At 61.7% G+C, this 57,671-nt stretch carries 47 protein-coding genes (2 of these 47 cut by a window edge); 28 read left to right on the forward strand and 19 right to left on the reverse strand.

The annotated features are described in order from the left end of the window. The 3 genes in view from fepD to fepC are tightly spaced (each overlapping or abutting the next) and all read left to right on the forward strand, a layout consistent with a single transcriptional unit that may run on beyond the window. On the forward strand, positions 1-336 hold the 3' end of the coding sequence (gene fepD / locus KB892_RS18620; protein WP_004151662.1) for a Fe(3+)-siderophore ABC transporter permease. Its footprint begins 672 nt before the window's first position; only the last 336 of its 1,008 coding nucleotides appear in the window; its start codon lies beyond the left edge, outside the window; its stop codon occupies positions 334-336. Further along, positions 333-1,325 (forward strand): iron-enterobactin ABC transporter permease, encoded by a 993-nt coding sequence (gene fepG / locus KB892_RS18625; protein WP_004147521.1) that lies wholly within the window; start codon positions 333-335, stop codon positions 1,323-1,325. Before fepD ends, fepG begins: the two co-directional genes overlap by 4 nt. Beyond that, on the forward strand, positions 1,322-2,116 hold the full coding sequence (fepC, locus tag KB892_RS18630; RefSeq protein WP_002893737.1) for an iron-enterobactin ABC transporter ATP-binding protein: 795 nt from the start codon (positions 1,322-1,324) through the stop codon (positions 2,114-2,116). Before fepG ends, fepC begins: the two co-directional genes overlap by 4 nt. A gap of 64 nt (positions 2,117-2,180) precedes the next feature. Here the strand turns inward: fepC and entF are convergent, their stop codons facing one another. Genes entF through fes form a run of 3 tightly spaced genes read right to left on the reverse strand, consistent with a single transcriptional unit; the run spans position 2,181 to position 7,512 of the window. Beyond that, positions 2,181-6,062 (reverse strand): enterobactin non-ribosomal peptide synthetase EntF, encoded by a 3,882-nt coding sequence (gene entF / locus KB892_RS18635; RefSeq protein WP_004151663.1) that lies wholly within the window; start codon positions 6,060-6,062, stop codon positions 2,181-2,183. A 10-nt stretch (positions 6,063-6,072) separates the two neighbouring features. After that, positions 6,073-6,276, reverse strand: a complete 204-nt coding sequence (locus KB892_RS18640) for an MbtH family protein (RefSeq protein ID WP_004151664.1) — start codon at positions 6,274-6,276, stop codon at positions 6,073-6,075. 27 nt (positions 6,277-6,303) lie between these two features. Further along, positions 6,304-7,512: an enterochelin esterase gene (fes, locus tag KB892_RS18645; protein ID WP_004198313.1), complete on the reverse strand. Its 1,209-nt coding sequence runs from the start codon at positions 7,510-7,512 to the stop codon at positions 6,304-6,306. 259 nt (positions 7,513-7,771) lie between these two features. On the opposite strand from fes, the gene fepA reads away from it, so the two are divergent. Both fepA and entD read left to right on the forward strand, forming a co-directional pair. After that, positions 7,772-10,000 carry a siderophore enterobactin receptor FepA gene (gene fepA, locus KB892_RS18650; RefSeq protein ID WP_002893650.1) on the forward strand — a complete coding sequence of 743 codons (2,229 nt, stop codon included), beginning with the start codon at positions 7,772-7,774 and terminating at the stop codon, positions 9,998-10,000. 66 nt (positions 10,001-10,066) lie between these two features. Then, the gene (entD, locus tag KB892_RS18655) at positions 10,067-10,690 is read left to right on the forward strand and encodes an enterobactin synthase subunit EntD (protein ID WP_004151666.1); all 624 of its coding nucleotides are present in this window, start codon (positions 10,067-10,069) and stop codon (positions 10,688-10,690) included. Positions 10,691-10,741: 51 nt separating this feature from the next. Here the strand turns inward: entD and KB892_RS18660 are convergent, their stop codons facing one another. Next, positions 10,742-11,677, reverse strand: coding sequence for a transketolase family protein (locus tag KB892_RS18660; protein ID WP_002893604.1), 936 nt, complete (start codon positions 11,675-11,677; stop codon positions 10,742-10,744). Continuing rightward, complete coding sequence (locus KB892_RS18665; RefSeq protein WP_002893603.1) at positions 11,670-12,500, reverse strand: transketolase; 831 nt, start codon at positions 12,498-12,500, stop codon at positions 11,670-11,672. Before KB892_RS18665 ends, KB892_RS18660 begins: the two co-directional genes overlap by 8 nt. A gap of 374 nt (positions 12,501-12,874) precedes the next feature. On the opposite strand from KB892_RS18665, the gene KB892_RS18670 reads away from it, so the two are divergent. The 8 genes from KB892_RS18670 (at position 12,875) to KB892_RS18705 (ending at position 21,928) form a co-directional block, all read left to right on the forward strand. Beyond that, positions 12,875-13,825, forward strand: coding sequence for a sugar-binding transcriptional regulator (locus KB892_RS18670; RefSeq protein WP_002893602.1), 951 nt, complete (start codon positions 12,875-12,877; stop codon positions 13,823-13,825). Positions 13,826-14,173: 348 nt separating this feature from the next. Continuing rightward, positions 14,174-15,694 carry an FGGY family carbohydrate kinase gene (locus tag KB892_RS18675; RefSeq protein ID WP_002893599.1) on the forward strand — a complete coding sequence of 507 codons (1,521 nt, stop codon included), beginning with the start codon at positions 14,174-14,176 and terminating at the stop codon, positions 15,692-15,694. Positions 15,695-15,853: 159 nt separating this feature from the next. After that, a complete protein-coding gene (locus KB892_RS18680) occupies positions 15,854-16,789 on the forward strand; it encodes a D-ribose ABC transporter substrate-binding protein (protein WP_002893597.1) in 936 nt (311 codons plus the stop codon). Between the two features lie 43 nt (positions 16,790-16,832). After that, complete coding sequence (locus tag KB892_RS18685; protein WP_002893596.1) at positions 16,833-17,453, forward strand: DUF2291 family protein; 621 nt, start codon at positions 16,833-16,835, stop codon at positions 17,451-17,453. 1 nt (position 17,454) lies between these two features. Beyond that, complete coding sequence (locus KB892_RS18690) at positions 17,455-18,999, forward strand: sugar ABC transporter ATP-binding protein (protein ID WP_002893593.1); 1,545 nt, start codon at positions 17,455-17,457, stop codon at positions 18,997-18,999. Positions 19,000-19,016: 17 nt separating this feature from the next. Continuing rightward, the gene (locus tag KB892_RS18695; protein WP_002893591.1) at positions 19,017-20,084 is read left to right on the forward strand and encodes an ABC transporter permease; all 1,068 of its coding nucleotides are present in this window, start codon (positions 19,017-19,019) and stop codon (positions 20,082-20,084) included. 60 nt (positions 20,085-20,144) lie between these two features. Next, positions 20,145-20,942, forward strand: a complete 798-nt coding sequence (locus KB892_RS18700; protein ID WP_002893589.1) for an SDR family oxidoreductase — start codon at positions 20,145-20,147, stop codon at positions 20,940-20,942. 200 nt (positions 20,943-21,142) lie between these two features. Next, positions 21,143-21,928, forward strand: coding sequence for an SDR family oxidoreductase (locus KB892_RS18705; protein ID WP_004151668.1), 786 nt, complete (start codon positions 21,143-21,145; stop codon positions 21,926-21,928). A 52-nt stretch (positions 21,929-21,980) separates the two neighbouring features. Here the strand turns inward: KB892_RS18705 and KB892_RS18710 are convergent, their stop codons facing one another. Beyond that, positions 21,981-22,586 (reverse strand): glutathione S-transferase, encoded by a 606-nt coding sequence (locus tag KB892_RS18710; protein ID WP_004151669.1) that lies wholly within the window; start codon positions 22,584-22,586, stop codon positions 21,981-21,983. Between the two features lie 253 nt (positions 22,587-22,839). Between KB892_RS18710 and KB892_RS18715 the strand changes: the two genes are divergently transcribed. Further along, positions 22,840-23,733, forward strand: a complete 894-nt coding sequence (locus KB892_RS18715; protein WP_004151670.1) for a LysR substrate-binding domain-containing protein — start codon at positions 22,840-22,842, stop codon at positions 23,731-23,733. On the opposite strand, the gene KB892_RS18720 is transcribed toward KB892_RS18715, so the two are convergent. Next, positions 23,730-24,986 (reverse strand): mechanosensitive ion channel family protein, encoded by a 1,257-nt coding sequence (locus KB892_RS18720; protein WP_002893489.1) that lies wholly within the window; start codon positions 24,984-24,986, stop codon positions 23,730-23,732. The two genes, KB892_RS18715 and KB892_RS18720, sit on opposite strands and share 4 nt — an antisense overlap. A gap of 224 nt (positions 24,987-25,210) precedes the next feature. Here KB892_RS18720 and ivy point away from each other — a divergent pair, with 224 nt between their 5' ends. Next, a complete protein-coding gene (gene ivy, locus KB892_RS18725; protein ID WP_002893486.1) occupies positions 25,211-25,657 on the forward strand; it encodes an Ivy family C-type lysozyme inhibitor in 447 nt (148 codons plus the stop codon). Positions 25,658-25,702: 45 nt separating this feature from the next. Here the strand turns inward: ivy and betT are convergent, their stop codons facing one another. Further along, on the reverse strand, positions 25,703-27,736 hold the full coding sequence (betT, locus tag KB892_RS18730) for a choline BCCT transporter BetT (protein ID WP_004142478.1): 2,034 nt from the start codon (positions 27,734-27,736) through the stop codon (positions 25,703-25,705). A gap of 128 nt (positions 27,737-27,864) precedes the next feature. On the opposite strand from betT, the gene betI reads away from it, so the two are divergent. Genes betI through betA form a run of 3 tightly spaced genes read left to right on the forward strand, consistent with a single transcriptional unit; the run spans position 27,865 to position 31,616 of the window. After that, positions 27,865-28,452, forward strand: a complete 588-nt coding sequence (betI, locus tag KB892_RS18735; RefSeq protein ID WP_004151671.1) for a transcriptional regulator BetI — start codon at positions 27,865-27,867, stop codon at positions 28,450-28,452. A gap of 13 nt (positions 28,453-28,465) precedes the next feature. Then, a complete protein-coding gene (gene betB / locus KB892_RS18740; RefSeq protein WP_002893471.1) occupies positions 28,466-29,938 on the forward strand; it encodes a betaine-aldehyde dehydrogenase in 1,473 nt (490 codons plus the stop codon). A 13-nt stretch (positions 29,939-29,951) separates the two neighbouring features. After that, positions 29,952-31,616 (forward strand): choline dehydrogenase, encoded by a 1,665-nt coding sequence (gene betA / locus KB892_RS18745; RefSeq protein ID WP_004142489.1) that lies wholly within the window; start codon positions 29,952-29,954, stop codon positions 31,614-31,616. 120 nt (positions 31,617-31,736) lie between these two features. Here betA and KB892_RS18750 read toward each other — a convergent pair whose 3' ends face one another. Next, complete coding sequence (locus KB892_RS18750) at positions 31,737-32,432, reverse strand: GNAT family N-acetyltransferase (protein WP_002893466.1); 696 nt, start codon at positions 32,430-32,432, stop codon at positions 31,737-31,739. A 205-nt stretch (positions 32,433-32,637) separates the two neighbouring features. On the opposite strand from KB892_RS18750, the gene KB892_RS18755 reads away from it, so the two are divergent. The 5 genes from KB892_RS18755 (at position 32,638) to KB892_RS18775 (ending at position 37,701) form a co-directional block, all read left to right on the forward strand. Further along, entirely contained in the window at positions 32,638-34,206 is a 1,569-nt protein-coding gene (locus KB892_RS18755) for an ABC transporter substrate-binding protein (protein ID WP_002893463.1), read from the forward strand. A gap of 119 nt (positions 34,207-34,325) precedes the next feature. Next, positions 34,326-35,348, forward strand: a complete 1,023-nt coding sequence (locus tag KB892_RS18760) for an ABC transporter permease (RefSeq protein ID WP_002893462.1) — start codon at positions 34,326-34,328, stop codon at positions 35,346-35,348. Then, positions 35,348-36,181 carry an ABC transporter permease gene (locus KB892_RS18765; RefSeq protein ID WP_004151672.1) on the forward strand — a complete coding sequence of 278 codons (834 nt, stop codon included), beginning with the start codon at positions 35,348-35,350 and terminating at the stop codon, positions 36,179-36,181. The genes KB892_RS18760 and KB892_RS18765 overlap by 1 nt, the downstream gene beginning before the upstream one ends. After that, positions 36,174-37,010 carry an ABC transporter ATP-binding protein gene (locus KB892_RS18770; protein ID WP_004151673.1) on the forward strand — a complete coding sequence of 279 codons (837 nt, stop codon included), beginning with the start codon at positions 36,174-36,176 and terminating at the stop codon, positions 37,008-37,010. The genes KB892_RS18765 and KB892_RS18770 overlap by 8 nt, the downstream gene beginning before the upstream one ends. Continuing rightward, a complete protein-coding gene (locus KB892_RS18775; RefSeq protein WP_004151674.1) occupies positions 36,997-37,701 on the forward strand; it encodes an ABC transporter ATP-binding protein in 705 nt (234 codons plus the stop codon). The genes KB892_RS18770 and KB892_RS18775 overlap by 14 nt, the downstream gene beginning before the upstream one ends. A gap of 734 nt (positions 37,702-38,435) precedes the next feature. Here the strand turns inward: KB892_RS18775 and KB892_RS18780 are convergent. After that, the gene (locus tag KB892_RS18780; RefSeq protein ID WP_004151675.1) at positions 38,436-39,773 is read right to left on the reverse strand and encodes an aspartate aminotransferase family protein; all 1,338 of its coding nucleotides are present in this window, start codon (positions 39,771-39,773) and stop codon (positions 38,436-38,438) included. Positions 39,774-39,953: 180 nt separating this feature from the next. Between KB892_RS18780 and KB892_RS18785 the strand changes: the two genes are divergently transcribed. Beyond that, a complete protein-coding gene (locus tag KB892_RS18785) occupies positions 39,954-40,718 on the forward strand; it encodes an SDR family NAD(P)-dependent oxidoreductase (protein WP_002893192.1) in 765 nt (254 codons plus the stop codon). 53 nt (positions 40,719-40,771) lie between these two features. Here the strand turns inward: KB892_RS18785 and KB892_RS18790 are convergent, their stop codons facing one another. The 4 genes from KB892_RS18790 to KB892_RS18805 are packed head-to-tail and all read right to left on the reverse strand — an operon-like array spanning position 40,772 to position 43,746. Next, the gene (locus tag KB892_RS18790; protein WP_004151676.1) at positions 40,772-41,533 is read right to left on the reverse strand and encodes an amino acid ABC transporter ATP-binding protein; all 762 of its coding nucleotides are present in this window, start codon (positions 41,531-41,533) and stop codon (positions 40,772-40,774) included. After that, positions 41,526-42,191, reverse strand: a complete 666-nt coding sequence (locus KB892_RS18795; protein ID WP_002893189.1) for an amino acid ABC transporter permease — start codon at positions 42,189-42,191, stop codon at positions 41,526-41,528. The genes KB892_RS18790 and KB892_RS18795 overlap by 8 nt, the downstream gene beginning before the upstream one ends. 14 nt (positions 42,192-42,205) lie before the next feature. Further along, positions 42,206-42,847 carry an amino acid ABC transporter permease gene (locus tag KB892_RS18800; protein WP_002893187.1) on the reverse strand — a complete coding sequence of 214 codons (642 nt, stop codon included), beginning with the start codon at positions 42,845-42,847 and terminating at the stop codon, positions 42,206-42,208. A 47-nt stretch (positions 42,848-42,894) separates the two neighbouring features. Next, positions 42,895-43,746 (reverse strand): transporter substrate-binding domain-containing protein, encoded by an 852-nt coding sequence (locus KB892_RS18805; protein ID WP_002893184.1) that lies wholly within the window; start codon positions 43,744-43,746, stop codon positions 42,895-42,897. 241 nt (positions 43,747-43,987) lie between these two features. Here KB892_RS18805 and KB892_RS18810 point away from each other — a divergent pair, with 241 nt between their 5' ends. Beyond that, complete coding sequence (locus KB892_RS18810; RefSeq protein ID WP_002893182.1) at positions 43,988-45,451, forward strand: MocR-like pyridoxine biosynthesis transcription factor PdxR; 1,464 nt, start codon at positions 43,988-43,990, stop codon at positions 45,449-45,451. On the opposite strand, the gene KB892_RS18815 is transcribed toward KB892_RS18810, so the two are convergent. Next, a complete protein-coding gene (locus KB892_RS18815) occupies positions 45,448-46,782 on the reverse strand; it encodes an aminotransferase-like domain-containing protein (RefSeq protein WP_004151677.1) in 1,335 nt (444 codons plus the stop codon). The two genes, KB892_RS18810 and KB892_RS18815, sit on opposite strands and share 4 nt — an antisense overlap. A 124-nt stretch (positions 46,783-46,906) precedes the next feature. On the opposite strand from KB892_RS18815, the gene KB892_RS18820 reads away from it, so the two are divergent. From KB892_RS18820 to KB892_RS18830, 3 genes are all read left to right on the forward strand, one after another. After that, positions 46,907-47,815 (forward strand): DMT family transporter, encoded by a 909-nt coding sequence (locus KB892_RS18820; RefSeq protein ID WP_002893130.1) that lies wholly within the window; start codon positions 46,907-46,909, stop codon positions 47,813-47,815. 121 nt (positions 47,816-47,936) lie between these two features. Next, the gene (locus tag KB892_RS18825; protein WP_002893127.1) at positions 47,937-49,052 is read left to right on the forward strand and encodes a YbdK family carboxylate-amine ligase; all 1,116 of its coding nucleotides are present in this window, start codon (positions 47,937-47,939) and stop codon (positions 49,050-49,052) included. A 47-nt stretch (positions 49,053-49,099) separates the two neighbouring features. Further along, positions 49,100-49,819: a phosphodiester glycosidase family protein gene (locus KB892_RS18830; protein ID WP_004151678.1), complete on the forward strand. Its 720-nt coding sequence runs from the start codon at positions 49,100-49,102 to the stop codon at positions 49,817-49,819. A gap of 138 nt (positions 49,820-49,957) precedes the next feature. On the opposite strand, the gene KB892_RS18835 is transcribed toward KB892_RS18830, so the two are convergent. The 4 genes from KB892_RS18835 to KB892_RS18850 all read right to left on the reverse strand — a co-directional run. Beyond that, positions 49,958-51,321 (reverse strand): IS3-like element ISKpn1 family transposase gene (locus KB892_RS18835; RefSeq protein WP_085955125.1). Its coding sequence is split into 2 segments (ribosomal slippage): positions 49,958-50,853 and positions 50,853-51,321, totalling 1,365 coding nucleotides; the frame shifts between segments, so codons are not numbered across the junction. 295 nt (positions 51,322-51,616) lie between these two features. Beyond that, complete coding sequence (locus KB892_RS18840) at positions 51,617-54,709, reverse strand: efflux RND transporter permease subunit (RefSeq protein WP_004151828.1); 3,093 nt, start codon at positions 54,707-54,709, stop codon at positions 51,617-51,619. 13 nt (positions 54,710-54,722) lie between these two features. Further along, a complete protein-coding gene (locus KB892_RS18845) occupies positions 54,723-55,802 on the reverse strand; it encodes an efflux RND transporter periplasmic adaptor subunit (protein WP_004151827.1) in 1,080 nt (359 codons plus the stop codon). 52 nt (positions 55,803-55,854) lie between these two features. After that, positions 55,855-57,671, reverse strand: partial view of a cation-transporting P-type ATPase gene (locus KB892_RS18850; RefSeq protein ID WP_004152949.1) — the 3' portion only. The gene runs 907 nt beyond the window's last position; the window shows 1,817 of its 2,724 coding nt (coding positions 908-2,724); its start codon lies off the right edge, out of view — the gene reads right to left on this strand; its stop codon occupies positions 55,855-55,857.

The raw sequence follows: 57,671 nt of genomic DNA on the forward strand, positions 1-57,671 counted from the left end.
GATACCGCCACCGCCCTCGGCAGCCGCGTCGCCCGCACCCAGCTGATCGGCCTGATCGTCATCACCGTCCTGTGCGGCAGCGCCACCGCCGTCGTCGGCCCCATCGCCTTTATCGGCCTGATGATGCCGCATATGGCGCGCTGGCTGGTGGGGGCCGATCATCGCTGGTCGCTGCCGGTCACCCTGCTCGCCACCCCGGCCCTGCTGCTGTTTGCCGACGTGATTGGCCGCCTGCTGGTGCCCGGCGAACTGCGGGTATCGGTGGTGTGCGCCTTTCTCGGCGCGCCGGTGCTGATCTGGCTGGTGCGCCGCCAGCCGCGGGGAGGTGGCCTGTGATTGCCCCGTCCCGCCGCCTGATAGCCAGCTGTCTGCTGCTAATGGCCGCCAGCCTGCTGATTTCCCTGCTCGGGCTGGCGCAAGGCCCGGTGCCCCTGACGATTGACCAGGTGTTCTCGGCGCTGTTCGGCGATGCGCCGCGCAACGTCGCGATGGTGGTGAACGAATGGCGGCTGCCGCGGGTGTTAATGGCGCTGCTCATCGGCGCCGCGCTCGGCGTCAGCGGCGCCATTTTCCAGTCGCTGACCCGTAACCCGCTCGGCAGCCCGGACGTGATGGGCTTTAACACCGGCGCCTGGAGCGGCGTGCTGGTGGCAATGGTCCTCTTCGGCCAGAACCTGACGGCGATCGCCCTGGCGGCGATGGCCGGCGGGGTGCTGACCTCGCTGGTGGTCTGGCTGCTGGCCTGGCGCAACGGGATCGAAACCTTCCGCCTGATCATTATCGGCATCGGCGTGCGCGCCATGCTGGTGGCATTCAACACCTGGCTGCTGCTGCGCGCCTCGCTGGAGACCGCCCTTTCTGCGGGCCTGTGGAACGCCGGATCGCTTAACGGCCTGACCTGGGGTAAAACCTGGCCGTCGGCGCCGCTGATCCTGTTGATGCTGGTGGGCAGCGCCCTGCTGGTTCGCCGGATGCGGCTGCTGGAGATGGGCGACGATACCGCCTGCGCGCTGGGGGTGCAGGTCGAGCGTTCGCGCCTGCTGCTGATGCTGGTGGCGGTGGTGCTCACCGCCGCCTCGACGGCGCTGGCCGGGCCGATCTCATTTATCGCGCTGGTGGCGCCGCATATCGCCCGCCGCCTGAGCGGCACGGCCCGCTGGGGACTGACCCAGTCGGCCCTGTGCGGCGCGCTGCTGCTGGCGCTGGCCGATTACGGCGCCCAACGGCTGTTTATGCCGTGGCAGCTGCCGGTTGGCGTGTTAACCGTCAGCCTCGGCGGTATTTACCTTATTGCATTGTTGATTCAGGAGTCCCGCAAAAAATGAGTGCTGTCCCCTCCCGTTTGCGCGGCGAGCAGTTAACCCTGGCCTACGGGAACAAGACCATCGCCGAGTCGCTGAACGTGACCATCCCTGACGGTCACTTCACCGCCATTATCGGCCCCAACGGCTGCGGCAAGTCGACGCTATTGCGCACCCTCAGTCGCCTGATGACGCCCGCCAGCGGCCACGTCTGGCTCGACGGCGCGCAGATCCAGCAGTACGCCAGTAAAGAGGTTGCTCGCCGCATCGGGCTGCTGGCGCAGAATGCCACCACCCCTGGCGATATCACGGTGCAGGAGCTGGTGGCCCGCGGGCGCTATCCGCACCAGCCGCTGTTTACCCGCTGGCGCAAAGAAGATGAAGAGGCGGTGAACAAGGCGATGCGAGCGACCGGGATCAGCGATCTGGCGCTGCAGAGCGTCGACACGCTTTCCGGCGGCCAGCGGCAGCGGGCGTGGATTGCGATGGTGCTGGCCCAGGAAACGGCGATTATGCTGCTGGATGAGCCGACCACCTGGCTGGACATCAGCCATCAGATCGACCTGCTGGAACTGTTGAGTGAGCTGAATCGCGAGAAGGGCTATACCCTGGCGGCGGTGCTGCACGATCTTAACCAGGCCTGCCGCTACGCCACCCACCTGATCGCCCTGCGCGACGGCAGGATCGTCGCCGAGGGGGCGCCGAAGGAGATCGTCACCGCCGATCTGATTGAACGGATTTACGGTCTGCGCTGCACGATCATTGAAGATCCGGTGGCGCATACGCCGCTGGTGGTCCCGCTGGGCCGCCGGTAATCTCCTCTTTCCCCGGCTTGCGCTACGCTGAGCCGGGCTACCTGCTGTAGCCCGAACTCAACCGTTACCCCAGAATCTCCCTGACCACCGGACCGATGGCCTCAAAGGCCTGCGGGGAGATGATATCGACGTGGGCGCAGTTCTGGCTGAACACCTCCAGTTCCCCCACCCACGGGCCCCATACGACCTGCGGATCCATCCCCTCCTGCCGCGTCTTCTCCGCCACGAACAGCGTCGCCTTGCCGTCAAACTTCGCGCTATGCGCGGTGGTTAACAGCCGCACCGCATCGGCATAGTTGCCTTCGATGGCGCTGAACAGCTCGCCGGAGGCTTGCCCCTGCTGGGCGGCGAGGAACGCTTCGCGCTCGCGGTCGATCTCCGCCAGTACCTCGGGATCCAGCCCGTTGGCCTCTTTCTCCGCCCAGTTTTGCGTCTCCGGCGGCCAGGTATCCAGCAGGCCGAGGAAGGCCACCGCTTCGCCGCGCTGGCGCAAGCGGGCGGCAATCCCCTGGGCTAAGGTGCCGCCCAACGAATACCCGAACAGGTAATAAGGGCCGTGCGGCTGCTGCGCCAACAGCGTTTGCAGATGATGCTCGCAGACCTCGTCGAGGCTGGCGGCGCTGGCCATCGGCCCCTGCGGGCGCGGCGACTGAATACCGGTAATTGACCAGCGCGGGCTGAGATAGCGCGCCAGCACGCTGAACTGCCAGGCGAAGCCGGAGGCCGGATGGAAGCAGAACAGCGTCGGACCGTCGCTCTCGCGCAGCGGCAGAAGCGTATCCAGCCCCAGGCGCCGGGCCTGCTCATCGCTGAGATCGGCGGCCAGCAGCGCGCTCAGTTTGCCCACCGTCGAGGCCACCATCACCTGCCCCGGGGTCACCTGCCGCGCCAGCTGGCGGCTGAGCTGTGCCGCCAGGCGCATCGCCAGTAGCGAATGACCGCCAAGGGCGAAGAAATCGGCGTCGATATCGTTCACCTCGCAGCCCAGCAGCTGGCTGAAGACGGCGGCGACAAGAGTTTCCATGCCGGGCTCCGGCGGCCGACCGCTGCGCTCGCCGCCGAGGGTCGGCAGCGGCAGCGCTTTGCGGTCCAGTTTGCCGTTGGCGCTCAGCGGCAGCTCAGCGAGCTGCATCAGCACCACCGGCACCATATGCGGCGGCAGCTGTTCCGCCAGCCGCGCTTTCAGCGCCGCGGTATCCAGCGGCAGGCCGGAGTCAGAGACCAGATAGCCCACCAGCTGTCGGGCATCGCCGCCGGTCGCCGCCGCCTGGTTGAAGACGCAGGCGTGACTCACCGCCTGCCCCACGTCCGGCAGGGCCGACATCACCCGATCAATCTCGCCAAGCTCGATGCGCTGCCCGCGGATCTTCAGCTGATCGTCGCTGCGGCCAAGGTACTCCACCGCGCCGTTCGCCAGCCAGCGCGCCACGTCGCCGGTGCGATACATCCGCTCGCCGGGGGCAAACGGGTCGGCGATAAAGCGGCTGGCGGTGAGATCCGGGCGCCCCAGATAGCCCTGCGCCAGCTGGATGCCGGTGAGATAAAGATCCCCCGCCACCCCCGGCGGTACCGGGCGCATCGCGGCATCGAGAATGCGCAGCCCGGTGTTCCACACCGGCCAGCCAATCGGCACGCTGCTGCCGGTCACGGCCGCCAGCTCAGGGCCGCAGGCCGGATACCAGCTGACGTCCACCGCCGCCTCCGTCGGGCCGTACAGGTTATGCAGCGGCGCGCCGGTCAAGCGCTCCCACTCGCGGCACAATTCCGTCGGCAGCGCTTCGCCGCTGCAGAATACCCGCCGCAGCGTGCGGCAGGCAGCGACGCTGTCGGCATCCAGCGAGGCGACAAACGCCGCCAGCATCGACGGCACAAAGTGGGTGGTGGTCACGCCGTAGCGGGCGAAGAACTGCTGCATCGCCTGCGGGTCGCGGTGCGCCTCCGGCTCGGCCATCACCAGCTGCGCGCCGGCGATAAACGGCCACCAGAATTCCCACACCGACACGTCGAAACTGCACGGCGTTTTCTGCGCCACCACGTCGTCGGCAGATAACGGATAGCGATCCTGCATCCACAGCAGGCGGTTGACGATGGCGGTCTGGCCGACCATCACCCCTTTCGGCCGCCCGGTGGAGCCGGAGGTAAAGATGATGTAGGCGGTATGGTCTGGTTTTGACAGCGCCAGCGGCGCGTCATCCCCGGCGGCCAGCGGCTGCTGGTAGCAGAGGCTTTCCAGCCCCGGAATATCGCTGAAGCGGGCCAGTTGATCCTCCGTGGCGATCAGCAGCGACGGCCGGGCGTCTTCCAGCATCATCCGCAGGCGGTCGTCCGGGTAGCCGGTGTCCAGCGGCAGCCAGGCGGCCCCCGCTTCGACAATGCCGTGCAGCGCCAGGGTCAGGAACACCGAGCGCGGCAGGGCCACCGCCACGCTGTCCCCAGGCTTCACGCCGCGCTGACGCAGCAGCTGCGCGAGCGCCACCACCTGCTGACGCATCTCGCGATAGCTGAACTGCCAGCGGGCGTCCGCCAGCGCCGGCGCATCCGGGGTCTTCCGCGCCTGGTCGGCCACCAGCGCGCTGAGGGTGGTGGCAGGCAGCGGCACAGCGGTATCGTTGACCGCCGCCAGCCGGGCCAGCTCGTCGGCGGAGAGCATCTCTGCTTCGCCGCAGCGCAGCGTCGGATCGGCGGCGAACTGCGCCAGCAGCGCGGTCAGTCGCGCCATGTGGCGACGGAGCTCGGCTTCGTCGTACCGGGCCTTGTTGGCGAGGATCTCCAGCGACAGCCCGCCGGTCTCATCCGGGAACAGCGCCAGCTCGAGATCGTTGACCGGGCCGGTGGCGAGGGTGTGGGTCACTGCCTGCACACCATCGATATCCAGCTGGTAATCAAAGACTTTGACGTTCAGCACCGGGCCGAACAGCGGTTCGTCCCCTGCCGCTTTGCCGCTGTCGCGGACGATCTGCTCGGCGTCATAGCGCTGATGGCGGCGCATCTTTTTCAGCTGAGCGGCGAGGCGCATCGCCAGGTCCGCCAGCGTCTCCCGGGCGTCAATATGCACCGCCAGAGGCAGGACATTGAGCACCGGCCCTGTCGAGGTCAGCGCGGCTGAACCCATCCGACGCATAAAGATAAAGCCCGCCGCGTAGTCCATCCGGTTGCACAGGCGGCCCAGCCACAGCGTGGTGAGCGCCAGCGCCAGGTCAGCGGGCTGACACTGCGGCGCATGGCTGGCCAGGCGGCGGAAGGCGTCGGCGTTCATCTCCAGCTTCATCCGCCAGATATCGCTCCCGGCGGCGCGCCCGCCCAGCGGCGCGGCAGAGAGTGAGGCAGGCGCCGGTAACGCCTGGCGCTGGGCCTGCCAGAAAGCTTTATCCCGCTGCCAGGCCTCGCTGCCGGCGTAGCGCTGGTACTCGTCCACCACCTCGGCGAAGGGGGTGAAAGGCGACTCAGGAGTGGCTTCCCCCCGCTGCCAGGCGCGGTAAATGGCGGCGATCTGCCGGGTTATCGCCGGGAAGCTGAAGCCATCCACCAGCAAGTGGTGATATCGCTGATACCAGTACCAGCGGTCGTCGCCGACGCGCAGCAGCTGATGGCACACCAGCGGGTTGCCGCCGTCGACACGCAGATCCTGCGCCAGGTCCGCCTGCATCCGCTCCGTGGCGGCGCGATGCGGATCCGGCGCCGTACGCAGGTCAATGATCGACGGTTCGGCAAAGGTGCGGTCGGCCGCCAGCCACTGCCAGACTTCCCCCTCCTCTTCCTCAAAGCGCAGGCTGAGGGTGTCCGCCTGCTGCAGACCGGCGACAATCGCTTTTCCCAGCAGCGTCGGGTCGAGGGCGCCGCGCAGTTCAACATAGTGGGCCACGCTCCAGGCGCCTGGCAGAGTGGAGAGGCGCTCGGCCATCCAGATCCCCGGCTGCGCGGCAACCAACGGTAAACGAGTGGTCATTGTCAGCTCCTTATGACGCATGATGGGCGGGGGTCAGGGTTGACCAGTTGGCCGCCAGCCAGGCGTTGCAGGCCTCGGCCGACTGCGGGGGGCACGCCACCGTCCAGCCGGCAGGCAGGTCGCAGTGCGCCGGCCACAGGCTGTACTGCTGTTGATCATTGCGCAGAATGTAAAACTGCCCTTGCGGATTGTCGAAGGGGTTACTGAATTGCATATCAAACTCCTGTCGTAAAACGCGATGCTAAGGGTGCGACAGCAGAGGCTGCCAGAGCTGGATAAGCCCTGCCGTCAGCCCGCCGCGCCAGCAAAGCGCATCATGCCCGCCGTCAACCTGACGCCAGAAAATCGTCTGCTGTGTTGTGGTGAGTTGCGCCAGTAGCGCCTGGTTCGCGCGAAAAATGATCGGTTCGCGTTGGCCCGCTTCCAGCCAGACGCGCAGCCCGGCCGCGGACACCTCACCCTGGCGAAGCTGTTCGCCGATAAAGCCCGTCCCGCGGCCATCACGGTGCGGCCACCAGTAGGAGCCTGACTGGCTGAGCACGCAGCCAAAGCGCTGCGGCCAGTTGAGAGCGGCGAACATCGCCGCCAGACCGCCGAAGCTTTGCCCGGCCACCACCGTCCGATCCGGGCGGTCGCTGAACGGGGCATAGCCGTGGACCAGCGGCAGGAGCTCCTCCTGCACCGCCAGCCAGAAATCGCGGTGACAGGGCAGCTCAACCCCGCGGCGCTGGTTGTCGATCGCGTCGATCAGCAGGTAGACCGCCGGCGGCAGTCTCCCCTCGCGGGTCAGGGCGGCCAGCGGCGACCACACCGGCATGCTCTCGGCCCAGAACTGGCCGTCGAGCAGGATCGCCAGCGGCCGCGTTTGCGGGTCGACAGCCTCGCCGGTGGTGTAGATCCAGACCCGGCGATGGTTGCCCAGACGCGCGCTGCGCCACTCAAGGCAACGGGCGGCAGGATGCGCCTCATTAAGCGGGTCCCAGCCGGGCTGCGCGGGGGCCTGCGGCATCTCCAGGGCGGACACGCCATGGCCGCGTCCGCCCCGCCAGCTGTGCGGGTTCAGCGGATCGGCTATCGCCCGCGGCAGCAGTTTGCGCCAGCCTTCGCGTAGCAGCGCGCGGTCGGGCGCATCAGCGCTGAACACCTCAGGGGAAAAATCATCGTCACGGTCGGAGGGAATAAAACAGTAGCTGCCGCGCCAGGTCGGCGACAGCGTAGTGCGCCAGAACCAGGCGTCGGTCCCGGGGAGACGTTGCAGCGATTGCGGACGCGCATTCTGATGGTGGTCGGTCACGCCGGTGATATAGAGCCATACCCGACGATGGGGAGAGCAGGTTTCATCCCCCGCCGGGTCCCGCCACCAGAACGTTACCTCGATGGCGCCATCCACTGCGCGGCACTGCGGCCCCCGCAGGGTTTGCCACCACTCCTCGCTTCCTGTCCTTAACATTCTGTCATTAACCCTATGTATAGCGTGACTTTTTTAATTAATTGTCATTATTTATTGATAATATTATTGATAACTATTTGCATTTGCAATAGCGTATTAGCGCGCCGTGGGAAGCGCGTCTTTCATCAGAACATGTCAAATCGGGCTTATTCAGCCAGCGACGGAGTGCCTTTGCCCGCTTTTGGCAACATTTATGCCGCCTCCCCTCCCGGTGGGAAGGGGCGTTTGGGGAACGTGGCGACAAAAAGCAGGAATAACAATGAATAACAGGATCAAATCCCTGGCCTTGCTGGTCAATCTGGGAATTTACGGGGTTGCTTTTCCGTTAAGCGCAGCGGAAACCGCCACCGACGATAAAAACAGCGCCGCTGAAGAGACCATGGTGGTCACCGCCGCCGAGCAGAACCTGCAGGCGCCGGGCGTCTCCACCATCACCGCCGATGAGATCCGCAAACGCCCCCCGGCGCGCGACGTCTCGGAGATCATTCGCACCATGCCGGGAGTCAACCTGACCGGCAACTCCACCAGCGGCCAGCGCGGCAACAACCGCCAGATTGATATCCGCGGCATGGGCCCGGAAAATACCCTGATCCTGATCGACGGCAAGCCGGTCACCAGCCGCAACTCCGTGCGCCTTGGCTGGCGCGGCGAGCGCGACACCCGCGGCGATACCAGCTGGGTGCCGCCGGAGATGATCGAACGTATCGAAGTGATTCGCGGCCCGGCCGCCGCCCGCTACGGCAACGGCGCCGCCGGCGGCGTGGTGAATATCATCACCAAAAAAACCGGCGATGAGTGGCACGGCTCATGGAACACCTATATGAACGCCCCGGAGCACAAGGATGAAGGCTCCACCAAACGCACTAACTTCAGCCTCAGCGGCCCGCTGGGCGGCGATTTTAGCTTCCGCCTGTTCGGTAACCTCGACAAAACGCAGGCCGACGCCTGGGATATCAACCAGGGCCATCAGTCCGAACGTACCGGGATCTATGCCGACACCCTGCCGGCCGGGCGCGAAGGGGTGAAAAACAAAAACATCGATGGTCTGGTGCGCTGGGAATTCGCTCCGATGCAGTCGCTGGAGTTTGAGGCCGGCTACAGCCGCCAGGGCAACCTCTACGCTGGCGACACCCAGAACACCAACACCAACGACCTGGTAAAAGAGAACTACGGTAAAGAGACCAACCGGCTGTACCGCAACACCTACTCGGTCACCTGGAACGGCGCCCGGGACAACGGGGTGACCACCAGCAACTGGGCGCAGTACGAGCGCACCCGCAACTCGCGCAAAGGCGAAGGCCTGGCCGGGGGCACCGAGGGGATCTTTAACAGTAATCAGTTCTCGGATATCGATCTGTCAGATGTGATGCTGCACAGTGAAGTCAGTATCCCGTTCGACTACCTGGTTAATCAGAACCTGACGCTGGGCAGCGAGTGGAATCAACAGCGGATGAAGGATAACGCGTCCAACACCCAGGCGCTGTCGGGAGGCGAAATTCCGGGTTACGACAGCACCGGCCGCAGCCCGTACTCGCAGGCGGAAATCTTCTCGCTGTTCGCCGAGAACAACATGGAGCTGACCGACACCACCATGCTGACTCCGGCGCTGCGTTTCGATCATCACAGCATTGTCGGCAATAACTGGAGCCCGTCCCTCAACCTGTCGCAGGGGCTGTGGGACGACTTCACGCTGAAGATGGGTATCGCTCGCGCCTATAAAGCGCCGAGCCTGTATCAGACCAACCCGAACTACATTCTCTACAGTAAAGGCCAGGGCTGCTATGCCAGTAAAGACGGCTGCTATCTGCAGGGTAACGACGACTTAAAAGCCGAGACCAGCATCAACAAAGAGATTGGCCTCGAGTTTAAACGCGACGGCTGGCTGGCGGGCGTCACCTGGTTCCGCAACGACTACCGCAACAAGATTGAAGCGGGCTATGCTCCGGTCTATCAAAACAATAAAGGTACCGATCTCTACCAGTGGGAAAACGTGCCGAAAGCGGTGGTGGAAGGTCTGGAGGGGACGTTGAACGTTCCGGTGAGCGAGACCGTCAACTGGACCAACAACATCACCTATATGCTGCAGAGTAAGAACAAAAAGACCGGCGATCGTCTGTCGATTATCCCGGAATACACGCTGAACTCCACCCTGAGCTGGCAGGTTCGCGATGACGTTTCGCTGCAGTCGACCTTCACCTGGTACGGCAAGCAGGAGCCGAAGAAGTACAACTACAAGGGTCAACCGGTCACCGGCAGCGAGAAGAACGAGGTTAGCCCCTACAGCATCCTCGGCCTGAGCGCGACCTGGGACGTCACCAAATACGTCAGTCTGACCGGCGGCGTGGATAACGTCTTCGATAAGCGCCACTGGCGCGCGGGCAACGCCCAGACCACCGGGGGCGCCACCGGCACGATGTACGGCGCCGGCGCCGAGACCTACAATGAATCGGGCCGCACCTGGTACCTGAGCGTCAACACCCACTTCTGATAGCGGGTTCTCCCTCCCCCGCCCTTGCTGGACAAAGGGCGGGGGCAACCGCGGTAACCTTACCCTATGCGCCACCATCGCACCGTTTTGCCTCTGGCCGGCTATACCATCCAGCAGATCGACTTCGACCCGGCGACTTTCCAGCCTGAAGATCTGTTCTGGCTGCCCTATCACGCCAGCCTGACCGGGTGGGGCCGCAAGCGGCAGGCGGAGCACCTGGCCGGACGCATCGCCGCGGCATACGCCCTGCGCGAGGTGGGGGAGAAACGGCTTCCCGCCATCGGCGACCAGCGCCAGCCGCTGTGGCCCACGCCCTGGTTCGGCAGCATAAGTCATTGCGGCCAGCGCGCGCTGGCGGTGATCGCCGATCGGCCGGTGGGCGTCGATATCGAGCGCCGGTTTACCCCACAGCTGGCCGCGGAGCTGGAGAGCAGCATTATCAGCCCGGCGGAAAAAACGGCGCTGCTGCGCAGCGGCCTGCCCTTCCCGCTGGCGCTGACGCTGGCGTTTTCGGCAAAAGAGAGTGGGTTTAAGGCCTGCCATCCCGACGTACAGGCGGGCGTCGGTTTTAACGATTTTACGCTGGCTGCAATAAAGGAAGGAAATCTGCGTCTTCGGCTCTCCACCGTGGAGTATCGGCTGCAATGGATTCAGGCAGGGGAATACATCATCACGCTCTGCGCGCCGTAAAAAAACCCGCGCGGCATTCCGCACGGGTTATCGGTTTTAGACGGCGAAAAATCAGCGCATTTTCTGCGCCAGCTCCGCGACGGAAGCGGCATCGAAACCGTGGTGTTTACGCAGCCAGCCGCGATCTGCCGCCGCCGCATACTCACCATCCGGGATCCCCAGACGTTTGAGCGGGATACCCACCCCAGCCTCAGCCAATACTTCCGCCACCAGGCTGCCCAGCCCGCCGTTGACGTTATGCTCCTCCACCGTAATCACCGCTTTGCACGGCTTCAGCGCCGCCAGCAGCGCGGCGGTATCGCAGGGGCGAAGAGATGGCACGCTCACCACTTTGGCCTGAATCCCCGCGTCGGCCAGCATCTGCGCCGCATCGACGATCTCATGCACCGTCGAGCCGGTGGCCACTAGCGCGATATCATCGCCTTCCCTCAGCGTGACGATCGCGCCCGGTACAAAGCGATAGCTTTCATCGTGCAGTTCCGGCAGCGCCTTGCCATCGAGGCGAATATAGACCGGCCCCTGATAACCGATGGCGTAATCAATAATCTGCCGACATTCGCGCGGCGAGGACGGGGCGAAAATCTGGATATTGCCGAAGCCGCGCATCACCGCCAGATCGTCAATGGCATGGTGGGTGCTGGCCAGCGGGCCGTAGCTGGCTCCGGCGTTAAGGCCAAACAGCTTGACGTTGGTGTTGTTGTAACAGACATCCACTTTGATTTGCTCATTGGCCCGCGAGATAAGAAACGGCGCGGCGTTACAGGTCACAGCCACTTTTCCGCCCAGCGCCAGACCGGCGGCGGTGCCGACCATGCTCTGCTCGGCGATGCCGACGTTCACCAGCCGGCCGGGGAACTGTTTAATAAACGGCGCGATTTTGGCCGTTGACGTGGAGTCGGCTACCACCGGCACCAGATCGACGCCGCGCTCCACGGCGGCGATAAAGGCTTCGACCATGACGTTAGCCAGGTGTTCTGCATTACTCATCTTTCAGTTCCTCCAGTGCCAGTGCAATTTCTTCGCCTTTCGGCACCCGGTGGTGCCACTCCGGGCGCCCCTGGATAAAGGAAATACCGGCACCTTTCGTGGTGTTGGCAATAATAACGTTGGGTTTACCTTCCTGCTTCAACCCCTCGATGACCGAGACCACCGAGGCCATGTCGTTACCCTGGCATTCGCTGACTTCCATACCGAAGGCGCGCCATTTATCGGCCAGCGGATCGGTATTCATGATTTCGCGCGTCGGCCCGGCCAGCTGGAGGTTGTTCTTATCATTAATAATGACCAGATTATCCAGGCCGTAATGTGCAGCCGCCAGGGCGGCTTCCCAGTTACTGCCTTCCGCCAGTTCGCCGTCGCCGGTGATCAAAAAAATGCGGCGGGTGCTGTTGCTTTTCTTCGCGGCCAGCGCCAGCCCCACCGCAACAGGCAAACCGTGGCCCAGCGCGCCGGTGTTGAGCTCGATGCCCGGCGTTTTTTGCCGCACCGGGTGGCCGGGGAGATGGGAATTGGCATGCTGGTAGGTCTCCAGCCACTCGACCGGGAAGAAGCCGGCTTCCGCCAGGACGCAGTAGTAGCAGCCCACGGCGTGGCCTTTCGACTGGATGTAGATATCGCGCTGCGGGTCGTCGAGCCGGTCCGGCGCGACGTTAAGGACGCGGAAATAGAGCGCGGTTAACAGTTCGACCTGCGAAAGGTCAGCCCCGGTGTGGCCGCCGGCCGGACTATTGGCGTTTAAGCGCACAATATGGCGCCGCACCGCGCGGGCTTTACGCTCCAGCGTCTGAATATCATATCTGTAGGGATTCATTTCACACCTCTGAATTTATTTTCAGCATGGAATATTTATTCCAGCAAGGACTAAAAAAACCAGATATCCCTATGCCGGGTGGTAAGCCTTCTGCCACAGCGCCCTACTCAGGAACATTCTGCCTCCCGCTCCAGGCGAAGCCCGGATAAACACATTGACTCGAAATCGCCTTGAATATATATTCAATAATGATTCTTTATTCGATTATGGCCTGGCTGTTTTGTTTTTGTCCATAGTCGATTTTGAGGATTGGCAAAAGTTAGACGCCTGTCACACTTAAGTCTGATTTTTTTTCGCGTATGATAAAAGTCACTACGATAATGGCTGCAGCTAACCGCCTGAAGAAAGGCGATAAATGATTTTCGAGGATTAATATGGCTAAGCAGGATGAACAACGGCTATTGGTTAAGATTGCCACGCTTTACTATCTGGAAGGACGAAAGCAGTCTGATATCGCCCAACTTCTCTCGCTGTCTCAGTCATTTGTCTCCCGCGCCATTACCCGCTGCCAGAAAGAAGGCGTCGTCAAGATCAGCGTCGTTCAGCCGTCCAACATCTTTCTGAAGCTCGAAAAAGGGCTTGAGGACCGCTACGGCCTTAAGCAGGCGGTGGTGGTGGATACCGAGGAAGAGGCCAGCGATCATACCATCAAGCGGGCGATTGGCTCCGCCGCCGCCCACTATCTGGAAACCCGGCTGCGGCCAAAAGATCTGATTGGCGTCTCCTCGTGGAGCTCAACCATTCGCGCGATGGTCGATGAAGTTCATGCGCAAAACCTGAAAGCCAGCGGCGTGATCCAACTGCTCGGCGGCGTCGGGCCAAACGGTAACGTGCAGGCGACGATTCTTACCCAGACCCTCGCCCAGCGCCTGAATTGCGACGCCTGGCTGCTGCCGTCACAGAGCATCGAAGGATCCATGGAGGAGCGCAACCGGCTGCTGGCCAGCAAAGACGTCGCTGACGTGGTGTCGCGCTTTGATGAAGTGGATATCGCCATCGTCGGCATCGGCATTCTCGAACCCTCTCAACTGCTGAAAACCTCCGGTAATTACTATCACGAAGATATGCTGCAGGTGCTGGCGGCGCGCGGCGCGGTGGGTGATATCTGCCTGCACTACTACGACAAAAACGGCCATCCGGTGTTACGCGATGATGAAGATCCGGTGATCGGTATGGCGCTGGAGAAGGTCAAAAAATGCCCGAACGTGGTCGCGCTGGCCGGCGGTACCGACAAAGTCGCGGCCATCAAAGGGGCCCTCACCGGCGGCTACATTGATGTTTTAATCACCGATTACCCTACCGCCCGAATGCTGGTTAGCGACTAACCTGCCGCGCTGGTTGCCTCTCTGTCGCCCTGACGTGCTTTTTTAGCTTCAGGGCTGGCTCTGTTAATACATTTAAATTCAATCAGTTAATCAACCACTCCAGCCGCCTATCGCCGCTTTCGCCGATCGGCGAAATGTGATTGCCAGCACAATTGATGATTTTTCCGGTAGCCCGTCACCGGGTTTGTGGCTTAAGGTATCAAATAAATAATCACTATCGAATATATATTCAGTGATTAAAAAGATGATAATGAAATGTCACAACATGGCCTGCACAGACGCAGGAGACGGTGGGAGATATTCCTCGTCTTCGCGGTTCCAGGACACCGAGTGACCGAGGAGAGCACGATGCAGGCGACAGCAAAAGAGTTCATCATTGCCCTGGATGAAGGCACCACCAACGCCAAAGCGGTGGTGCTGGATAGCCGGGGCAAAGTTATCGTCAAATTCTCGCAGCCGCTGGCGATCCAAACGCCGCGCGACGGCTGGGTGGAGCAATCGGGCGAAGCGCTGGTTACCGCCTCACTGACGGTGATCGCCAGCGCGGTGGCCCACGTTGGCGCGGAAAACGTCGCCGCGCTGGCTATCAGCAACCAGCGGGAAACCGCCATTGGCTGGTATCGCGACAGCGGCGAACCGATTAACGCGGCCATTACCTGGCAATGCACCCGCAGCGCCGCGTTCTGCGACACGCTGCGTCACGATCGTCAGGAACAGCACATTAAGCGTGCCACCGGCCTGCCAATCGCCCCGCTGTTCTCGGCCTCCAAAATGCGCTGGCTGCTGGATGCGACTGTCGATGGCCACCTGCGCGCCGAACGCGGTGAGATTTGCCTCGGCACCATCGACAGCTGGCTGCTGTGGAATCTGACTGCTGGAGAAGCCTTCTGCTGCGACTACTCCAATGCCTCCCGCACCCAGCTGCTGAACCTGCACCGCGGCGAGTGGGACGACGAGATGCTGGCGCTGTTCGGCATTCCGCGCGCGGCGTTGCCGGAAATTAAACCGTCGAGCGGCCTCTTCGGCCATACCAAAGGACTGGCCGCCATTCCGGACGGTATTCCGATCATGTCGATGATCGGCGACTCCCACGCCGCGCTGTTCGGCCACGCGCTCGGCGAGGCAGGCTGCGTCAAAGCCACCTACGGCACCGGCTCTTCGGTCATGGCCCCGGTCAAATCGGCGCAGTGCGATATCGACGCGCTGGCGACCACCGTCGCCTGGCACGATGGCGACCAGCTGGTGTGGGGCCTGGAAGGGAATATTCCCCACACCGGCGATGCTGTCGCCTGGATGGCGGACAGCACCGGACTGAGCGAACTCTCTGCCGCCGAGCTGGCCCATGAGCTGAATACCCTCCCCGCCTCCGTCGACTCAACCCTCGGGGTCTACTTCGTGCCGGCGCTGACCGGTCTTGGCGCGCCCTGGTGGGATGACAGCGCCCGCGGCGTGATTTGCGGCCTGAGTCGCGGGGTGAAACGCGCGCATCTGATCCGTGCGGCGCTGGAGTCCATCACCTATCAGATAGCCGACGTGGTGGTGGCGATGCGTCAGCATGAGGAGTTCACCCTGACGGCGTTGATGGTGGACGGCGGGCCGACCAACAATGACTGGCTGATGCAATACCAGGCCGATCTGCTCGGCTGCCCGGTGATGCGCAGCGATGTGCCGGAGCTGTCCGCCATCGGCGCGGCGTTGCTGGCGCGCAAAGCGCTCCATCCGGGGTCGACCGCCGATCTGCAGGCCTTCTTAACCGAACACAGCACCTTTCAGCCCGACATGGCCCGCCACCAGCGTTTACAAACGCGCTGGCAGGAGTGGCGCCATGCGGTCGACCGAACATTATGGAAACCGGACTCGCCAGCCTGACCGCCAGACTGCGCGACGACACGCATTCACTTATCACAGGAGAAACCCGGCCCATAACGATATCGCTATCCCCGAATACATTAGGGGAAATTTCAGACCGTAAAAGCCTGCCCGCTCAGGGGCTCATTTGTTCGAATATAAAAATACAGGAACAGAGTCATGAAATTACGTATAACCCTTTTAACCGCTGCGACCCTGACCGCCTTCTCCTTTGCCGCGCACGCCGCGGAGAAAGGCACCATTATGATCATGGTCAACTCGCTGGATAACCCGTATTACGCCTCGGAAGCCAAAGGCGCCAGCGAAAAAGCGCAAGCTCTCGGCTACAAAACCACCGTGCTGTCCCATGGCGAAGATGTCAAAAAGCAGAATGAGCTTATCGACACCGCGATTGGTAAAAAAGTGCAGGGCATTATTCTCGATAACGCTGACTCCACCGCCAGCGTCGCCGCCGTTGAAAAAGCCAAAAAAGCGGGCATTCCGGTGGTCTTAATTAACCGCGAAATTCCGGTTGATGATGTGGCACTGGAACAAATTACCCACAATAACTTCCAGGCCGGCTCTGAGGTCGCCAACGTCTTCGTCGAGAAAATGGCGGAGAAAGGCAAATACGCCGAGCTGACCTGCAACCTCGCCGATAATAACTGCGTCACCCGTTCTAAATCTTTCCATCAGGTCATTGACCAATATCCGGATATGGTCAGCGTGGCGAAACAGGATGCCAAAGGCACCCTGATCGACGGCAAACGCATCATGGACAGCATCCTGCAGGCGCACCCCGACGTGAAAGGCGTCATCTGTGGCAACGGGCCGGTAGCCCTTGGCGCGATTGCGGCGCTGAAAGCGGCCAACCGTAGCGATGTGATCGTCGTCGGCATCGACGGCAGCAACGATGAGCGCGACGCCGTGAAAGCCGGCACCCTGCAGGCAACCGTGATGCTGCAGGCGCAGGCCATCGCCGCTCAGGGCGTCACCGATCTGGATAACTACCTGCAAAAAGGCGAGAAGCCGGCGAAGCAGCGCGTGATGTTCCGCGGCATTCTGATTACTCAGGATAACGCCGATAAAGTCCAGGATTTCAACATTAAGTCCTGAGTTCGGGTGGTTGCGCCCCTGCGGGGGCGCAGAGGAGAGCATTATGTTTAAGAAAACCTGTCTGACGCTGGCCGTACTGGCGCTAGGGGGCTGTCGCATCGTCTCGCAGCAGGAGCTGGCAGACCTGAAATCCCCGCCCAACCCGCATATGGCGAATATGGATAAAACCTGGCAGCAGAGCATCGTACCGCAGGTGGTGACGAAAGCGCGTCCGGCGGCGGAACTGATGAGCGCGCTCAAGGCGGCAAAAGACATTGATAGCGCCTGTAAAACCCTCGGCTACCGTGCGCAGGATGAAAACCCCTGCATCTTCTACGTCAAGGTTTCAGGTACCGTCAGCAAACTCGATACCGCCTCGCGCAGCGGCAAAATGACCTTGACCGACGCCAGCGTCGGGAAGGTGACGGTGCAGATTGGCCCTACCCTGCGCGGCACCCAGCTGCGCGACGGCTACAGCGGCGCCAGCTATCAGGACTTTAATGACCAGGTGCTGTTCGGCGAGTACAGCAAGAATATCAACAGTCAGGCGGTCAAAATGATTCAGACAGCCAACGTCAAAACCGGCGACAGCGTGGAGGTGTACGGCGTCTTCTCGGCCTGGGATATTCCACAAACTCTCCCGGAAATTACCCCGGCGAAAATCATTCATGCAGGGGGACAATAATATGGCGCCGCACGATCTCGTCGCTCCCCAGCCCGTTGAGTCCGAAGTGATTATCGAAACCCGCGGCCTGTCGCGCGTCTATCCCGGCGTAACCGCCCTGGATAATGTCAATTACCGGGTCTATCGAAATAAGGTCAACGTGCTAATCGGAGAAAATGGTGCGGGTAAATCCACCATGATGAAAATGCTTGCCGGTGTGGAAACGCCCTCCTCCGGGCAAATTATCCTCGATGGTGAAGCAGTTTCATTACAGTCGACGCATCAGGCAGAAAAACTGGGCATCAGTATTATTTTTCAGGAACTGAATTTATTTCCCAATATGAATGTGATGGACAACATCTTCATGGCGAATGAATTCTTTCAGAAAGGACGCATTAACGAAAAATACCAGTACGCGCTGGCCAAATCGCTGCTGGAACGGCTGGAGCTGGATGTCGATCCTTACGCTCCGCTGGGTGAACTCGGTATCGGCCACCAGCAGTTAGTCGAGATTGCCCGCGCCCTGTCGAAAGACACCCGCGTGCTGATCATGGACGAGCCCACCTCGGCGCTGAGCCAGTCTGAGGTCAAAGTGCTGTTCAAGGTGATCGCGCAGCTTAAGCGGCGCGGCGTGACCATCATCTATATCTCGCATCGCCTCGAAGAGCTGATGGAGATTGGCGACAACATCACCATTTTCCGCGACGGTCGCTTTATCAGCGAGCGTCACGTCAGCGACGCCAGCGTACCGTGGATCATCGAGCAGATGGTCGGTGATAAGAAAAAACACTTTGATTATCAACCGGCGCCAAAAGGCGACGCAGTGCTTGACGTCAAAGGGCTGACCGCGCTGCATCCCAGCGGCGGTTACAAGCTCAATGACGTCACCTTCACCCTCAGCAAAGGCGAAGTGATCGGTATTTACGGCCTGCTGGGCGCCGGGCGCACCGAGCTGTTTAAAGGCCTGGTCGGCTTGATGCCCTGCCAGCGCGGCGAGGTGCATCTTAACGGCGAAAGCATCGGCAAATCTCGCTTTCAACAGCGCCTGAAAAAGGGGCTGGCGCTGGTGCCGGAGGACCGTCAGGGCGAAGGCGTGGTGCAGATGATGTCGATTCAGGCCAACATGACGCTCTCTGATTTCAGCCTGCAGGGGTTCCGCCGCGCCTGGCGCTGGTTGAACCCGCAAAAAGAAGAGTCCTGCGTGAAAGAGATGATCCAGCAGCTGGCGATCAAGGTCAGCGACGCCACATTGCCCATCACCTCGCTGAGCGGCGGCAATCAACAAAAAGTGGTGCTGGGTAAAGCGCTGATGACCCAGCCGCAGGTGGTGTTCCTCGACGAACCGACGCGCGGCATCGACGTCGGCGCGAAAACCGACGTCTATCACCTGATCGGCAAAATGGCTCAGCAGGGGCTGGCGGTGATGTTCTCATCTTCGGAACTGGATGAGGTGATGGCCCTGGCCGACCGCATCCTGGTGATGGCCGATGGCCGCATTACCGCCGATTTACCGCGCCATGCGGTGACCCGCGAACAGTTAATCGCGGCTTCAACACCTCAAGATTAATCAGGCTGGAATCCATCATGAACCAGAAATATATGATTTATATGTACCTGCTGAAGGCCCGCACCTTTATCGCCCTCCTGCTGGTGATCGCGTTCTTCAGCGTGATGGTACCCAACTTCCTGACCGCCTCTAACCTGCTGATCATGACCCAGCACGTGGCGATCACCGGCCTGCTGGCCATCGGCATGACGCTGGTCATTCTCACCGGCGGCATTGATTTGTCCGTCGGTGCGGTAGCGGGGATCTGCGGCATGGTGGCGGGCGCGCTGCTGACCAACGGCCTGCCGCTGTGGAACGGCGATATCCTCTTCTTTAATGTCCCGGAGGTGATCCTCTGCGTGGCGATCTTCGGCGTGCTGGTCGGCCTGGTCAACGGCGCGGTGATCACCCGCTTCGGCGTGGCGCCGTTTATCTGCACCTTAGGCATGATGTACGTCGCCCGCGGCTCCGCGCTGCTGTTTAACGACGGGAGCACCTACCCGAATCTCAATGGCATGGAAGCGCTGGGCAACACCGGTTTCGCCACCCTCGGATCCGGCACCCTGCTCGGCGTCTATCTGCCGATCTGGCTGATGATCGGCTTCCTCGTGCTGGGCTACTGGCTGACCACTAAAACGCCGCTTGGCCGCTACATCTACGCCATCGGCGGCAATGAGTCTGCCGCCCGCCTCGCCGGCGTGCCGATCGTGAAAGCGAAAATATTCGTCTATGCCTTCTCCGGCCTGTGCGCGGCGTTTGTCGGCCTGATCGTCGCATCACAGCTGCAAACCGCGCACCCGATGACCGGCAACATGTTTGAGATGGACGCCATCGGCGCCACCGTGCTCGGCGGTACCGCGCTGGCCGGCGGCCGCGGCCGGGTGACCGGGTCAATTATCGGCGCCTTCGTCATCGTCTTCCTTGCCGACGGCATGGTGATGATGGGCGTCAGCGACTTCTGGCAGATGGTGATTAAAGGCGTGGTGATTGTCACCGCTGTGGTCGTCGACCAGTTCCAGCAGAAGCTGCAGAGCAAGGTCATCCTGATGCGCCGCCACGAGGAAAAACTGGCCGCCATCCCCCCCAACGGCGCCACCTCCAGCTAACCGGCAACGATTCACATCTTCCGCCGGGCCTGGTGCCCGGCTCAGCGAAAGGGAAAAAATATGCAACGAGATTTCCAGAACAAAACGGTGGTGATCACCGGCGCCTGCCGCGGCATCGGCGCAGGCATTGCCGAGCGCTTTGCCCGCGACGGCGCGAATCTGGTGATGGTCTCCAACGCCGAGCGCGTTCACGAGACCGCCGAAACCCTGCGTCAGCGCTATCAGGCGGATATTTTATCGCTGCAGGTCGATGTCACCGATGAAGCCCAGGTTCAGGGGCTATATGAGCAGGCCGCCGCGCGCTTCGGCACCATCGACGTCTCCATTCAGAACGCCGGGGTGATCACCATCGATTACTACGACCGGATGCCAAAAGCCGATTTCGAAAAAGTGCTGGCGGTCAACACCACCGGCGTGTGGCTGTGCTGCCGCGAGGCGGCCAAATATATGGTGAAACAGAATCACGGCAGCCTGATCAACACCTCTTCCGGCCAGGGGCGACAGGGGTTTATCTACACGCCGCACTACGCCGCCAGCAAAATGGGCGTGATCGGCATTACCCAAAGCCTGGCGCACGAGCTGGCACCGTGGAATATCACCGTCAACGCCTTCTGCCCCGGCATCATTGAGAGCGAGATGTGGGATTACAACGACCGCGTGTGGGGCGAAATTCTCAGCACCGAGCAGAAGCGCTACGGCAAGGGCGAACTGATGGCGGAATGGGTCGAAGGGATCCCAATGAAACGCGCCGGTAAGCCGGAAGACGTGGCCGGGCTGGTGGCCTTCCTCGCCTCCGACGACGCGCGCTATCTCACCGGGCAGACCATCAATATCGATGGCGGTTTGATTATGTCGTAATCCCCGCGGGTTAGCGGGCCCCATCGCCCGAATAAGGCGTCCCGAATTGGCGCTACCACTCCGGGACGGCCCCCCGGTGGCGCTACGCTTACCGGGGCTACGTAACACCGCCGAAAGGTAGCCCGGATAAGGCGCGGCGCACCACCATCCGGGAAGCCAGGCTCCCGACGTTCGACACTATATTGAAGAGAATAAACATTATGATCGGTAAAGACTTTGCACAACACCTATTTAGCCTGCGGGATCGCGTCGCCTTCGTCACCGGCGCCGGCAGCGGCATCGGACAGACCATCGCCTGCAGCCTCGCCAGCGCGGGTGCACGGGTAGTCTGTTTTGATCTTCGCGACGACGGCGGGCTGGCGGAAACGGTCAGCCATATTGAATCCATCGGCGGTCAGGCTTGCTCTTATAACGGCGATGTCCGCCAGATTGCCGACCTGCGCGCCGCCGTCGCGCTGGCCAAAAGCCGCTATGGCCGCCTCGATATCGCCGTTAACGCCGCCGGGATCGCCAACGCCAATCCGGCCCTGGAGATGGAGAGCGAGCAATGGCAGCGGGTGATCGATATCAATCTCACTGGCGTATGGAACTCCTGCAAAGCGGAAGCGGAACTGATGCTGGAGTCCGGCGGCGGGTCGATTATCAATATCGCCTCGATGTCGGGGATTATTGTTAACCGCGGCCTCGACCAGGCGCATTACAACTGCTCCAAAGCCGGCGTGATCCATCTGTCGAAAAGCCTGGCGATGGAGTGGGTGGGCAAAGGGATCCGCGTCAATTCCATCAGTCCGGGATATACCGCCACGCCGATGAATACCCGTCCGGAGATGGTGCACCAGACCCGCGAGTTTGAAAGCCAGACGCCGATGCAGCGGATGGCGAAGGTGGAAGAGATGGCCGGCCCGGCGCTGTTCCTCGCCAGCGACGCCGCCTCGTTCTGCACCGGCGTAGACCTGGTGGTCGACGGCGGGTTTGTCTGCTGGTGATCCTCTCCTGCTTCAGGGCGCCACGCTGCGGCGCCCCTCTCCACCCCTGCCGTTAACCCAGCGGATACTGTTGAAACGCCGGCAGCGCCTCCCCTTTCTCCGCCAGCGCGCGAATATGCGGAAACGCCGCGGCCGACACCACCGCCGGGATCATCAACTGGATAAAGGACCAGACCACCGTGCTGGTGACCAGCACCTGATCCGGCTGCGCGGCGGCGGCGCGGTCTGCCAGCCGGGCGTCCCACTCCCGACAGGCGGCCAGCAGCTGGCCGGTCACCCGGGCTATCCACGGCTGATGCTGCTTCTCTTCCGGCCGCAGACGGTGCTCATAAACATGCTGGACCGCTTTTTCACAGGCGGCGAGGATCACCCCCAGCAGGTGCAGATCGCGGGCCAGCGCCTCGGGATGCACGGGAAGCAGCCGGCGCCCGGCCGGATTGGTCGTTTCGAAATAGTGGAGGATCAGCGTGGAGTCCATCAGCTGCGTCCCGTTATCGAGCACCACCGTCGGCGCCTTGACCACCGGATTAATGCGGGAAAATTCGTCAAAGCCGCTAAAGACCGATAGCGGCAGGCTCTCGAATTCCACGCCATAGAGCGCCAGAGAAACCGCCACGCGTCTTACATAAGGTGAATCCATCATACCAATGAGTTTCATCGTCACTCCTGCCTGCGATAAAGGGGTTGCGGCTTTACCTTACTGGAAAACCGATGCCGCGAATATCACGGGATACTTACCGCAATGGTTAGTCAAACTAACAGATTGGAGATTCGCGGTAGCCCTCCAGTTCCCCTTGTGCTATACCGACTGAGGCGGCATTTGGCTCCTTTTCAGCTTGTTTGCAGCGGCTTTAAAAGCCGCTAACCCGGTAGTAACGTTAACGTATCGACTCACTGACAGAGAAACCACCATGGCAGATTTTCCCCCTGTCGCCAGCCTGCGCAGCTTTGAAGCGGTGGCGCGCCTCGGCAGCGTAACGCAGGCCGCCCACGAGTTGAGCGTGACCCATTCGGCGGTCAGCCAGCACATCAAACAGCTGGAAGCCCTGGTCGGCGTCACGCTCTTTATCCGCCACGGCCGCGGAGTGCGCATCACGGAAGAAGGACGGCTCTATGCCCTGCAAATCCGCGAGGCGTTACAGCACATCGCCGACGCCACGCGCATGGTGCAGATCAAACCCCGCACCCTGGAAGTGACCCTGGCGACGCTCCCCTCCTTTGGCTGCCACTGGCTGCTGCCTCGGCTGGCGCGCTTTCAGACGCGGCATCCGCAGATCGCGGTGCGCCTGCTGACCAGCCTGGCGGTGGTTAACCTGCAACAGGAGGGTATCGATCTGGCCATTCGCATGGGGCAAGGCGATTGGGAGGGAATGGAAAGCCGGCATCTGTTTGCCGATGAACAGCTGGTGGTCGCCGCCCCCGGCTATCGCGGCGGTAACCTGCCGACCACCCCGCAGGCGATCGCCGCCAGCGATATCATTTTTTCCATGGAGTCCTGGAACGCCTGGTGCAGCCAGGCGGGGCTGGAAAAGCCGATCGTCCCCGCGGGCCTGCGCCTGAACGACTCCAATCTGGTGCTGGAGGCGGTCCGCCTGGGGGCCGGCGTGGCGCTGGAGCGGCGCTCCCTGGTGGCGGGGGCGATAGCCCGCGGCGAGCTGGTGCAGCTCACCGCCGTCACCGTCCCCTACCCCTGGCACTACTGGCTAACCGTCTCCCCGCAGGCGGAGAACCGGCCGGAAGTCGCCCGGTTCATCGCCTGGCTGGAGGAGGAGATCGCCCTCTGGCGCCAGCAGATCAGCGTTTAGCCTTCGGCCGACGGCGGCAGGCCCGTCCGGGCGGCGTGCTCCTGGGAGAGACGCCAGAAATCGTGCCCGGCGGGATACTGATAGAGGCGCAGGGAAAACTGTCCGGCCACCGCGGTAATGTACTCAAATATCGCCGACTGGGTGTTTTCGTAGTCTTTCCATAGCGTTGAGGTGGTGAAGCAGTAAATCTCCAGCGGGATGCCCGACGGCGAAGGTTTCAGCGTTCTCGCCACAATGTACATCTCCTTAATAATATCCGGCCGCTCGGCGAGATAGTGCATCAGATAGTGGCGAAACAGGGTCAGGTTGGTCAGCCCGTTATCGATAAACCAGCGGTCGGCCACGCCGCCGGGATCCCGGCCGTCAAGCAGCGTCGCCAGAGGCTCACTCACCCCGCGGATGGTCAGCATCGAGGAGAGCATCTCCTGGTCGAGAAAACGCACCGAGTGTTGATCGATGGCGATACTGCGCATGATCCGCCGCGCCCCGGAGGAGAACATCGCCTGCCAGTTGGTATAGGTCTCGGTGAGGAAATTCTTGGTCGGGATACGGGAGATGGTATTGTCCCAGTTACGGATGGTAATGGTGTGCAGCGCGATATCCGTCACCTCACCGCTGAGGTTCTTGTCAGGCATTTCAATCCAGTCCCCCAGCTGGAGCACGTCGTTGGACGACAGCTGAACGTTCGCCACCAGCGACAGCAGAGTATGCTGGAACACGATCATCAGTACCGCCGCCACGGCCCCCAGGCTGGAGATAATAATGATCGGCGATTTGTTCGACATCACGGCGAGGATCATAATCGCCGCCAGGATGTGGACTAAGATTTTGCCTATCTGGATATAGCCCTTAATGGAATGATTTTTACGTTTGGTCTTTCGCAGATAGGAGCTGTTGACAATATCCAGCATCTCGTTGAAAAACACCGACATAAAAATAAAAAACAAGATCCCGCAGATAGTATTAATCGCCGTCACCAGCGATGCCGGCATCGCCGGCATAAACTGCAGAACGTAATAGACGATAATAACCGGAATGAAATTGGACAGCTTTTCGGCGATGCGTCGATCCTTCTCCAGCGGCACATCCTGTTTGTGGCTACTAAAGAAGACCTTACGCACCACTTTAATCAGCAAGAACTTGCATAAAAGATGGGCAAATATGCCGGAGAGCAGCAGCAGAATAAGATTAAACCCCACCGCCAGCGCCGGATTACTCTCAATAAACGTCAGTAGATGATTCACATACGCCATGCTTTATCGCCTGAATAACTATGCCACTTCGCTAACTGCTTTATCCCAAGGGCATATATTTGGAAAATAAATCAATCCGCATCATGGCATATCGCTTAGCGTAACGTCCATGCGCGCACCGCTTCTAATCATTCACAGAAAATATGTCAGAGTTTGCATTAATCATTCTCTACGCTCACTATAAAGAGGCTTGTTATGAGGACGGAATAAGTCCAGGAGGAAACATGTTTAAAGCTCTTACCGCTATCGTCGCCTTAGCCGCCTCCGCCAGCGTTATGGCGCAAGGCGATGTCACGCTGAACAGTCTGGCTCACGATGCCGCCACCCGGACGTCGTTTAACCAGATGGTCAAAGGCCATCAGCTGCCCGCCTGGGTGACCACCGGCGGCACCGGTTCGCCCGCGCAGACGGTGAAACTGGGTAGCGAATCCTGGCAGGTGTTAAGCGCCTGCAAACCCCACGACTGCGGCCATGAACGTATCGCGGTGATCTGGTCGGAAAAAAGCAAACAGATGTCCGGCGTTTACTCGGTGGTCGATGAAAAAACCGACCAGGAGAGGCTGACCTGGCTTAACGTCAGCGATGCCCTGTCCATCGATGGCAAAACCGTGCTGTTTGCCGCCCTCAGCGGCAGCCTCGACAACCATCCGGACGCCTTTAACTACCAGTAACGACCTTCGCCCCCGTCAGCCTTTCCCCGACGGGGGCTTCCCTGATTAGCCATCCGGGAACATCACGCTGTTCCCCGGCGCTTCCCGATGCAGATGGATAAAGTTCAGGTGCCGCTCGTACTGGTCGAGAATATCGGTGATCACCTGCTCTTTGCTGTAGTCCATCAGGTCGTTACCCTGACTGCCCTCCAGCAGGAAGGTCTCCAGCCGGTAATAGGTGGATTTCCCGCTGCGCGCCCGATAGGTAAAGCCCGGCACCGAGTACTGCTGCGGCCAGATCTTGTAGATAAAATTCTGCTCGTCGCCCATGTGCACCAGCAGATCGAGGTGGCCAAGGTTCTCACCCTCTTCCGGCGGCAGGCTCTTCAGTTCCACCGCGGCGCCGCGCAGCCGCAGCTCCTGGGCCACCTCCTCCATCGCCGGGTAGCACACCGTCTCCATCATCAGTTTGGTATAGCGCGTGCCGGGGTAATTCATCAGCCGCGACAGGCGCTTCTTCCAGCTCAGACGATCCTGGAGGCCCATCGGGCGCGGGGCGGTGTCGCGGCTGGCGCTGACCCGGCGGTAATCTTCCACTTTCAGAGATTTATACAGTCCGGCCATCACGAAGAAAATCACAAAGCTGAACGGCAGCCCCATGATCACCGTGGTGTTCTGCAGCGCCGAGATGCCGTTGGTCATCAGCATCCCGAGGGTCAACAGACCGATGGCCACCGACCAGAAGATGCGCAGCCAGTTCGGGGCGTCGCTGTTGATGTCCTTCAGCTTCGAGGTGAAATTCCCCAGCACCAGCGCGCCGGAGTCGGCGGAGGTAACGTAAAACAGCAGACCGGTGATGGTCGCCACCGACGCGCTAAAGGTAAACGCCGGATACTGCGCCAGCAGGCTGTAGAAGCCGCGCTCCGGGTGGGCCATCGCCTCCTGGGCAAAGGCCGCGTCGCCGTGGATGATCTCATACAGCGCGCTGTTGCCGAACACCGACAGCCACAGCAGGGTAAAGGTGAAGGGAATAATCAGGGTGCCCATCACAAACTGGCGGATGGTGCGCCCGCGCGAAATGCGCGCCAGGAACAGGCCCACAAACGGCGACCAGGCCACCCACCACGCCCAGAAAAAGAGCGTCCAGTTGTTCATCCATTCTACCGGCCGGTCGAAGGCGAAGCTGTTCAGCGTCATGCCCATAAAGCGATTGACGTAGTCGCCGACGTTGAGCACTAACGCATTGAGCAGGAAGGAGGTATCGCCCATGAACAGCACGAACAGGATCAGCCCCAGCGCGAGGGCGACGTTCAGTTCGGAGAGCACGCGGATGCCCTTGTCCACCCCGGAGGTGACCGAGATGGTGGCGATGATCACCGACAGCGCAATCAGGGCCGCTTTCGCCGCCAGCGAGTCCGGAATATCGAACAGCACGCTCAGACCGTAGTTGAGCTGCACGACGCCGATACCGAGGGTGGTGGCGATGCCGAAGATGGTGCCGATCACCGCCGCAATATCGACGCTGTGGCCGATGGGCCCATTGATCCGTTTGCCAAAAATCGGGTACAGCGCCGAGCGGATGGTGAGCGGCAAATTATAACGATAGCTAAAGTATCCCAGCGCCATGCCCATCAGGGCATACATTGACCATCCGGTTAAGCCATAGTGAAACAGGGTCCAGACCATCGCCTGGCGCGCCGCCTCGATGGTCTGCCCCGCCCCTTCCGGCGGCTGCATATATTGCGTCACCGGCTCGGCGACTGAGAAGAACATCAGGTCGATGCCGATGCCGGCGGCGAACAGCATCGCCGCCCAGCTCAGCAGGCTGAACTCGGGCTTTGACTGCTCCGGCCCGAGCTTCACTGAGCCGAAGCGCGAGCAGGCAATGCAGACGACGAAGACGATATACAGCGTCGCCGCCAGCAGATAGTACCAGCCGAAGGTTTTCGACACCCAGTCCAGGGTGCGCCCAATCCACTCGGCAGAAAAATCGCGAAAAAAGATCGTCATCAGGGAAAACAACAAAATCAGTCCGGCCGAGGTATAAAAAACCACCGGATTGATTTTGTCCTTTTCTCTGCTTTGCGAAAGATCTGTCATCCAGTATCCCCACTGTTTTTGTAACTATTAAAATCCAAATCCGCAACAATTAAGACACATTTTATATTGAACGTCCAATCAAAAACCGCTTTAATAGTTAACCAACGCTGATGAATGGAGTGGCAAAAATGCCCAAACTGGGGATGCAGCCGATCCGGCGCAGGCAGCTGATCGACGCCACGCTGGACGCAATAAATGAAGTCGGAATGCACGACGCGACCATCGCGCAGATTGCCCGGCGGGCGGGCGTATCGACGGGGATCATCAGTCACTATTTCAAAGACAAAAATGGTCTGCTGGAGGCGACCATGCGCGACATCACCAGCCAGCTGCGCGACGCGGTGCTCAACCGTCTGCACGCTCTGCCGGACGGCAGCGCCAGCCAGCGCCTGCAGGCGATTGTCGGCGGCAACTTTGATGAGACGCAGATCAGCAGCGCGGCGATGAAGGCCTGGCTGGCCTTTTGGGCCAGCAGCATGCACCAGCCGATGCTTTATCGGTTACAGCAGGTCAGCAGCCGTCGCCTGCTGTCGAATCTGGTGTACGAATTCCGCCGCGAGCTGCCGCGCGAGCAGGCGCAGGAGGCCGGCTACGGGCTGGCGGCGCTGATAGACGGCCTGTGGCTGCGGGCGGCGCTCAGCGGCAAACCGCTGGATAAAACGCTGGCGCAGTCGCTGACCAGCCACTTTATTCGTCAGCATTTACCGAACCCATAACCGAGGAGGCGTTATGTCCCGAATGGCAGAACAGCAGCTTTATATTAATGGTGGTTATACATCGGCCACCAGCGGTCGCACCTTCGAGACCATCAACCCTGCCACTGGCGAGGTGCTGGCGACCGTTCAGGCTGCCGGACGCGAGGATGTCGACCGCGCCGTCGAGAGCGCGCAGCGTGGGCAAAAAATCTGGGCGGCGATGACCGCCATGGAACGCTCGCGCATCCTGCGTCGCGCCGTCGACCTTCTGCGCCAGCGCAACGACGAGCTGGCGCGACTGGAGACCCTGGATACCGGGAAACCCCTCAGCGAAACCGCCGCCGTTGATATCGTCACCGGCGCCGACGTGCTGGAATATTACGCCGGATTGATCCCGGCGCTGGAAGGCAGCCAGATCCCGCTGCGCGACAGTTCCTTCGTCTACACCCGTCGCGAACCGCTGGGGGTGGTAGCCGGGATCGGCGCGTGGAACTACCCGATCCAGATCGCCCTGTGGAAATCGGCGCCAGCGCTGGCCGCTGGCAATGCGATGATTTTCAAACCGAGCGAAGTCACCCCGCTGACCGCCCTCAAGCTGGCGGAAATTTACAGCGAAGCGGGCCTGCCGGACGGGGTGTTTAACGTCCTGCCAGGGATCGGCGCGGAAACCGGCCAGTATCTGACCGAGCATCCGGACATCGCCAAAATCTCCTTCACCGGCGGCGTCGCCAGCGGCAAAAAAGTGATGGCCAACTCGGCCGCTTCATCACTGAAAGAGGTCACCATGGAGCTGGGCGGCAAATCGCCGCTGATTATCGCCGATGATGCCGACCTCGACCTCGCCGCCGATATTGCCATGATGGCCAACTTCTACAGCTCCGGTCAGGTGTGCACCAACGGCACCCGGGTGTTTGTCCCGGCGAAACAGAAGGCGGAATTCGAGCACAAGATCCTCGAGCGGGTGGCCCGCATCCGCCCCGGCGATCTGTTTGCCGATGACACCAACTTCGGCCCGCTGGTCAGCTTCCCCCATCGCGACAACGTTCTGCGCTATATCGAGAGCGGCAAACGCGAAGGCGCGCGCCTGCTGTGCGGCGGCGAGGCGCTGAAAGGCGACGGTTTCGATAACGGCGCGTGGGTCGCCCCGACGGTGTTTACCGATTGCAGCGACGAGATGACCATCGTGCGCGAAGAGATCTTCGGCCCGGTGATGTCGATCCTCAGCTATGCCGACGAAGCGGAGGTCATTCGCCGCGCCAACGCCACCGAATACGGCCTCGCCGCCGGCGTGGTGACGCCCAACCTCAACCGCGCTCACCGAATTATCCACCAGCTGGAAGCCGGCATCTGCTGGATCAACAGCTGGGGGGAATCCCCGGCGGAAATGCCGGTTGGCGGCTACAAACACTCCGGCATTGGCCGCGAGAACGGCGTGATGACGCTGCAGAGTTACACCCAGGTGAAGTCCATCCAGGTTGAGATGGGTAAATTCCAGTCCATATTTTAACCGGGAGGTTTTTTTGCAATTTGACTACATCATTATTGGTGCCGGCTCCGCCGGCAACGTTCTGGCAACACGACTGACTGAAGATCCAAACACCACCGTCCTGCTGCTGGAAGCCGGCGGCCCTGACTACCGGTTCGATTTCCGCACCCAGATGCCCGCCGCGCTGGCTTATCCGCTGCAGGGCAAGCGCTACAACTGGGCCTACGAAACCGAACCGGAGCCGTACATGAACAATCGCCGCATGGAGTGCGGACGCGGCAAAGGGCTCGGCGGCTCCTCGCTGATCAACGGCATGTGCTACATTCGCGGTAACGCGATGGATCTGGACAACTGGGCCAAAGAGCCGGGTCTGGAACACTGGAGCTATCTCGACTGCCTGCCCTACTACCGGAAAGCGGAAACCCGCGATATCGGGCCTAACGACTACCACGGCGGCGATGGCCCGGTGAGCGTGACGACGCCGAAGCCGGGCAATAATCCGCTCTTCGAGGCGATGGTTGAAGCCGGGGTGCAGGCGGGCTATCCGCGTACCGACGATCTCAACGGCTACCAGCAGGAAGGCTTTGGCCCGATGGACCGCACCGTGACGCCGCAGGGCCGTCGCGCCAGCACCGCCCGCGGCTATCTCGACCAGGCGCGCGGTCGCCCGAACCTGACCATCCGCACCCATGCGCTGACCGATCACATTATTTTTGCCGGCAAGCGCGCGGTGGGCGTCGAGTGGCTGGAGGGAGAGAGCACGATCCCGTCAAAAGCGACGGCCAACAAAGAGGTGCTGCTGTGCGCCGGGGCGATTGCCTCGCCGCAGATCCTGCAGCGCTCCGGCGTGGGTAACCCGGAGCTGCTCAGGCAGTTCGATATCCCGGTGGTGCACGATCTCCCCGGCGTGGGTGAGAACCTGCAGGACCATCTGGAGATGTATCTGCAGTACGAGTGCAAAGAGCCGGTATCGCTCTACCCGGCGCTACAGTGGTGGAACCAGCCGAAGATCGGCGCCGAGTGGCTGTTCGGCGGCACCGGCATCGGCGCCAGCAACCAGTTCGAAGCGGGCGGTTTTATCCGCAGCCGCGCAGAATTCGCCTGGCCGAACATTCAGTACCACTTCCTGCCGGTGGCGATTAACTACAATGGCTCCAACGCGGTGAAAGAGCACGGCTTCCAGTGCCACGTCGGCTCGATGCGTTCGCCCAGCCGCGGCCACGTGCGCCTGAAGTCGCGCGACCCGCACGCCCATCCGGCGATCCTGTTTAACTATATGTCCCATGAGCAGGACTGGCAGGAGTTCCGCGACGCCATCCGCATTACCCGGGAGATCATGAACCAGCCGGCGCTGGATAAGTATCGCGGCCGCGAAATCAGTCCGGGAATAGAATGCCAGAGCGATGCCGAACTGGATGAGTTTGTGCGCAACCACGCCGAGACCGCGTTCCACCCGTGCGGGACCTGTAAGATGGGTTACGACGAGATGGCGGTGGTCGATGGCGAGGGCCGCGTCCACGGTCTGGAAGGATTGCGGGTGGTCGACGCCTCGATCATGCCGCAGATCATCACCGGCAACCTCAACGCCACCACCATTATGATCGGCGAGAAGATGGCCGACGCCATTCGCGGCCGCCAGCCGCTGCCGCGCAGCACCGCGACGTATTATGTCGCTGGCGACGCGCCGGTTCGCCGCTAACAGGTCAATGCCGGGCGGCGACTACGCCTTGCCCGGCCTACCCTGAGGCGATGTAACGTAGCCCCGGTAAGCGCAGCGCGACCGGGGTGCCGTTCCGGGTTTTGACCCCATAGGTTGATGTTAGCGAAACGCCTCCAGGCGCTTAATCTGCTGACCGTCGGCAGTAAAGTTCTCCGCCGCCAGCCACGCCCGCAGCGCCGCATCGCGCGCAGGCCACTCGCCGTCGATGATGGACAGCATATCGCTGTCGCGCGTCCGCCCTTTACGCACCAGCCTCTGCCGCAGACGTCCTTCCCAGCTAAAGCCCAGCCGCTCGGCGGCGCGGCGCGAGGCGACATTCATCGAATCGCATTTCCACTCCAGCCGACGATAGCCATGGTCAAAGCCGTTTTTGAGCAGCAGCCAGACCGCTTCGGTACCCAGCGGGGTGTTTTTCATCCGTCGCGACCAGGTGACATGGCCGATCTCAACCGTGCCCATTTCCCGCTCGATCGCCATATAGCTGACGATGCCCACCGCCTGCTCGCTACGCAGGTCAACCACCGCATACGGCACCAGGGCATCATCATTCACCTTGCCCGCGATCCAGTGGGCGGTCGCCGCCACGCTCTCCGGCCGCGTAGACGCCAGCCACGTCCAGTCGCTGTTGTCGCCGAGCGCATAGGCGGCAAACAGATCCGCCGCATGACGGTCAACGTCCAGCGGCTCCAGGCGGCAAAAACGGCCATTTAACGCCGTCCGCCGCAGGACTTGCGCCCCCTGCCAGCCAGGGACCAGGTCGTTCACCTGCTGGCCATACTCATTAATTTCCGGCACACCCACCTCCTCGCAATAGACAATGCGTTATAGCAAGAACCCCGCAGCGGAGAAAGGCGCTTCTGCGCGACCGGCAATAACCTGTCGTTCTTGAATATGCGTTTTTAGCATAAGGATATCCTTATTTTGACTTTACGCCTTATGGCAAGCGGCCTAACGTAGCGAGGCATAAAACAATAAAATAACCATTCTTCAGGGATTGCACATGACCAAAAAACTGTTGCCTTTACTGCTACTATCGGCGTTCTCCGCCGCCGCGCATGCCGCCACGCCGCCCAACACGCTGGTGGTCGCCCAGGGTCTCGACGATATCGTCAGCCTCGACCCGGCGGAAGCTAACGAACTCTCCAGCATTCAGACGGTCCCCAGCCTCTATCAGCGTCTGGTGCAGCCGGACCGCAACAACCCTGAAAAAATCGTACCGATCCTCGCCGAAAGCTGGCAGGCCGATCCGGCGGCGAAAACCCTGACCATTAAACTGAAGCCGGATGCCAAATTCGCCTCCGGTAATCCGCTGCGCCCGGAAGATGTGATTTTCTCTTACACCCGCGCGGTGACGCTGAATAAATCGCCGGCGTTTATTCTCAACGTGCTCGGCTGGCAGCCGGACAACATCGCCAGCCAGCTGAAAAAGGTTGATGACCATACCCTGACGCTGCACTGGACCGCCGACGTCAGCCCGGCGGTGGCGCTGAATATTCTCTCCACCCCCATCGCCTCTATCGTGGATGAAAAACAGGTGGCGCCGAACGCGAAAAATAACGACTTCGGCAACGACTGGCTGAAGATGCACTCGGCGGGCAGCGGGGCCTATAAAATGCGCGTCTACCAGCCGCATCAGGCCATCGTGCTGGAGGCCAACGCCAGCTCCCCAACCGGCGCGCCGAAGATCAAGAGCATCATTATTAAAAACGTCCCCGACCCGGCTTCCCGCCGCCTGCTGATCCAGCAGGGCGATGCCGACGTGGCGCGCGATCTCGGCGCTGACCAGATTGCCGCTCTGCAGGATAAACCCGGCGTGAAGGTGCTGAGCATCCCGTCCGCCGAGCAGAACTACCTGGTGTTTAATACCGCCAACAGCGCCAACCCGCTGCTCAATAACCCGGCCTTCTGGGAGGCGGCGCGCTGGCTGGTTGATTATGAGGGCATCACCAAAAATCTGCTGAAAGGCCAGTACTTTATTCACCAAAGCTTCCTGCCGGCCGGCCTGCCGGGGGCGCTGGAGACTAATCCGTTCACCTTTGACCCGCAAAAAGCTAAGGCTATCCTTGATAAAGCGGGCATTAAGGATGCCCACTTCACCCTCGATGTGGAGAACAAACCGCCCTTTATCACCATCGCCCAATCGCTGCAGGCCAGCTTTGCCCAGGGCGGGGTGAAGGTGGATCTGCTACCCGCCGCCGGCAGCCAGGTCTATGCCCGGGTGCGCGCGAAGCAGCACCAGGCGGCGATCCGCCTGTGGATCCCAGACTACTTTGATGCCCACTCCAATGCCAGCGCCTTTGCCTGGAACGATGGTAAATCCAGCACCGTGGCCGGGCTCAACGGCTGGCAGATCCCTGAGCTGAATAAAGCCACCCTCGCCGCGGTGGCGGAGCCGGACCCGGCGAAACGCCTCGACCTGTACAAAACGATGCAGGAAACCCTGCTCCAGCATTCGCCGTACGTCTTTATTGACCAGGGGAAAACCCAGATCGTGGTGCGTGACAACGTGAAGGGCTATCAGCAGGGACTGAACGCCGACATGGTCTGGTACGATAACGTGACCAAGTAAGCGGGTTTTGTCACCGGGTACGGCGGCCTTGTCTGCCCGGATGACCGACTCCTCACCCGGGCCCGGTCGGCATCGCGCCGCCGGGTACAATGCTGATATACCAGGAATTTCCATTCTCCATGCCATCGTTTTCCACTCACCTTACCCGCCTGCTGCAGGGGCTGTTTACGCTGCTGCTCACGCTGTTCGGGCTGTTGCTGGTCACCTTCTCGCTCTCCGCGCTGTCGCCCGTCGACCGCGTACTGCAGATCGTCGGCGACCATGCCAGCCAGTCGACCTATGACCAGGTTCGCCATCAGCTGGGTCTCGACCAGCCGCTGCCGGTGCAGTTCTGGCACTACCTGGTCAACCTGGCCCATGGCGATCTTGGCATCGCCAGCGCTACCGGCCAGCCGGTGCTCCACGACCTGCTGGCGGTCTTTCCGGCGACCCTTGAGCTGGCGACCCTGGCGCTGATCGTCGGCGCGGTACTGGGCATCGTCGCCGGGGTGCTGTGCGCCCGTTACGCCGGTTCGCCGTGGGATCTGGCGGTTCGCACCTTTACCCTGTTGGGCAACTCGGTGCCCATTTTCTGGCTCGGCCTGCTGATGCTGGCCCTGTTTTACGCCCGGCTGCAGTGGGCGCTGGGCCCGGGTCGCCTCGACGATATTTATCAGTACACCGTCGAGCCACGCAGCGGTTTTGCGCTGATCGACACCTGGCTCTCCGGCGATACCGCGGCGTTTAAAAATGCGATCGGCCATCTGGCGCTGCCGGTGCTGGTGCTGGCCTATTACTCGCTGGCGAGCATCACCCGCCTGACCCGCTCCGCCTGCCTGAGCGAGATGAACAAAGAGTACATTCTGCTGGCGCGGGCCAAAGGGGCCGGAGAGATGACGATTCTGCTGCGCCACGTCCTGCCCAATATCCGCGGCACTCTGCTGACGGTGACCGCTCTCGCCTGGACCTCCATGCTCGAAGGGGCGGTGCTCACCGAAACCGTCTTCTCGTGGCCGGGGATCGGCCGCTATCTCACCACGGCGCTGTTCGCCGGGGATACCACGGCGATCATGGGCGGCACGCTGCTGATCGGCGTGAGTTTTGTGCTGATCAATAACCTGACCGATCTGCTGGTACGGTTAACCGATCCGAGGGTGCGCTGATGCCGACTTATCTGTTTTTACGCCGTCTGCGCCGCTCACCCGCCGCCTTCAGCGGCCTGACCCTGGTGATCCTGCTGGTACTGACCGCGCTGTTTGCCCCGTGGCTGGCGCCGCACGATCCCAACTGGCAGGATGCCGCCGCTCGTCTGCAGGGGCCCGGGGCGGGACACTGGCTCGGCACAGACAGCTACGGCCGCGACCTGCTGTCGCGCTTGCTCTACGGCGCCCGCCCGGCGCTGGGTCTGGTGGCGCTGGTGACCGCCATTACCCTGCCCGTCGGGCTGCTGGTAGGTATCCTCTCCGGTTACTATGGCGGGTGGCTGGAGCGGATACTGATGCGCTTTACCGACGTGGTGATGTCGATGCCGCGCCTGATCCTCGCCTTCGCGTTCGTGGCGATGCTCGGCCCGGGGCTGGTCAATGGCGCGCTGGCGTTAGCCCTGACCACCTGGCCGGCCTACGCCCGTCAGGCGCGCAGCGAAATTCAGCGCCTGCGCCATAGCGACTACCTCGCCGCGGCGGAGATGCTGGGCATCCGCGGCGGGCGGCTGCTGATCGGCCATATTCTGCCGCTGTGTCTGCCGTCGGCGATTGTTCGGCTGGCGCTCGATCTGGCGGGTATTATCCTTGCCGCCGCCGGGCTCGGTTTTCTCGGCCTGGGCGCCCGCCCGCCGATGGCGGAGTGGGGAGCGATGATTGCCGACGGGATGCAGGTGATTTTCGACCAATGGTGGATCGCCGCCATCCCCGGCGCGGCGATCCTGCTCGCCAGCCTGGCGTTTAACCTGCTGGGCGATGGCCTGCGCGATATTCTGGAGCCGCAACATGACTGACATCCGACTGACCGTCCAGGGACTCGCCGTCGACTATCCCACCGCCCGGGTGGTGGACAACGTCAGCTTCACCCTCGGCAACGAGCGGCTGGCGCTGGTGGGCGAATCTGGCTCCGGCAAATCGATGACCGCCCGGGCGCTGATGGGCCTGGTGCGCAAGCCCGGGGTGGTGAGCGCCGAACGGCTGGAGGTGCTGGGGCGCGATGTGCTGACCCTCAGCGCTCGCGGCTGGCGCGAACTGCGCGGCAACGATATCGCCATGGTGCTGCAGGATCCGCGCTATGCGCTGAATCCGGTGCAGTCCATTCAGACGCAGCTGGAAGAGGCGTTAACCCTGCATCAGCGTCTGAGCCGCCGCGCGCGCGCCGAGGCGGTCAAAGACGCCATCGCCGCCGTCGGTCTGGATCTGCCGGTCCTCAGCCGCTATCCCGGCGAACTCTCCGGCGGGATGGGACAGCGGGTGATGATCGCCCTCGCGCTGCTCAATAACCCGAAGGTGCTGATAGCCGACGAGCCAACTTCGGCCCTCGACGCCCGCCTGCGCAACCAGATCCTCGAGCTGCTGGTGGAGCAGTGCGCGCAGCGGCAGATGGCCATGTTACTGATCAGCCACGATCTACCGCTGGTAGCCGCGCATTGCGATCGCGTGCTGGTGATGTACCAGGGAAGACAGGTCGACGAGATGCCGGCGCGGGCGCTGCCGAGCGCGACGCACCCTTACACCCGCACCCTGTGGACCTGCCGGCCAAGTGCGCATACCTACGGCCAGATGCTGCCGACCCTCGACAGAACCCAGGACTTTACGGAGACAGCCCATGGCGATCGTTAATCTTCAGGATTTACAGGTTACATTCGGCGCGAAGACGGCGGTCTCCGCCGCCAGTTTCCGTGTCGACGCCGGGGAAACCTTCAGCCTGATCGGCGCCTCGGGCTGCGGCAAATCGACGATTTTGCGCGTGCTGGCCGGATTGCAGCGCGAATGGCGCGGCAGCGTGGATCTGCTCGGCCAGGCCATTATGCCGGGCGCCCGCTTTCAGGGCGATCTGCGGCGCAACGTGCAGATGGTGTTTCAGGATCCGTACGCCTCGCTGCATCCCAACCATACCCTGTGGCGCACCCTGGCGGAGCCGCTGCAGATCCACGGCATCCGCGACGTTGCCCCGCGAGTAACCACCGCCCTTGAGCAGGTGGGGCTGGCCGCCGACGCCGTCCGCCGCTATCCACACCAGCTCTCCGGCGGGCAACGGCAGCGCGTGGCCATTGCCCGCGCCCTGCTGCTGCGCCCGCAGATCCTGCTGCTGGATGAGCCGACCTCGGCGCTGGATATGTCGGTGCAGGCGGAAATTCTCAATTTGCTTAATCACCTGAAACAGGAGCACGGCATGACCTATCTGCTGGTCAGCCACGATGCCGACGTCATCGCCCATATGTCCGATCGGGCGGCGTTTATGGCGGAGGGCGTGATCCAGCGCTTTTTCGATCGCGAAGCGTTGGTCAACGGAGAGCACCGGATGAGGTGAGGCCAGCGGATGCGCGGTTGTTTTGTCGGGTGGCGCTTCGCTTATCCGACCTACAGGATCCACTCACAGGCTCACACCCCGTAGGCCCGTGCAAGCGCAGCGCCGCCGGGCAAGATATCAGGCACGGTATCCTTGATTTCGCCGGGTGGCGGCTGCGCCTTACCCGGCCTACAGCCCCAAATCACCACTGGCGCTGGGGCTGCTGAAACTGCCGGGGCTGGCGGCCTCAACATCGCTGAGACGTTCCCGGAAGGCCGGGGCAGCCCGCATGGATGCGGGCTGAGGGCCGTGTTTTGCACGGACGCTGCCTCGGCCCGACCCGAAGCCTGCAGGGATAAGTCGAAGGCACCGCGCAGCGGCGATGTTGCTGGCCGGAGCCCGGGGGTACAGGGGGCGGCGGCGACTGGCCGCCCCCTGTGCGCTCCCTGCGCCAGGAGTGACATAACGCAGGCGATTAACCGGGAGCGCAAACTACGCTGAAGCCACCGATAACATAAACAACCACACTGCAGTGCTTCCCCTCACCCTGGCCCTCTCCCGGAGGGAGAGGGAACCGTCCGGCTGGCGTTTAAGCCCGTGCAAGCGCAGCGCCGCCGGGCAAGATATCAGGCACGGTATCCTTGATTTCGCCGGGTGGCGGCTGCGCCTTACCCGGCCTACAGGATCCACTCACAGGCTCACACCCCGTAGGCCCGGCAAGCGCGCCGCCGGGCAACAGTATCCGGCCCCCTCCCCTACTTCGCCAGACTGGCAAAGCGAGCGAAGACCGCATCAAAAATCGCCAGCCCTTGCGCCACCTGCTCAGCAGTAATGGTGCACGGCGGCACCACGTGAATGCGGTTCTCCACCACAAAGGCCAGCAGCCCGGCTTCGGTCAGGGCCCCTTTGATCGCGGCCATGTCGGCGGCGGTCAGCGGCGTTTTTTGTTCACGGCTGCTCACCAGCTCCAGCGCCTGGAACAGGCCGCGACCGCGCACCTCGCCGATAATGGCGTGCTTCTCCGCCAGCGCCTCGAGACCGGGGCGCAGCACCTCGTTGCCGATAGAGGCCGCGTTCTCAACCACCTTCTCCTCTTTCATCGCGTCGATGGTGGCGACAATCGCCGCCATCGCCAGCGGATGGCCGGAGTAGGTCAGCCCCCCGGCAAAGAAGTGGTCGTCAAAGTAGCGGGCAATCGGCTCGCTAATCAGCACCCCGCCCGCCGGCACGTAGCCGGCGTTAACCCCCTTGGCAAAGGTCACCAGATCCGGCACCACGCCATCCTGCTCGAAGGCGAACCAGCTGCCGGTGCGGCCAAAGCCGGCCATCACCTCATCGAGGATCAGCACGATGCCAAACTCGTCGGCCAGGGCGCGCACGCTCTGCATATAGCCTGCCGGCGGCACGAGGATCCCGGCGGTGCCGGGGATGGACTCCAGCAGGATCGCCGCGATGGCCGTCGGCCCCTCGCATTCAATGATCCGCCGCAGATGCGCCAGCGCGCGCTGGCACTCCTCTTCCTCAGTCGCGGCGTTGAACTCGCTGCGGTAAAGGTAGGGGTTGAAGAAGTGAACGTGGCCGCGGGAGAACTCATTCGGCACCCGGCGCCAGTCGCCGGTAGCGGCGATCGCGCTGCCGGTGTTGCCATGATAGGAACGATAGGCCGACAGCACCTTGTCGCGCCCGGTATAGAGCCGCGCCATGCGAATCGCGTTCTCATTGGCATCCGCCCCGGCGTTAGTGAAGAACACCTTACTGAAGCCCGCCGGCGCCAGGTCGACGATGCGCTTCGCCGCTTCTCCGCGGGCAAGGTTGGCGGTGGCGGGCGCGATGGTGACCAGGGTCTCCAGCTGCGCCTTCATGGCCGCCAGTACCCGGGGGTGCTGATAGCCAATGTTGACGTTCACCAGCTGGCTGCTGAAATCGAGCCAGGTGTTCCCCTCATAATCCCATAGCTCGCAGCCTTGCGCCCCGGCGATGACCAGCGGGTTGAGATTGCCCTGCATCGACCATGAATGAAACACATAGGCGCGATCTAATTGCCGAACTTCGTCATTGCTTACCGCGACCTCGTTGTGAATTGCCAGCTTCATACCCTGCCCTCTCTCATGTCGTAGTGGTTGGCTTCATCATTGGCCTTGGCCGCGCAAATCGGATAGAGCCAGTGCGCGCATAACGATGTGACACGGTGTCACATCCCCGCCCGTCGTCTGGCCCTGTGCCTTGTCGTCCGGCGTTTTTATAGTGAAGGGACAACCGCACAGGAGAATGAGATGGCAACGAGCAACGTAGTGTTTATCACCGGGGCGACCTCGGGTTTTGGCGAAGCGGCAGCGCAGGTGTTTGCCGACGCGGGCTGGTCGCTGGTGCTGAGCGGGCGCCGCTATCCGCGACTGAAGGCCTTGCAGGACAGACTCGCCGCCAGGGTGCCGGTGCATATTATTGAGCTTGACGTTCGTGACAGCGAGGCGGTGGCTGCCGCCGTGGCGTCGCTGCCCGCCGATTTCGCCGATATCACCACCCTGATCAACAACGCCGGGCTGGCGCTGTCGCCGCTGCCGGCGCAGGAGGTGGCGCTGGAGGACTGGAAAACGATGATCGACACCAACGTCACCGGTCTGGTGACAGTCACTCACGCCCTGCTGCCGACGCTGATCCGCCATGGCGCCGGGGCGAGTATTATCAATATCGGCTCGATCGCCGGGCAGTGGCCCTATCCCGGCAGCCATGTGTATGGCGCCAGCAAGGCGTTTGTGAAGCAGTTCAGCTATAACCTGCGCTGCGATCTGCTTGGCACCGGCGTGCGGGTCACCGATCTGGCGCCGGGGATTGCCGAGACCGAATTTACCCTGGTGCGAACCAAAGGCGACCAGGCGGCATCGGATAAGCTCTATCGCGGCACCACGCCGCTGAGCGCGAGCGATATCGCCGAGCAGATGTTTTATATCGCCACGCTGCCGGCGCATATGAACATTAACCGGGTGGAGGTGATGCCGGTGCGTCAGGCGTGGCAGCCGTTCGCTATCGACCGGGATTAAGCGAAACCCGACGCATCCCCTGTCGGCGATACCGGCAGGGGATGCAGGCCGGACTAACGGCTGCTTTGCAGAAACTGCCTGACGCGTTCGGAGTCAGGCTGAGTGAAGAACTTCTCCGGCGGCGCCTTCTCAATCAGCAGTCCCTTCTCCAGAAACACCACCTCATTGGACACCTGGCGGGCAAAATCCATCTCGTGGGTCACCACCACCATGGTGTAGCCCTCGGCGGCAAGGGCTTTCATTACCCCCAACACCTCATTAACCAGCTCCGGATCCAGCGCCGAGGTCGGTTCATCGAAGAGGATAACTTCCGGCGACATCGCCAGCGAACGGGCGATCGCCACCCGCTGCTTCTGCCCGCCGGAGAGAGTGATCGGGTAGACATCGGCTTTGTGCGCCATGCCGACTTTCTCCAGCTGCTGCATGGCCATGGCCTTCGCCTCGTCTCGTTTCATGCCCTTAACGCGCAGCAGCGCCTCGCTGACGTTCTGCTGCACGGTCAGGTGCGGCCACAGGTTAAAACTCTGAAAGACCATCCCCACCCGCTCGCGGATTTTGGCCAGCTGGCGGTGCGACATCGCCCGGCCGCGCTGTTCATCAATCCCCAGCCGCTGACCGCCGATATGAATTTCACCGCGGTCCGGCTGTTCCAGCCAGTTCATACAGCGCAGCAGGGTGGATTTTCCCGACCCGGACGAGCCGAGAATACTCACCACGGTCCCCTTCTCCACCGTCAGGTTAATATCCCGCAGGACTTCCACATTATCGAACTGTTTGGAGACGTTTTTGACGCTTACGGCAATAGACTCAGGCATGGCTCATTCCTCTTTTGGCTCCCCAGGCGGTCAGGCGCTTAATCAGCAGCTCCAGCAGAATGCTGATCGCCCAGTAAAGCCCAATGGCGACGATAAAGGCGTTAAACGGAATAAAATAGGTCGCCTGGACGCTGTTGGCGGCGGCGGTGATCTCCTGAACGGTAATAATGCTCAGGAAAGCGGTGTCCTTCAGGCAAATAATCAGCTGATTGCCGATCAGCGGTAAGGCGGAAGAGACGATATTGGGTAAAATAATCCGCCGAAAAATGGCATAGCGAGAAAAGCCCTGAGCAATCGCCGCTTCAATATATCCGCCGGAAAATACCCGCCGCTGGCTGCGCAATATTTCAAAGAAATAGGCGCCATGATAAATAATCAGGGCCAGTAAACCGGCGGTCCACGGCTCCATGCTAATACCGAGCTGCGGCAGTCCGTAATACAGAAGATAAGCGAGGATCAAAAAAGGGATCGCGCGCATCAGGCTGACGAAACCAATAATAATCCGGTTAATCACTTTCTTTTGATATTCGCTAAAATAACACAGCGCAATACCGATAATCAGCGCCGCCAGGGCGGCGGTAATAAACAGTTCGAGGGTCGCGAATAACCCGGCAATAAAGCTATCGCGAACCGACCAGATAACGCCCCACTGATTCATAATGCCTCCCGTTCCTAGCGCGCCAGACGCCTGGCTTTACGTTCCGCGATACCCTGCAGCTTCAACAAACAGCCGATGATCGCCACATACAGCAGGCCGGCGGCGAGGATCGGCGACAGCGGCTCGTAGGTGACCGAGGAGATACGGTTGGTGACCCGGGTGAGATCCACCACGCCAATCACGGCGATCGCGGGGCTACCTTTGATCAAAAAGGACATCTCATTGACCAGCGCCGGCAGGCTCTCGATCCACATCTGCGGCAGCATGATGTAGCGGAAGTAGGTCCAGCGGCGCATCCCTACCGACTCCGCCGCCTCCCGCTGTTCGCGCGGAAAGGTGCGGAAGGCATTGCGCCAGATCTCAGCGTTAAACGCCGACGTGTTAAGCGTCAGCGCCACGATGGCGGCCACGTTCTTGTCGAGGTTAATGCCCATCGTGGGCAAGGAAAGGAACAGAAATAGCACCAGCGTCACCAGCGGCGTCGCACGGGCCAGACTGATATAGACCACCAGCAGCTGGTCGATCACCGGCAGGCGCAGCATCCGTACCAGGGCGATCAGCAGGCCAGCCACCACCCCGAAGGCGATAGCGATGGCCGAAATCCAGAGGGTCGTCCATGCGCCTTCGATTAATAACTGCCAGGAAATTGCATCCATGAGGCCCTCCTTCTCAACAACAGGCGGCGGTCGCCCGCCGCGGAATATTACAGTCCGGCGAGTTTGTGAAACTGTTCCGGGCTGGTGATCGCCTCGGTCGGCAGGTTGTCATAGGTTTCGCCGAACCATTTTTTCTGCAGCTCGGCGAGCTTGCCGGTCTCCTTCATGTGGTTCATAAACTTGGTCATATAGGCCAGCAGCTGCGGCGAGTTTTTCGGGATCGGCCACGCCATATACCCCGGTCCGGAGACGGCCAGCCCTTTGGCGAAGACCTTCGGTTTGGCTTTCGCCAGGTCGTTTACCGAGATCACCACGTTAATCACGTAATCCAGTCGCTTGTTCGCCAGGTCGGCGTAGGCTTCCGGATAGGAGGGATACTCCACCACCGGTCCCAGCTTGCCGCCGGTCTTCTCCAGCATCGCCTTCAGCTCCGGCAAACGCGCCAGCAGCGCGCTCCCGGCCTGTAACCCCACTTTTTTGCCGCTGAGATCGGCAATGGTATTTAGCGAGGTATCGCCAGCGCGTTTGACGAAATAGTGCTGTGCGGAGGCCCACGGTGGGGTGAAATCAAAGACCTTCAGCCGCTCATCGGTAATAACCGCCCCGGTTAAGGCCATATCGTATTGCCCGGTGGAGACAGCCGCTAATAATCCGGTCCACGGTAATATGCTCTGGTCGACATGGAATTTGGCGTACTTACGTAATTCCTCAAGCATATCTTTGTTAAAGCCATCAGCCTGGCCATTATTCATAAAGTTAAACGGCGCATAATCATCTTCCGTCGCCACTTTCAGGGTGCCGGACTTTTCTATTTCCGGAAGATCGGCCGCGACGGCGTGATAAGAAAAAGCGACCGTTAATACAGCGCTCAGACACATTGATGCCAATGATTTTTTCATTATTTCACCCCTGATGGATTGGCCAGACGGGTTCATTCCAGAACGCGAAAAGGTTTCTGCAAAATAGTGGCCGGGGACGTTCCGGTCCACGGCGGCTGAATACGTTTTTAATGTGGGAGCGTTTTTCAATTCCGTATAGAGCCAGATGGGCCGCATCGCTGTGTCAGATGGCGGCAGGGTGGTATGGAATTTGCTGAGTGTAACGGGTGGTCGCAATGCGTTATTGCCAGAGGAGCCCCGTATGATCCGTCACCTGTTACACGTTGATTTTCAGCCTGGCCGCGGTTTGCAGGAACAGGTGCGAGAGACGCTGGTGAATGCCATTCTCAGCGGGATCTTCGCCGCCGACACCCCGCTGCCCTCCTGTCGCCAGCTGGCCAGCCAGCTTCGCGTCTCGCGTAACACCAGCGCGCTGGTGTTCGAAAGTCTGGTCAACGAGGGCTACCTGATTAGCCGCCCACGCAGCGGTTACTACCTGCATCCCGACTATCATGAAGCTTCGCCTGCCGCCGTCGAGAGTGCACCGCAGCGCGAAGCGGCTGCACCACGCTGGGGCGACCGGCTGCAGATGACCCCCAGCCAGCAGGAGTCGATCCTCAAACCGGCGGGCTGGATGCACTACCGCTACCCGTTTATCTACGGCCAGCCCGATACCCGGCAATTCCCGCTGGCCACCTGGCGCTCGGCGGCGAACTGGCTGCACGGCGGGGTGCGCGACCCGGCGTGGGTCATCGACCATATTGACCAGGATGTGCCGATGCTGATCGAGCAGATCCGCACCCGGGTGCTGCCCAAGCGGGGCATTGTCGCCGCGCCGGATGAAATTCTCATCACCCTTGGCTCGCAAAATGCCCTCTACCTGCTGACCCGACTGCTGCTCTCTTCCACCACCCGCATTGGCGTCGAAAACCCCTGCTTCCGCGAAGCCATCAACACCTTTCTGCTCGCCGACGCCGAGGTGGTGCCGCACCCGGTGGATGAAGAGGGGATCGTGCTTAATGAGCGTCCCTGCGATTACTACTATGTCACTCCAGGTCATCAGGTGCCCACCGGGGTGACCATGAGCAGTGCGCGGCGTCGCCAGTTGCTGGAGCATGCCGCCCGCCATGACGCGGTCATTATTGAAGATGATTATGACTCGGAGAGTAACTTTACCCTCAACCCGCTGCCGGCGCTGAAGGCCAGCGATCGCAGCGGCCGGGTGGTGTATGTCAGCAGCCTGTCAAAAGCGCTGTCACCGGGGCTGCGGTTGGGGTTTATGGTCGCCGACCCGGACCTGATCGACGAGGCGCGCGCCCTGCGCCGGCTGGTCTATCGCCATCCGCCGACCAACATTCAGTACCAGATGGCCCACTTCCTTGCACAGGGCCATTATGAGACCCATCTGCGGCGCTACCACTATGACTCCGCCCAGCGCTGGGAGCGTCTGCACGCCGCCCTGCAGCGCTATCTGCCGTCGTGTCGCGCGCTGGCGGGGAGCGAACATGCTAACGCCTTCTGGCTGCAGACCCCGGCGCAGATCAACACCCAGCAGCTCACCTGGCGCGCCGCCCACGCCGGCGTGCTGATTGAGCCCGGGGCGCGCCATTTTCTTAACGCCGCGCCGCCGGATAACTATTTTCGCATGGGATTCCACGCCATTAACCCTGACGCCATCGCCCAGGGGGTGGAGGTCCTGCGCGGCCAGCTGGAGCAGATGGGTTAGCGGTATTGTTCATACTCAACGGCGTCGCGCACGCTGAGCAGCGCCGGGCGCAGGCTGTCGAAAGGCACCGATCCGAGCGCAATGCGCAGCGCCTGCGGGATCGTGGCGGAGACGCAGAACGGCTCGGCGGTCGATACCGAAATGCGGCGTTCCATCAGCGCATTCGCCAGCCGATCGGCCCGGCTCTCTTCACCCAGCGGCAGCCAGACGAAGTACGAATCGGGATGACTGACGACGGGAAGCCCACAAAGCACCTCGCGGGCCACCTGCTGCCGCTGTCGCGCATCCTGGCGTTTCTGCGTTTCAAAGCGCGCCACCGTGCCATCTTCAATCCAGGCGCAGATCAGCGAACTTGTCAGCGTCGGCGTATTCCACGTCGTGGCCCGGATGGCGCGCTCAATCTCCGGGCGATAGCGCGGCGGAGAAATCACCACCCCCACGCGCAGTCCGGTGGCGATATTTTTTGAAAATCCGGTGACATACACCGTTCTTTCCGGCGCATAGCTGACCACCGGCGGCGGCGGACGGCTCACCAGCCGGGCATAGGCGGCATCTTCAATAATCAGCAGATCGTGCTGGCGCGCAAGATCGGCCAGCGCCTGCCGCTGACCGGTGTTGAGCACCCAGCCCAGCGGATTGTGCAGCGTCGGCATGGTATACACCGCCCGCACCCGCCGCTGCTGGCACAGCGTCTGAAGCGCCCGCAGGTCCGGTCCCTCCGGCCGACAGGGGATCGCCGCCAGCTCCAGATGATACAGCGCCGCCAGAATTTTGAAGCCCGAATAGGTCAGCGCATCCACCGCCACCACATCCCCCGGACGTAACAGCCCCATGACGGTCACCGCCAGCCCGTGCTGTGCGCCGTTGACGATCAGGACATTTTCCGCGTCCGGCGCAAAGTGCTGGCAGGTCAAATGGCGGACGATAATGTCCCGCTCGGCGAGCCGCCCTGCATGAGGCTGATAGCGCAGATGCGAGTCAATATCGCCCGCCATCGCCAGCTGCCTGAGCGCCTCGCGCAGCGCATCGCCCTGCTCCGGCAGCGAAGGGTAGTTGAAATTGAGATCCACGACATCGGCGGCGACCACCTGCTGATCGACCCCGTGCCCCGGAGGCAGCGAGAGGTCGCGCACGAAGGTGCCGCGGCCGGTTTCGCCGCTGACCAGCCCCATCTCTTCCAGTTCACGGTAGACGCGCGTGGCGGTGGCCAGCGAGATGCGCTCCCCGGCGGCAAGGGTACGGTGCGTCGGCAGACGGCTGCCGGCGGGCAGCTGCCCGCTGCGGATCGCCTGCGCATATCGGTCGACAACGGCTTTATATCGGGCTTTCATCGTGAAATGTATCTATGACAATAATTTGATTGTATTAGATTGGCCACATTACCATCGCCGCTGACGATGCTCAAGCGGGCGCAGCCCAATCAGATAACGCGAGGTTAACGTGGTAGATTCAGCAATGGATAAATCGGCGCCCGGTCCCTGGTCCGGATGGCTTCATGGTTTACTGGGGGTGATCATTTTCAGCGGTTCGCTGCCCGCGACGCGGCTGGCGGTGCAGGATATGGATCCGTTGTTATTGACCTTTCTGCGCGCCTCTATCGCCGGGCTGCTTGCCATCGCGCTGCTGGTGGGCTTTCGCCAGAAACGCCCGCGCCTGGCGCAGCTTGTGTCCCTGATCATCGTCTCATCCGGGGTGGTGCTCGGCTTTCCGCTACTCACGGCGCTGGCCCTGCAGCGCATCACCTCGGCGCATTCGATTGTGTTTATTGGCCTGCTGCCGCTGATGACCGCCCTCTTTGGCGTACTGCGCGGCGGCGAACGCCCGCGGCGGGCTTTCTGGATCTTTTCGCTGCTGGGCAGCCTGCTGGTGGTGGGATTCGCCCTGACGCAAAATGCGGCGGCCTCACTCAGCGGCGATCTGCTGATGCTGGCGGCGGTTATCGTCTGCGGCCTCGGCTATGCGGAAGGGGCGAAGCTGACGCGGGAGCTCGGCGGCTGGCAGGTGATCTGCTGGGCGCTGGTGATTGCCCTGCCGTTGATGCTCCCCGCCTCGCTGCTGGTTCAGCCCGCCTCCTGGCATGCCATCTCGGCCTCCTCCTGGGCGGCGCTCGGCTATGTGTCGCTGTTCAGCATGCTGATCGGTTTCATCTTTTGGTACAAAGGGCTGGCCGCGGGCGGGATCGCCGCCGTCGGCCAGCTCCAGCTATTGCAGCCGTTCTTCGGACTAGGCCTGTCGGCGGCGCTGTTGCACGAAACCGTCAGCCCCTTGATGCTGGCGGTCACGCTGGGCGTGGTGCTGTGCGTGGTGGGCTCGCGCAAATTTGCCCGCCAGCGGGTTGGCGAAGAGAACGGGGGCAACAATTGACCTGACGCGTCGCCTAATATCGCGGGATGCGGCGCGAGGCGAATGGATAAGCTGCGTAGCAAAGCCAACGTAAATGTGTGACGGGTATATACTTCAGGGAACACATCGACCGGGAGAGACTATGCCTTTAGCCGATTTTCACCGCTCCGATCCTTTTACCCTCGGTATCGAACTGGAGCTGCAGGTGGTGAACCCGCCGGGTTACGATCTCAGCCAGGATGCCTCGACGCTGATTGCCGACGTCCAGCATGAGCTGACCGTGGGAGAAGCCAAACACGACATCACCGAGAGCATGCTGGAGATCGCCACCGGGGTGTGCCGCGACATCAGCCATGCGCAAATCCAGCTCAGCGCCATCCAGCAGGCGGTCCAGCGCGCGGCGCTGCGCCATCATCTGCAGATCTGCGGCGGCGGTTCCCACCCCTTTCATGCCTGGCAGCGCCAGCAAATCAGCGATAACCCGCGCTATGTCAAAACCGTCGAGCATTTTGGCTATCTGGCACAGCAGGCGACGGTCTTTGGCCAGCATGTGCACGTCGGCTGCCAGAGCGGTGACGACGCCATCTATCTGCTGCATGGCCTGTCGCGCTTTGTACCGCACTTCATCGCCCTTAACGCCGCCTCACCGTGGTTTGACAGCACCGACAGCCGCTTCGCCTGTTCACGCCTGAACCGCTTCTCCTCCTATCCCGACAACGGTCCGATGCCGTGGGTGGCCGACTGGCAGGGGTTTCGTCGCCTGTTCCGCCAGCTGAGCTACACCAGCATGATCGATAGCATGAAGGATCTGCACTGGGATATTCGCCCCAGCCCGCAGTTTGGTACCGTCGAGGTGCGGGTGATGGACACCCCCTTGACCCTTGCCCAGGCGATCCACATCGCCGGCTTTATTCAGACCCTGGCCTGCTGGCTGTTGACGGAGCGTCCTTTTAAGCACCAGCCTGATGATTATCTGCTGTACCCCTTTAACCGCTATCAGGCCTGCCGCTACGGGCTGGACGGGACCCTCACCGACGTGCGCAGCGGGGAGCAGCGCAGCATCCGCCAGGAGATCCTGCAGCTCGCCGACCGGCTGGCCCCTTTCGCCCATCAGCTGAAGGCGACGGCAGCGCTGGAGGCGGTGGTTCGCCAGGCGAAATCGCCGCAAAGCGAGGCGCAGCAGATGCGCGACTTTATCGCCAACGGCGGTTCGCTTTCCGGGCTGGTGCAAAAACACTGTGAGATTTGGGCGGCATAAGGCAGCGAGGCGGGTATACTCGGCGCAGACTATAGAAAGGACTGCCCATGTTATTACGTTGCCTGCTCCCTCTGGCGCTGCTGCCCCTGGCCGCCGTCGCCAGCGCCGCCTGTACCCTCACCGACCCGACGCTGACCCTGCAGAGCTATCGGGTGGATGCGCAGAAAGAGCGCATTGCGATGTACTGGCAGGATCGGCACGGCAAAGCCTGGGGTTCCCTGCGTTCGCTGCTGGCGGGTATCGATGGCGACGGCCGGGTGCAGATGGCGATGAACGGCGGCATTTACGATAAGGCCTACGCGCCGCTGGGGCTGTATATCGAAGACGGCAAACGGCTGACGCCGGTAAACCGCTCCGCCGGCGGCGGGAACTTCTTTATCCGCCCCGGCGGCGTATTCCTGGTGGAAAACGGCCGGGCGAAAATCGTGCCGCTGCCGGCGTACAAACCCTCTCCCGCCATCCGCTATGCGGTGCAGTCCGGCCCGATGCTGATTGAAAATGGCGCCATCAACTGGCGACTGAAGCCCTCCGCCAGTTCGCGCAAGCTGCGCAACGGGGTTGGTATCGATAAGCAGGGCCGGGTGGTGTTTATGCTCAGCGATCGCGAGACCAACTTTTACGATTTTGCCTGCTATGCGCAGTCAAAGCTTGGCGTGCGGCAGATGCTTTATCTCGACGGCACCCTGTCGAAGATGTACCGCAAAGGCGGCAGCGTGCCGTGGCAGTATCATCCGTTCGTGACCATGATAACGGTGGAGAGAAAATAGCGGGCGCGTTTGGGGGCGGCCATTCCAGCCAGGAGAGTGAATAAATTAACGACAGGCCGGGCAAGGTATTGCCGCCGTGCCCGATGTCCTTGCCCGGTGGCGCTGCTGGACTGACCCCATAAAGTTGGATGGTTCATATTAAGCGGCTCTCAGAGCCTGGGTTCGGTACTCTACCGGACTCAGGCCTTTTAATTTCAGGCTTATCCGCTCGTTGTTGTAGTAATGGATATAGTCCTCTACGGCTTTTCTTAGCGCACTGACACTCCTGAACTCCCTCAGATAAAAACACTCCGATTTCAGGGTCCCGAAGAAGTTTTCCATCACTGCATTATCCAGGCAGTTTCCTTTACGCGACATACTCTGCGTCATCCCATGCGCCTTTAAACGTTCCTGATAGCTCCTCATCCTGTAATGCCAGCCCTGATCCGAGTGCAGCAGCGGAGCATCTCCCGGTCTGAGCTTCGGGAACGCACCGTCCAGCATCGTATTCACCATCTCCATCACCGGCCTTTCCGACAGGCTGTAGGCGATAACCTCCCGGTTAAACAGATCGAGAACTGACGACAGGTAAAGCTTTTTTCCCTGTACCGGGAACTCTGTCACATCTGTTACCCATTTTTCGTTGGCTTTTGACGCACCGAAGTTCCGGCTCAGGATATTGGGCGCGGCCTCGCCCGTTCTCCCTTTCCAGGCACGATATTTTTTCGCCCTTATCACAGACCGGAGTGACAGTTCTGCCATCAGCCGCTGCACTGTTTTATGGTTTATCCGCAGCCCCTGTTTTCTCAGTGCGAGCGTGATCCTGCGGTAGCCATAACGACCTTTGTGATAGTGGTATATCTTCCTGATGTTCTCTTTAAGACCCGCATACCTGTCCCCTTGCTTCAGTGCATTCATATTGTAATACCACGTGCTACGGGACATACCGGCCGCCCGCAGAAGGTCCCGCAGAGCGTGTTCATGCCTTAGTTCACTGATTATCAGGGCTTTTTGCCATTTTTTTCGCTCTGAACCAAGGCTTTCAACTTTTTTAGATAGGCATTCTCTGCCCGCAGATAACGCAGTTCGGCCCTGAGTTCTTCGGGGGAGAGTTTTTCCAGCTCTTTATCTGTTAGTGGTGGGATATTTTTTGGCTTTGTCATTTTTCCGGGCCGTCCGCATTGTATGTTTAAAAGACCTTCCGCTCCGGCATCGTTGTACACGTCGAGCCAGCGCCGGACAAGTATTTCTGCGGAGAGATTAAACCGGGCAGCCGCTTCACGCATCGTCAGGCGGTCACTGATAACCGCCCGGACGACCACGAGTTTAAATTCATCGGAATAATGATTATTTTTTGCAGTCAGGCCTTCTGCACCGTGGAACTGCCATGCCCTGACCCAGCGACGGACAGATGTTCTTTCAATACCAAAAAGGTCGGCTGTACTCTGTTCTCCGTCTTTACCGGACAAATAATGATTAACCACAGCCAGTTTTGTTTCAGGGGAATACTTTGGTTTAGCCATAAAATTGCACCTTACTCAGTTGGGTGTCCAACTTTTGGGGTGCAGTCCACTGCGCTTACCGGGCCTACAGAGTCTGTTCGCTATGGTGTGGCTCCTGAAATCTACGGGCGTGCAGCAGGGCTGATTCCCGCTGAAATCGGCGAACCGAAGGTCGGCAGATAAGGCGGGGCTCACGCCCAAACGCAACGTGAACGCAAAACCCACCCTCACCCTACCCCTCTCCGAAAGGGAGAGGGGACCGCCCGGTAGTCGTTGCAGCCTGGAGTATCCCCGTTACCGACCGGTAGCGCCGCGCTTACCCCCGCCGATGCGCCCACTCGCGCATACGTTGAAACAGTACATACAGCGACGGGATAAACAGGATGCCAACCATCGTCGCCACCAGCATCCCGCTGAATACCGTGGTGCCGATGATCCGCCGGCTCTGCGCCCCGGCGCCGGTGGCGAGCATCATCGGCATGATGCCGATAATAAACGACACCGCGGTCATCATTACCGCGCGGAAGCGGCGGGTAGCCCCCTCGCGCGCAGCGTCGACTATCGACAGCCCCTCCTCGCGCCGGCTGCGGGCGAACTCAACGATCAGAATCGCATTCTTCGCCGCCAGGGCGATCAGCAGCACCAGCCCTATCTGAACATACACATCGTTGGCATAGCCCGCGGTCCACAGCCAGAGCAGCGCTCCGCCGATGGCGAACAGCACCGAGAGCATGACGCTCGCCGGCAGCGTCCAGCTCTCATACTGCGCCACCAGGAACAGCCACGCCATCGCCACCGCCGCCAGCACGATCCACACCGCCTGATTACCGGTCTGCTGCTCCTGCCAGGAGATCCCGCTCCAGGCATAGTCATATCCCGGCGGTAGATGGGCCTGCAAAATCTGCTCCATGGCCGCCATCGCCGTGCGGCTGCTGACCCCCTCGGCCGCTGAACCGCTCACCGACACGGACGGGAACTGATTGTACTGCTGAATAAACGGCGCCCCCACCGTCGGCGTAATGGTGACCAGATTGCTCAGCCGCACCCGCTCGCCGTCGCGGCTGCGGACGTACAGCTCGCTAATCTGCTCAGCCCGCTCGCGCCACTGCATCTCATTTTGCATCACCACATGATAGACACGATTGTTACGGCTGAAATCGCCGGCGCGCGTGCCGCCGAACGCCGTCTGCAGGCTGCTGAAGATCTGCGCCACCGGCACATCCAGCAGCGCCGCCCGGTCGCGGTCAACCGTCAGGGTCAGCTGCGGCACGTTGCTGCTCCAGGTGGTAAACACCCGGCTCAGCTGCGAATGCTGGTTCGCCAGTTGGAGGATCTCCCGCGTCACCTGCTCCAGCTCCGCCGACGACTGACCGGCCTGCGCCAGGATGCGCAGATCAAACCCCGAGGCATTGCCCAGGCCCGGCAGGGTCGGCGGTGCGAAGGTCATGATCGTCGCCTCCGGTAGCGACAGCAGCTGGCGCTGAATATCCGCCATCACCGCATCCAGCGGCGGCCGCTGATGCCAGTCCTTGAGCATTACCGAGATAAACCCGCCGTTAGAGGCGCTGGTGCCGTTGAGAATGTTGAACCCGGACACCTGAATCACATCCTCCACCGCCGGGTTAGCCATCAGCAGCTTGCGCGCCTGGGCCATCACCGCTTCGGTACGCTCCAGCGACGCCGCCTCCGGCAGCTGCACGCTGGCAAACAGGTAACCCTGATCTTCCTGCGGCAGGAAGCCTTTCGGCATCGAGGTGAAGCTGAACGCCACCAGCGCGCCTGCCGCCACCGTCGCCGCCAGCGCCAGCCAGGGACGGCGGTTCATCCTGCCTACCAGCCGGCCATAGCCGTCGCGGGTGCCGTCGAGAAGACGGTTAAACGCCCGCCACACCGCCGCCGGCCGGGCAGGACGCGGGCGCAGCAGCAGCGCGCAGAGGGCCGGCGTCAGGGTTAGCGCCACCAGGCTCGACAGGGCCACCGCGGTGGAGAGCGTCACGGCAAACTGCCGGTACAGCTCGCCGACGATCCCCGGGAGCAGCGCCACCGGCACAAACACCGCCAGCAGCACCAGGGTCGTGGCGATTACCGGCCCGGCGATCTGCCGCAGCGCCTGGGCGGTGGCCTGCAGGCGATCCAGCCCTTCCGCCATTTTGGTTTCCACATTCTCCACCACCACAATGGCGTCATCCACCACCATCGTCAGGGCGAGAATGATCGCGAACAGGCTGAGGGTGTTGGCGCTGTAGCCCAGCAGATAGAGCACCGCAAAGGTGCCGATCAGTGACACCGGGATCGCCAGCACTACGATCAGCGTCGCCCGCCAGCTCTGCAGAAACAGCGACACCACCACGACCACCGCCAGCAGGGTCAGCGCCAGCGAGACGCCGATCTCTTTGATCGTCGCCGCCACAAAGCGGGTGGTATCGAACTTCACCTCCCAGGTGAGATCCGCCGGAAAGCGAGTGTGCAGGCGGTTAAGCTCCGCACGCACTGCGCTGGCGACCTGCAGGGCGTTGGCGGTGGGCGTCGGATAGATCCCCAGATAGGCCGACGCTTTACCGTTCAGCTGGGCGCCGGAGCTGTAGCTGCGGGCGCCCAGCTCAATGGTCGCCACGTCGGCGAGGCGCACCAGCTGCCCCTGCGCGCCGCGGCGGATAATAATCTCGCCAAAGCTGGCCGCCTCGTTCAGACGCCCCAGCCCGTTGATGGTCAGCGTCTGCTGCTGGCCGTTAAATACCGGCGGGGTGCCCACCTGCCCCGCCGCGCCCTGCACATTTTGCTCGCGCAGCGCCTGGGCGACATCATCCGTGGTGATGTTGAGCGCGTTCATGCGGTCCGGGCGCAGCCAGATACGCATGCTGTAATCCCGGGCGCCAAACATCTGCACCTCGCCGACGCCGGGCAGGCGGGCCAGCGCCTCGCGCACCTGGGTGCTGGCGTAGTTGCTGACAAACAGCGGCGTCAGTGTGCCCAGCGGCGAGTAGAGGCTTACCCCCATAAGCAGATTGCTGGCGCGCTTGCGCACCTGGACGCCATTCTGCTGCACCTCCGCCGGGAGCTGCGCCAGCGCCTGCGCCACCCGGTTTTGCACGTCGATCGCCGCCAGGTCGGCATCGGTGCCCGCCGCGAAGGTTATGCTCAGGCGGTACGTCCCCTCATCCGAGCTGGTGGACTCCATATACAGCATATGATCGACGCCGTTGAGCTGGGTCTCCAGCGGGGCGGCGATGGCTTCCGCCACGTCTGACGCGCTGGCGCCCGGCCAGCTGGCGCTGACGTTCACCACCGGGGGGGTGATCGCCGGGTACTGCTCCACCGGGATCAGCTTCAGCGACACCGCGCCGACAAAGGTCAGCAGCAGCGCGATCACCATGGCAAATCGCGGACGACGGATAAAAAAGGTCAGCATCCCTTCTCCTTAGCTAGTTCAGCACCTGCACCGCGGCGCCTTCGCGCAACCGCTGCGCGCCGTCGGTGATCACCTGCTCGCCCGCCTGCAGCCCTTTCTCGACCGCAAACTGCTGCCCCTGCTGCCCCGCGAGGGTCAGACGACGCTGCCCGGCGGTGTGGTCCGGCTTCAGCACCCAGCTGAAAAAGCCCTGCGGATCCTGCTGCACGGCGGCGGCCGGGACCATCACTCGCGACGGCAGTTCCTGCGGACGGAACAGGATCGTCACGCTGCCGCCCGGCAGCAGACGGTGCTGCGGATTGGCGAACTCGGCCCGCACCGCTACGCTGCCGGTGCGGGCGTCGATCCGGTTATCGATAGAGGTCAACACCCCGTCGCGCCGTTTACCATCAACCTCAATCTGCGCCAGCCACGCCTGCTTCAGAGCGTGGATATCGGCGTGCTGGCCGGTTTTGCTGAAAAACGCGGCTTCGTCGAGGGCGAACGAGACCCGCACCGGATCCAACTGCACAATGTCCACCAGCACGCCGCTGGACGAATTGACCAGCGTCCCGACGTGAAAGGCGCTATGGCCCACGCGACCGGTCACCAGCGCCGCAATCTGAGTGTAGCTGAGCACAATCTGCTGGGCCTCGACGCGGGCTTTGGCCTGCTGTACGGCAGCGGCGGCGACGTCGCGCTGCATCCGGGCCGTATCGACGTCGTTGCGGCTGATGGAGTGATTGTTGATAAGCCGCTCGTAGCGAGTGAGCAACTGCTGCGACTGACGTAATGAGGCTTCGGCGCTTTTCAGCTCGGCCTGCGCCAGAGCCAGCGCCGCGCGGGGCTGCGCGTCGTCGAGGGTAAACAGCAGGTCGCCTTCGGTAACATACTGCCCGTCCTGGAAGTGGCGCTGAACAATCACCCCTTCGGTGCGCGCGCGAATGTCGACGGCGCGGATCGCCTCGACCCGCCCGGGGATAGCGCGTTCTTCAGCATGAGGAGCCAGTTCAACCGTGGCGACGCGGACCGGCACCGCCGGCGCGGCGGTCGCCGTCAGGGCGCCGCCGACCAGACCGCAGGCCAGCAGAGCAAAGCGGAAGGTTTTAATCATAGAGGATCCTTGCGACAGTAACGCGCGCCTGCAGCGAGGCGCGCGAGATTGTTCAGGCCGTTTTGCGGAACCGGCGCGTCAGACGCTTCTCGACTTCCACCACCAGGAACATGGCGACGCCGATGACCAGAGTGACAAACCAGTAGCGCAGCGGCAGCGCTTCCGTACCAAACATGCTCTGCATCAGCGGGACATAGATAATGACCAGCTGCATCAGCAGCAGGACGCCGGTCACCAGCCAGATGCCTTTGTTGCGCAGCAGGCCCATGCTCAGGGAGAAGCTGTCGCTGCTGCGGCAGTTGATCATGTAGACCCACTGCGCCGTCACCAGCATCTGCAGCAGCACGGTGCGGATAAACTCCGGACTGTGGCCGCGCGGCGCCAGCCAGGCCTCAAGGATAAAGGCGGCAATCGCGATCATCGACCCGACGAAAGCCACTCGCCACACGGCGAAACCATCCATCACATGCTGGCCGGTTTTACGCGGCGGACGGTTCATCACGTTGCGCTCTGCGGCCTCAAAGGCCAGGCCGAAGGAGAGCGTCGCCGACGTCGCCATGTTCATCCACAGGATCAGCACCGGGGTCAGCGGAATAATGTTCCCCGCCAGCAGGGCGATGATGATCAGCAACCCCTGCGCCAGGTTGGTCGGCATGATGAAGAGGATGGTCTTCTTCAGGTTGTCATAGACCCGACGGCCCTCTTTTACCGAGCTGGCGATGGTCGCGAAGTTATCATCGGTCAACACCATGTCGGCCGCCTCTTTGGTGACTTCGGTGCCTTTGATACCCATGGCGATACCCACGTCGGCCTGGCGCAGCGCCGGCGCGTCGTTAACGCCGTCGCCGGTCATGCCGACCACTTCGCCGTTATCCTGCAGGGCTTTAACCAGGCGCAGCTTATGCTCCGGGCTGGTACGGGCAAAGATGTCGTACTCCACCGCCGCCTTCGCCAGCGCCGCATCGTCCATGTGCTCCAGCTGGTAGCCGGTCATGGCCTGGCTGCTATTGGTGATCCCCAGCATCTGGCCGATGCTCATCGCCGTCTGCGGGTGGTCGCCGGTGATCATTTTCACGCGGATGCCGGCGGTCTGGCAGGCGTGGATGGCGTCAATGGCTTCCGGACGCGGGGGATCCATCATCCCGGCGATGCCGAGGAAAATCAGTCCCTCCTGCAGGTCCTCATGGTTGAGGGTGGTGGCATCAAGGCTGGCCGGCTTACAGGCCGCCGCCACCATCCGCAGTCCCTGACGGGCGAAGCGCGCCATCTCCTCTTCCCAGTACTGCGCCTCGAACGGCACCGCGCCGTGGCGGCTCATCTGCTCGCGGCACATGGCGAAGATAACGTCCGGCGCACCGGTGATCAGCACCCGGGCATTGCCATCGATGTGCTGCAGGGTCGACATATATTTGTACTGCGAGTCAAAGGGGATCTTGGCCACCAGACGGGCCTCCACCGCCGGGAGCTGCGCTTTCGCCGCCAGCACTTTAAGCGCCCCTTCGGTCGGCCCGCCGGTGATCCCCCACAGACCGCGCTCATCCTGGGTAAGCTGGCTGTCGTTACACAGGTCGATGGTGCGCAGCCAGGTCTCCAGCACGGTGCCGGGCTGAACCTGCACGGGCTCATCGCTCCCCTCGAGGAAGATCCGCCCCTGCGGCTCGTAGCTGTCGCCTTCCACCCGATAGCAGCAGTCGGCGGTGATGATCGCTTTGACGGTCATTTCGTTCATCGTCAGGGTGCCGGTTTTATCCGAGCAGACCACGGTCATGGCGCCGAGGGTTTCCACGGTCGGCAGCTTACGAATAATCGCCCGCTTGCGCGCCATCGTCTGCACGCCGAGCGACAGAATAATCGAGATGATCGCCGGGA

Source organism: Klebsiella sp. P1927 (assembly GCF_018204675.1).
GTDB classification, from domain to species: Bacteria; Pseudomonadota; Gammaproteobacteria; order Enterobacterales; family Enterobacteriaceae; genus Klebsiella; species Klebsiella pneumoniae.

Bases quoted from the DNA above. Each gene is read 5' to 3' on its own strand.
- KB892_RS18660 (WP_002893604.1), bottom strand. From the start codon at position 11,677: ATGAGTAATGCAGAACACCTGGCTAACGTCATGGTCGAAGCCTTTATC.
- KB892_RS18840 (WP_004151828.1), bottom strand. From the start codon at position 54,709: ATGCTGACCTTTTTTATCCGTCGTCCGCGATTTGCCATGGTGATCGCG.
- KB892_RS18830 (WP_004151678.1), top strand. From the start codon at position 49,100: ATGTTATTACGTTGCCTGCTCCCTCTGGCGCTGCTGCCCCTGGCCGCC.
- KB892_RS18710 (WP_004151669.1), bottom strand. From the start codon at position 22,586: ATGAAACTCATTGGTATGATGGATTCACCTTATGTAAGACGCGTGGCG.
- KB892_RS18685 (WP_002893596.1), top strand. From the start codon at position 16,833: ATGTTTAAGAAAACCTGTCTGACGCTGGCCGTACTGGCGCTAGGGGGC.
- KB892_RS18640 (WP_004151664.1), bottom strand. From the start codon at position 6,276: ATGCAATTCAGTAACCCCTTCGACAATCCGCAAGGGCAGTTTTACATT.
- fes (WP_004198313.1), bottom strand. From the start codon at position 7,512: ATGTTAAGGACAGGAAGCGAGGAGTGGTGGCAAACCCTGCGGGGGCCG.
- KB892_RS18805 (WP_002893184.1), bottom strand. From the start codon at position 43,746: ATGAAAAAATCATTGGCATCAATGTGTCTGAGCGCTGTATTAACGGTC.
- KB892_RS18780 (WP_004151675.1), bottom strand. From the start codon at position 39,773: ATGAAGCTGGCAATTCACAACGAGGTCGCGGTAAGCAATGACGAAGTT.
- fepC (WP_002893737.1), top strand. From the start codon at position 1,322: ATGAGTGCTGTCCCCTCCCGTTTGCGCGGCGAGCAGTTAACCCTGGCC.
- KB892_RS18815 (WP_004151677.1), bottom strand. From the start codon at position 46,782: ATGAAAGCCCGATATAAAGCCGTTGTCGACCGATATGCGCAGGCGATC.
- KB892_RS18700 (WP_002893589.1), top strand. From the start codon at position 20,145: ATGCAACGAGATTTCCAGAACAAAACGGTGGTGATCACCGGCGCCTGC.
- KB892_RS18785 (WP_002893192.1), top strand. From the start codon at position 39,954: ATGGCAACGAGCAACGTAGTGTTTATCACCGGGGCGACCTCGGGTTTT.
- KB892_RS18820 (WP_002893130.1), top strand. From the start codon at position 46,907: ATGGATAAATCGGCGCCCGGTCCCTGGTCCGGATGGCTTCATGGTTTA.
- betT (WP_004142478.1), bottom strand. From the start codon at position 27,736: ATGACAGATCTTTCGCAAAGCAGAGAAAAGGACAAAATCAATCCGGTG.
- betI (WP_004151671.1), top strand. From the start codon at position 27,865: ATGCCCAAACTGGGGATGCAGCCGATCCGGCGCAGGCAGCTGATCGAC.
- KB892_RS18845 (WP_004151827.1), bottom strand. From the start codon at position 55,802: ATGATTAAAACCTTCCGCTTTGCTCTGCTGGCCTGCGGTCTGGTCGGC.
- betB (WP_002893471.1), top strand. From the start codon at position 28,466: ATGTCCCGAATGGCAGAACAGCAGCTTTATATTAATGGTGGTTATACA.
- KB892_RS18675 (WP_002893599.1), top strand. From the start codon at position 14,174: ATGCAGGCGACAGCAAAAGAGTTCATCATTGCCCTGGATGAAGGCACC.
- KB892_RS18665 (WP_002893603.1), bottom strand. From the start codon at position 12,500: ATGAATCCCTACAGATATGATATTCAGACGCTGGAGCGTAAAGCCCGC.
- entF (WP_004151663.1), bottom strand. From the start codon at position 6,062: ATGACCACTCGTTTACCGTTGGTTGCCGCGCAGCCGGGGATCTGGATG.
- KB892_RS18765 (WP_004151672.1), top strand. From the start codon at position 35,348: ATGCCGACTTATCTGTTTTTACGCCGTCTGCGCCGCTCACCCGCCGCC.
- KB892_RS18670 (WP_002893602.1), top strand. From the start codon at position 12,875: ATGGCTAAGCAGGATGAACAACGGCTATTGGTTAAGATTGCCACGCTT.
- KB892_RS18715 (WP_004151670.1), top strand. From the start codon at position 22,840: ATGGCAGATTTTCCCCCTGTCGCCAGCCTGCGCAGCTTTGAAGCGGTG.
- KB892_RS18775 (WP_004151674.1), top strand. From the start codon at position 36,997: ATGGCGATCGTTAATCTTCAGGATTTACAGGTTACATTCGGCGCGAAG.
- KB892_RS18705 (WP_004151668.1), top strand. From the start codon at position 21,143: ATGATCGGTAAAGACTTTGCACAACACCTATTTAGCCTGCGGGATCGC.
- KB892_RS18720 (WP_002893489.1), bottom strand. From the start codon at position 24,986: ATGGCGTATGTGAATCATCTACTGACGTTTATTGAGAGTAATCCGGCG.
- KB892_RS18760 (WP_002893462.1), top strand. From the start codon at position 34,326: ATGCCATCGTTTTCCACTCACCTTACCCGCCTGCTGCAGGGGCTGTTT.
- KB892_RS18795 (WP_002893189.1), bottom strand. From the start codon at position 42,191: ATGAATCAGTGGGGCGTTATCTGGTCGGTTCGCGATAGCTTTATTGCC.
- KB892_RS18810 (WP_002893182.1), top strand. From the start codon at position 43,988: ATGATCCGTCACCTGTTACACGTTGATTTTCAGCCTGGCCGCGGTTTG.
- KB892_RS18680 (WP_002893597.1), top strand. From the start codon at position 15,854: ATGAAATTACGTATAACCCTTTTAACCGCTGCGACCCTGACCGCCTTC.
- fepA (WP_002893650.1), top strand. From the start codon at position 7,772: ATGAATAACAGGATCAAATCCCTGGCCTTGCTGGTCAATCTGGGAATT.
- KB892_RS18800 (WP_002893187.1), bottom strand. From the start codon at position 42,847: ATGGATGCAATTTCCTGGCAGTTATTAATCGAAGGCGCATGGACGACC.
- KB892_RS18695 (WP_002893591.1), top strand. From the start codon at position 19,017: ATGAACCAGAAATATATGATTTATATGTACCTGCTGAAGGCCCGCACC.
- KB892_RS18790 (WP_004151676.1), bottom strand. From the start codon at position 41,533: ATGCCTGAGTCTATTGCCGTAAGCGTCAAAAACGTCTCCAAACAGTTC.
- KB892_RS18690 (WP_002893593.1), top strand. From the start codon at position 17,455: ATGGCGCCGCACGATCTCGTCGCTCCCCAGCCCGTTGAGTCCGAAGTG.
- KB892_RS18825 (WP_002893127.1), top strand. From the start codon at position 47,937: ATGCCTTTAGCCGATTTTCACCGCTCCGATCCTTTTACCCTCGGTATC.
- entD (WP_004151666.1), top strand. From the start codon at position 10,067: ATGCGCCACCATCGCACCGTTTTGCCTCTGGCCGGCTATACCATCCAG.
- KB892_RS18770 (WP_004151673.1), top strand. From the start codon at position 36,174: ATGACTGACATCCGACTGACCGTCCAGGGACTCGCCGTCGACTATCCC.
- ivy (WP_002893486.1), top strand. From the start codon at position 25,211: ATGTTTAAAGCTCTTACCGCTATCGTCGCCTTAGCCGCCTCCGCCAGC.
- KB892_RS18755 (WP_002893463.1), top strand. From the start codon at position 32,638: ATGACCAAAAAACTGTTGCCTTTACTGCTACTATCGGCGTTCTCCGCC.